The sequence below is a fragment of the Pseudomonas khavaziana genome (assembly GCF_019145205.1).
Lineage (GTDB): Bacteria > Pseudomonadota > Gammaproteobacteria > Pseudomonadales > Pseudomonadaceae > Aquipseudomonas > Aquipseudomonas khavaziana.
In genome coordinates this window covers 1-55,890 of the sequence record NZ_JAHSTT010000012.1, presented here as the reverse complement: position 1 = coordinate 55,890, position 55,890 = coordinate 1, and the positions used below count along the sequence as shown (strand labels likewise).

Here is a 55,890-nt window from a genome sequence, read left to right as displayed (position 1 = left end):
GCCGCGAAGCCTTCCAGTCTAATAGCTGGGAGGCTTCTTACTTTCTGGCTGCCTGAAGGCAAGCGCCCCTCTGGCATGATAAGGTCTATACCTGATTTGTAACCCCCTGGACCTGTGCATGCCCTCTAGCCTTTCCCGTCGTTGGCACCTTCGCCAATTGATCGCTGCCTCCAGCCTCATTCTGCTCGTCGCCTGTGCGGAAAAACCTACCGCCGCGGACGCGCAACCCCTGCCCAAGCTCCAGACCGCACCGGCCATCGCGCCTGCCGTGGTTGCCCCGCTGGCGGTAGACAATCTCGCTATCCAACCGACCCAGACCTTTGCCGAATGGCAGGCTGGCTTTCGTGCGCAAGCCCTGCAGGCGGGGATCACAGCCGACGTCTTCGATAACGCCTTTGCCGGCGTCACCCCTGATATGGCGGTGATTCGCGCCGACCGCAGCCAGCCGGAGTTTTCCCGCCCAGTGTGGGAATACCTCGATGGCGCCCTGTCACCGGTGCGAGTGCGTAATGGTCAGGCGCTGTTGGTCAAGTACGCCGATATCCTGCAAAGCATTGAGCAGCGCTATGGTGTCGACCGCCAGGCGCTGGTCTCGGTGTGGGGCATGGAGAGCAACTTCGGCGCGTTCCAGGGCAACAACTCGGTGATCCGCTCCCTCGCCACCCTGGCCTACGAAGGCCGTCGCCCGGCCTTTGCCCAGGCGCAACTGCTGGCGGCACTGCAGATCATCCAGCATGGCGATATTCAGGCCGACCAGATGAAAGGCTCATGGGCCGGTGCAATGGGCCAAACCCAGTTTATCCCGACCACCTATAACACCCATGCCGTGGACTTCGACGGTGACGGTCGCCGTGATATCTGGAACAGCCCGTCCGACGCCCTCGCCTCCACTGCGCATTACCTGCAAAGCTCCGGCTGGCAGAAAGGCCAACCTTGGGGTGTAGAAGTGCAGCCGCTTCCCTCGGGCTTCGATTACAGCCTGGCCGATGGTGGCGTGCGCAAGAGTGTCGCCGAATGGCTGCAACTGGGGATTCAGTTGCCACCCGGTGTGAGCCTGCCGGCCAACGTCGATCAATTGTCCGCCGCCCTGCTGTTGCCGGCCGGTTACCGCGGCCCGGCGTTCCTCGTGCTGGATAACTTCCGTGCGATCCTCAAGTACAACAACTCGTCATCCTATGCGCTGGCAGTTGGCCTGTTGTCGGAGCGATTTGGCGGCGGCGGTGTGATTCGTGGCAGTTGGCCCAAAGATGAGCTGCCGCTGAGCCGCTCACAGCGTATCGACCTGCAAACGGCGCTCAGCGCCAAGGGTTATGACGCGGGTAATGCGGATGGGATTATCGGCGCCAACACGCGCAAGGCGATTCGAGCGGCGCAGCAGGCGTTGGGCTGGCCGGCAGATGGGTATCCGACGGTGAAGTTGCTGGAATCGCTGCAAAGCCGGTAAATAGTTGTATGGCGACTACCGCAATCGGGGGCAAGCCCCCTCCCACATTTGACCGTACGCGGAATCTGTGGGAGGGGGCTTGCCCCCGATTGCGATTTAGCAGGAAAAATCAGCCTCAGGGGTTGAACACTACATCCTGCTCCAACACAACCCGCTGCTCTCCTGCATCCAGGCGCACCAAAGCGCCCATCGGCAACGTCAGGTTCGGGTCACAGTGCCCACTACGCCAGCCTGCCAGCACTGGAATGCACAGCGGTTTGAAAGTCTGCTTCAGCAACCTCTCCAGCGCGACGTTATCCACACCCGCCACGTCGCCTACCAGCACACCGGCAACCTGGGCCAGCTTGCCTGCCAGGCGCAGGTGAGTCAGCAGGCGGTCGATACGATAGAGCGGCTCGTTGACGTCCTCGATAAACAGGATGATGCCTTCGGCGTCTATTTCATACGGCGTGCCCATGACCGCGGCGATCATCGATAGGTTACCGCCCAGCAAGCGCCCACAGGCGATACCAGGCTCTATCGTGGTCAATGGGTAGGCCGCTGGGTGCGCAAGCACACTGCCGGCGCCCAGTTGGCCACGCAGAAGGCTGAACAACGAGGATTCGGTGGGTTGCTGTTTGCCGCCAAGCAGGTCGGCATTGAGCATCGGCCCGTGGAATGTCACAAAACCAGCGTAGCGGTTGATTGCCAGGTGCAAGGCGGTGATATCGCTGTAGCCCACGAACGGCTTGGGGTTGGCGCGCAGCAGGTCGAAGTCCAGCGCGTCGAGCAGGCGTGGCGTGCCGTAGCCGCCGCGCAGGCAGAGGATGGCATCGACTTCGGGGTTGGCGAAGGCGGCATGCACGTCGCGCAGGCGCACTGCATCGCTGCCAGCCAGGTAGCCGTCGCTTTCGTATACACCGGGATAAATGCGCAGGTCATAGCCACGGGCACGCATCCATTGCCCGGCTTTTTCAACATCCAGTGCAGCTGGGCCGGCGGGGGCGATCAGGGCGATGGTGCCTTCAGAACGAAGGGCTGGAACGGCTGCTGTCATCTATAACTCTCCCTGGTCAACGCGAAACGAAATGTGGGAGGGGGCTTGCCCCCGATGGCGTTGTGACAGTCAATTCATAAAGAACTGCTACACCGCTATCGGGGGCAAGCCCCCTCCCACATTGGACTTGCGGTGTTGCAAAGGCCTCTATCAGGAAACCAGGCTTGCCTTGACCAGCTTGGCCTGCTCATCGGCATGGTACGAAGAACGTACCAACGGGCCGGACGCCACATTCTTGAAGCCCATTTTGTAACCTTCCTCGGCGAACCAGGCGAAGGTGTCCGGGTGCACGAAACGCTGCACCGGCAAGTGGCTGCGGGACGGTTGCAAATACTGGCCCAGGGTCAACATGTCGATGTCGTGTTCGCGCATGCGCTTCATGACTTCGATCACTTCTTCATCGGTCTCGCCCAGGCCGAGCATCAAGCCGGACTTGGTCGGGATGTGCGGCATCATCTGCTTGAATTTCTGCAGCAGGGTCAGCGACCACTGGTAGTCCGAGCCAGGACGCGCAGCCTTGTACAGGCGCGGCACGGTTTCCAGGTTGTGGTTGAACACATCCGGCGGCTCGGCGGCGGTGATTTCCAGCGCGACGTCCATACGCCCACGGTAGTCCGGCACCAGGGTTTCGAGCATCACGTTCGGCGACAGCTTGCGGATTTCGCGGATGCAGTCGGCAAAGTGCTGGGCACCACCGTCACGCAGGTCGTCACGGTCAACCGAGGTGATCACCACATACTTGAGTTTCAGGTCAGCGATGGCGATGGCCAGGCTTTCCGGTTCGTTGACGTCCAGAGGCTTCGGACGGCCGTGGCCGACGTCACAGAACGGGCAACGACGGGTGCAGATGTCACCCATGATCATGAAGGTGGCGGTGCCACCGGAGAAGCATTCGCCCAGGTTCGGGCACGAGGCTTCTTCGCACACGCTGTGCAGCTTGTGCTTGCGCAGCAGCGCCTTGATACGGTCGACTTCCGGCGATACCGGGATGCGCACGCGGATCCAGTCAGGTTTCTTCGGCAGTTCGGTGGTCGGGATGATCTTGACCGGGATGCGTGCAACCTTCTCGGCGCCGCGCAGCTTGACGCCGGCTTCCACCTTGGCACGCGGGGCCGGGGCTGGACGCTCGGTGATGTCCAGCGTCGGGATCATGGTTTGCACTGCATCAGTAGTCATAGTCAGTCGATTCCGCCCGTGAGGGTCGTCTGCTCAGCATAGTCGAGGTGTTTGACGAGCTGCGCACGCAGCCGGGCACTAACCTCGGCAAATTTAATCGGTGTGGCGTGGTCACTCAGTTGTGTCATCGCCAGCCCGGCGTAACCGCACGGGTTGATGCGCTGGAACGGTGCCAGGTCCATGTCCACGTTCAGGGCCAGGCCATGAAAGGAACAACCATGGCGAATCCGCAAGCCCAGGGAGGCGATCTTCGCGCCATCCACATACACACCGGGGGCATCGGGCTTGGCTGCGGCGCTCACGCCATAACTGGCCAACAGCTCGATCAGGCAAGCCTCCATGCGGCTGACCAGGTCGCGCACGCCAAACCCCAGCTTGCGCACGTCCAGCAATAGATAAGCGACAAGCTGACCGGGCCCATGGTAAGTCACTTGACCCCCTCGGTCGACCTGCACCACCGGAATATCACCCGGAAGTAGCAGATGTTCTGCCTTGCCGGCCTGGCCCTGGGTGAATACCGGTGGATGTTCCACCAGCCAGATTTCATCCGGTGCCGAGGTGCCGCGCTCGTTGGTAAAGCGCTGCATGGCATGCCAGACCGGCTCGTAGGCCATCCGGCCGAGCTCGCGAAAGCCCAGGACTTCTGACATCACAGCACCATGTGCACGAAGCCGGTGGCCCGCAGTTCGCTGTTGATGTTGTAGAGCTGGTCTTGATCGGTGGCAACGATGTGCAACTGGATCGTGGTGTACTTGCCGGTGGAGCTTTGACGCTCGTCCACGCGGTTGTCGTTGATCGTCGCATGCTTCCTGACGATCTCGAGAATCTTGTCCTTGCGGCCCACGCCGGTATCGCTGATCACCTTGACGGGATAATCCGTCACCGGGAATTCGATCTTGGGCGCCTTTACTTCTACTTCTTTATCGGTCATGGCGTAACGGCCTCGTAAGCGGTAAGCCGTGGCGACGGGCAAAGCCCCGCGTCGGATCAACGCGGGGCCTTGCAGGTGCACACAATCAGTTGAACAAGCCGTAGAAGAATAGACGGATGCTATCCCATACGCGGCGGAAGATTCCACCTTCGTCGACCGCGTCCAGCGCGATCAGGTCGGCGCTGTGCACCACCTTGTCTTCCAGCTTGACTTCGACTTTACCGATCACGTCGCCCTTGGCGATTGGAGCAACCAATTGCGGGTTCAAGGTCATGCTGGCAGCAAGTTTTTTCAGCTGGCCCTTAGGCATGGTCAGGGTCAGGTCGTCGGCCAGGCCGGCCTTGACTTGGGAGGTCGCGCCCTTCCAGACCGGCGCAGTCGCCAGCTCAGCACCCTTCTGGTAGAAGGTCTGGGTTTCGAAGAAGCGGAAGCCGTAGGTCAGCAGTTTCTGCGTCTCGGCCGCACGGGCCTGTTCGCTGTTGGTGCCGAATACCACGGCGATCAGGCGCTGGCCATCACGTACGGCAGACGACACCATGCAGTAGCCGGCTTCGTCGGTGTGGCCGGTTTTCAGGCCATCGACGGTCTTGTCGCGCCACAGCAACAGGTTGCGGTTAGGCTGCTTGATGTTGTTCCAGAAGAATTCCTTCTGGGAGTAGATCGCATAGTGGACCGGGTCGACGCGGATGATCGCGCGGGCCAGGATCGCCATGTCGTGAGCCGACGAATAATGCTCAGGGTTCGGCAGGCCGGTCGGGTTCATGAAGTGGCTGTTGGTCATGCCCAGTTCGCCAGCCGTCTTGTTCATCATGTCGGCAAAGGCGTCTTCGCTGCCAGCGATGTGCTCGGCCAGGGCGACGCTGGCGTCGTTACCGGACTGAATGATGATGCCGTGCAGCAGGTCGCTTACGGTGACTTGCGAGCCAACCTTGATGAACATCCGCGAACCACCGGTACGCCAGGCGTTTTCGCTGACAGTCACCGGATCGTTTTCGCCGATCTGGCCGCGACGGATTTCCAGGGTCGCGATATAGGCCGTCATCAGCTTGGTCAGGCTGGCGGGCGGCAGGCGCACGTCACCGCCGCTCTCGACCAGCACGTTGCCACTGGCGGCATCCATGAGGACCCAGGACTTGGCGGCCAGTTGCGGGGAGGCCGGCACCATTTCAACCGCCCAGGCGGCCGGGGTGATGATCAGCGATATAAGCAGGCACGTGCGTTTGGCTAAGGTGGTGATGTTCATCCGTCTCTCGAAATTGCTTATGGAAACTTGCCCTCGCGGGCAAAACTATTCAGACAGCCCGCTTCCAGACTGTCACGTGTTCGGTTGCCCGCTCACCCCTTGCCCCTGGGTTTTTATTGTTCACGAGCCAACAACCTGGGCCCCTGCGCGCATGCGCACCTGAGCCATCAATCCATTACTGCTTATTCTGCGGTGACCACGCTGGGTTGCCCCAGGTTGGCCAGGCGTACGCTGTTCTGCACTTGGGCTACCTCGCTCGGCGAGCCGATCGGGCCCATGCGTACACGGTGCAAGGTTTGCTGGTTACGCACAATGGAGCTGATGAAGACTGGCGCGCTGACCATGCCGCTGAGCTTGGACCTTAACAGTTCTGCCGCATCCGGGTTGGCGAAAGCGCCGACCTGCAGGTACTGCCCGCCCACGGTAGAAGCGCCCGGCGCTGCATGGGGTACCACCACCGTATCCGGGGCATGCTGCGCCGGCGGTGGCGTCCACTGCTCGATCTTGCCGGTCGATGCCGTCACTTGCGGTTGCGGGGTCTGCGGTTCGTTGAGCATCAACGGCGCCGGTTTGCCGCGCTGGGCCCAGTATTGGGCCGGGTCGATACCTTCGACTTTAACCCGTGCGGTGCCGGTTTCGGCATAACCGAGCTTCTTGGCGGCAGCGTAGGACAAGTCGATGATCCGGTCCGAATAGAACGGCCCACGGTCATTGACGCGCAGGATCACCGTGCGGTTGTTGTCCAGGTTGGTCACGCGCACATAGCTGGGCAGCGGCAGGGTCTTGTGGGCCGCGCTCATGCCATACAGGTCATACACTTCGCCATTGGCGGTGTTCTGGCCATGGAACTTGGTGCCGTACCAGGACGCGGTACCCGATTGCACGTAGGTCTTGGATTCCTGCAGCGGGAAGTAATTCTTGCCGAGCACGGTATAGGGGTTGGCTTTGTACGGCCCGGTGTGCAGGGTCGGCGTGGCATCCGGGATCTTCGACACATCCACATCCCACCACGGCGCGCCGTCTTTGTGCGCGCGGTTGATGTCCAGGCCCGGCTGGGCGCGGACCACCGCACCGCCGGCCTTCTTGGCAGGCGCCCGGTTAGGACTGGTGGAGCAACTGGCGACCAGCAGGCACAACGCGGTGAACGCCACCAGCTTGAGCGGTTTTTTGAACGGCGATACCCGCATTACTTGTTGCCCCGTGCTTTGACCAGCTCGTCTGACAGCTGATGCACGGCCATGGCGTACATCACACTGCGGTTATAACGCGTGATTGCGTAGAAATTCTTCAGGCCCATCCAGTATTCCGGGCCGTTTGCGCCTTCCAGGCGGAATGCCGTCACCGGCATGTCATCGCGTGGCGCATTCTGACTCGACCAGCCCAGCGCTCGCAACTCCCCGACGGTCTTGACCGGCTCGATACCCTGGGTCAGGCCCTCATCGGCGCGCTCACCGCTGACATCGGCGCGAATCACTACCGGCTCACCGGCTACCCAGCCGTGGCGCTTGAAGTAGCTGGCGACGCTGCCAATGGCATCGTCGGGGTTGCTCCAGATATTGATATGCCCGTCGCCGTCGAAATCCACCGCATAGGCACGAAAGCTGCTGGGCATGAACTGCGGCAGGCCCATCGCCCCGGCGTAGGAGCCCTTGAGGGTCAGCGGGTCGACCTGCTCTTCGCGGGCCAGCAGCAGGAATTCACGCAGTTCCTTGCGGAAGAACTCGGCGCGGGGCGGGTAATCGAAGCCCAGGGTCGATAAGGCGTCGATCACGCGGTAACTGCCGGTATTGCGCCCGTAGAAGGTTTCGATGCCGATGATCGAGACGATGACCTGGGCCGGTACGCCGTATTCCTGCTCAGCGCGGGCCAGCACCGCCTCATGCTGGCGCCAGAAGTCGACGCCACGGGCTACGCGGGCGTCGGTGAGGAACATCGGGCGATATTCCTTCCACTGCTTCACACGTTCGGCGGGACGGGAAATAGCGTCGAGAATCGCCTGTTTCTTCTGGGCTTCGCGGAACACGCCCATCAGTTGCTCACCGGCAAAACCGTAGTCGCGGGTCAACTCACCGACAAATTCGGCGACCTGGGGTGAACCATCGTAGTCACCGGCCTGCGCCTCTTGCGTTGCGCCCAGGAGCCCAATCAGGCCCACACAGGTCGCATGCCGAGTCGCCCAGCCGCGCATTACTTGCATTGACATCTTCACCTTATTCAAACCTGTGCGATCCATTTGCGATGCGTATGAATCGACATCAAAACCCCAAACGCTGACATCAATGTCACCAGCGAAGTTCCGCCGTAGCTAATGAATGGCAACGGCACCCCAACTACCGGTAACAGGCCACTGACCATACCGATGTTGACGAAAACGTAAACAAAAAAAGTCATGGTCAAGCTGCCGGCGAGCAATTTGCCGAACAACGTTTGTGCCTGGGCAGTGATCACCAGGCCACGACCAATCAACAGCAAATAGATCAGCAACAAGGCGCAAATGCCCACCAGGCCGAACTCTTCGCCCATCACCGCAATGATGAAGTCGGTGTGGCTCTCGGGCAAGAAGTCCAGGTGGGACTGGGTGCCCAGTAACCAACCCTTACCAAATACTCCACCGGAACCGATGGCCGCCTTGGACTGGATGATGTTCCAGCCGGTACCCAGCGGGTCGCTTTCCGGGTCGAGGAAGGTCAAGATCCGTTGTTTCTGGTAGTCGTGCATAAAGAAGAACCACATGGCCACGGCCACGGGGATAGCGGCGGCCAGCACACTGAGGATCCAGCGCCAGCGCAAGCCGCCCATGAACAGTACGAATGCGCCGCCGGCAAGAATCAGCAACGAAGTGCCGAGGTCCGGCTGGCGCACGATAAGAATGAAGGGCACGCCGATCAGGATCAGGCTGATGCCCACGTGCTTGAGTTGTGGCGGCAAGGTGCGCTTGGACAGGTACCAGGCAATGGTGGCCGGCATCAGGATCTTCATGAATTCCGACGGCTGGAAGCGGATCACGCCCGGTATGTTGATCCAGCGTGTCGCGCCCATGGCGTTGTGGCCCATGACATCCACCACCACCAACAGCAACACGCCGGCGACATAACCCAGCGGCACCCAGCGCGCCATGAAGCGCGGCTCCAACTGGGCGATCACCACCATCGACAACAGGCCCAGGCCGAACGAAGACGCTTGCTTGATCAGCAGGTCCCAATTCTTGCCGCTGGCCGAATACAATACGAACAGACTACCGGCCGCCAGGGTCAGCAGCAGGATCAGCAGTGGCCCGTCAATGTGCATGCGTTGCAGCAACGTCGCACGGCGACGCATTACATCCTCGCTGGAGAGGATGCGGTCAAAATTACTCTTCACGGGCCGTAACCTCGGGGCTTGATGGGGGGCCGCCATACTCGGGCTTGAGCTTGCCATCGTCGGCCAACAGCCAGGCATCCATGATCTGGCGCACCACAGGCGCCGCGACGCCGGAGCCGGACTCACCGTTCTCGACCATCACCGCCACCACGATCTTCGGGGCCTCGGCCGGGGCAAACCCGACGAACAAGGCGTGGTCGCGGTGACGCTCCTGAACCTTGGAACGGTCATATTTCTCGCCCTGCTTGATCGCGACCACCTGGGCCGTACCACTCTTGCCGGCAATGCGGTATTGCGCGCCGGCTGCCGCCTTGCGTGCAGTGCCACGGGCGCCGTGCATAACCTGCTGCATGCCATGGTTGACCTTGGCCCAGTCAGACGGGTCGCGCAGCACAATGTCGGGGATCGGGTTTTCATCCACTGGCTTTTCGCCTTCGATGGTCTTGGCCAGGTGCGGACGGTTCCAGATGCCCTTGTTCGCCACCAGTGCCGTGGCCTGGGCCAGTTGCAGCGGCGTGGCCTGCATATAGCCCTGGCCGATCCCGAGGATCAGGGTTTCGCCCGGAAACCAAGCCTGGCGGCGGGTCGCACGCTTCCATTCCCGGGACGGCATCAGGCCGGGGGATTCTTCGAACATGTCCAGGGAGACTTTCTGACCGAGGCCGAACTTGCCCATGTAGTCAGACAGGCGATCAATCCCCAGCTTATGGGCCAGGTCGTAGAAATAGGTGTCGTTGGAGCGCATGATCGCGGTGTCCAGGTCGACATAGCCGTCACCGGAGCGGTTCCAGTTACGGTATTTGTGGTCGTAGTTGGGCAGCATGTAGTAGCCGGGATCATAGACACGGCTGGAGGCCGTGACCACGCCGGAATCCAGGCCGGCAATCGCCACCGCCGGCTTGATCGTCGAACCCGGCGGATACAGGCCGCGCAGCACCCGGTTGAACAGCGGCCGGTCAATGGAATCGCGCAGCTCGGCATAGGCCTTGAAGCTGATCCCGGTGACGAACAGGTTAGGGTCGAAACTCGGCTGGCTGACCATCGCCAGCACTTCGCCGGTCTTCGGGTCCAGGGCCACGACCGCACCACGCCGGCCACCCAGGGCCATCTCGGCAGCTTCCTGCAGCTTGATGTCCAGGCTCAGCACGATGTCCTTGCCGGGTATCGGGTCGGTGCGCTTGAGCACGCGCAATACGCGACCGCGGGCATTGGTCTCGACTTCTTCGTAACCCACCTGGCCATGCAGTTCAGGCTCGTAGAAACGCTCGATGCCGGTCTTGCCGATATGATGGGTGCCGCTGTAATTGACCGGATCGAGGGTTTTCAGCTCTTTCTCGTTGATCCGCCCCATGTAGCCGACCGAGTGGGCAAAGTGCGCCCCTTGCGGATAGTGGCGCACCAACTGCGCCACCACCTCCACCCCCGGCAAGCGGAACTGGTTCACCGCAATGCGGGCAATCTGCTCTTCGGTCAGCTCGAACAGGATCGGTACCGGCTCGAACGGCCGGCGCCCCTGCTTCATGCGCTTCTCGAAAATCACCCTGTCTTCCGGCGTCAGTTGCAGCACCTCGACAATTACATCGAGCGCCTGCTGCCAGTCACCGGAACGCTCGCGGGTCATGCTCAGGCTGAAGCTTGGGCGGTTATCCGCGACCACCACGCCATTGCGGTCGAAGATCAGCCCACGGGTCGGCGGAATCGGCTGCACATGCACCCGGTTGTTTTCCGACAGTGTGGAGTGATAGTCGTACTGGATCACCTGGAGGAAATACAGCCGCGCAATCAGCACACCCATCAACGCCACCACCAGGATGGCACCGAACACGACCCGCGCGCGTACCAGACGTGCGTCTTTCTCGTGGTCCTTGATGCGGATCGGCTGGGTCATCGGGGGCGGCGCAGACTATTTGTGATAAGGGTGCCCGGACAGGACTGTCCAGGCGCGATACAGCTGTTCACCGATCAGAATCCTTACCAACGGGTGCGGCAACGTCAGGGCCGACAGCGACCAGCGCTGATCAGCGCGGGCGCAGACTTCCGGCGCCAGCCCTTCCGGGCCACCCACCATGAAATTGACCGTGCGCGAATCCAGGCGCCAGCGGTCCAACTCCAACGCCAACTGCTCGGTACTCCAAGGCTTGCCGTGCACCTCGAGAGTGACGATGCGCTCGTTGGGGCCGACCTTGGCCAGCATGGCTTCGCCTTCCTGACGGATAAAGCGTGCCACATCGGCATTCTTGCCCCGGGTATTGAGCGGTATTTCCACCAGCTCAAGCGACAGCTCAGCGGGCAGACGCTTGGCATACTCGTGCCAGCCTTCTTCCACCCACTTGGGCATGCGTGAACCGACAGCGATCAGACGCAGGCGCACAGCCGTTCCTTATTCCTGGTCTTTATTGAGCTTGTCGAAGTGCGCGTGGCCCACTTCCGGGCTGTGGTGCTTGCCATCGGCGGCGCGGCTCTGCTCGGCGCCTTTCCACAGACGCTCCAGGTCGTAGAACTGGCGGGCGTTGGAGGTCATCATGTGAACGATCACGTCGTCCATGTCCAGCAGCACCCAGTCGCTGTCGCCCTTGCCTTCTTCACCCAGTGGCTTGACGCCCTGGGCTTTGACGGCTTCGCGAACCTTGTCCAGCATCGCGCCGATCTGGCGGTTGGAAGTACCGGTAGCGATGATCATGAAGTCGGTGATGCTTTGCTTGTCGCGTACGTCGAGCACCTGGATGTCCTGGGCTTTAACGTCTTCCAGGGCGGCCACGGCAACTTTTACCAACTCTTCGCCAGCCAGTTCCGGGCCAACATGGGCTTCAACCGGCAGCGGCGCGCTCTTGAAGGTGCCTTTGCGCTTAACTTTGCTTACGTCTTTGTTCGTCATATAAAACTCGTTTTGCTCGTATGTTCGGGCGCTTGCTGCACGACTCGTGCGTTCAAGCGCGCCTTTTCAGTTCGACGCACGGTAAAGCCCGTGCGCATCGATGTAGGCCAGGACCGCGTCAGGCACCAGGAAACGTACCGACTTCCCGCTGGCCAGCAGTTGACGGATCTGGGTGGCGGACACCGCAAGCGGGGTCTGCCAGACGAATGCAATATTCCCGTTCGGCCCGGTCAGGGCCAAGGGGTCACTTACCGACCGCGCAGCCAGCAGGTTGCGCAAGGCATCCGGCGGTTCGCTGTCGGCATCCGGGCGTTGCAGAACCAGGATGTGGCAATGCTGGAGGAGTTCCTCCCAGCGGTGCCAAGAGGGCAGGCCGCAAAATGCGTCCCAGCCCAAAAGCAGAAACAACTGGTCATCCGCGGCCAACTCGGCGCGCATCAATTCCAGGGTGTCGACAGTGTAGGACGGTTTATCGCGCTTGAGTTCGCGATCGTCCACCACCAGCGGCGCTATACCCTCTACCGCAAGGCGTACCATTTCCAGACGCTGTTGCGCCGACACCTGCGGCGTATCACGATGCGGCGGCCGGAAATTGGGCAGCAGCCGCACCTCGTCCAGCGCAAGGGCATCCGCGACTTCCAGGGCACTGCGCAGGTGGCCGATGTGCACGGGGTCGAAAGTACCACCGAGCAGCCCGATGCGTTTAGCCATCAAGTGCGCACATGACCGTCGCCGAACACCACGTACTTCTCGCTGGTCAGCCCTTCGAGTCCCACTGGGCCGCGGGCGTGGAGCTTATCGGTGGAGATACCGATTTCCGCTCCCAGGCCATACTCGAAACCGTCGGCAAACCGCGTCGAGGCGTTGACCATCACCGAAGCGGAATCCACTTCATTGAGGAAACGCCGGGCATCGCTGAAATGCTCGGAAACAATGGCGTCGGTGTGCTTGGAGCCGTATTTATTGATGTGTTCAATGGCCTGGTCCAGGTCGTCGACGATGCGAATCGACAGGATCGGCGCCGTGTATTCGGTGTACCAGTCTTGTTCAGTCGCTTCGATCACATCGCTGCCGAGCAGTGCACGGGTACGCTCGCAGCCGCGCAGTTCCACGCCCTTGTCACGGTAGATGGCAGCCAATGGCGGCAGCACGCGCTCGGCAATGCCGGCGTGCACCAGCAGGGTTTCCATGGTGTTGCACGGAGCGTAGCGGTGGGTCTTGGCGTTGTCGGCGATGCGGATCGCCTTGTCGAGGTCGGCGGCGATGTCGATATAGACGTGGCACACACCGTCCAGATGCTTGATCACCGGCACCTTGGCATCGCGGCTGACGCGCTCGATCAGGCTCTTGCCACCCCGGGGAACGATCACGTCGACGAATTCCGGCATGGTGATCAGCGCACCAACGGCGGCGCGGTCGGTGGTTTCCACCACTTGCACCACTTCGGCCGGCAACTCGGCCGCGGCCAGTCCCTGCTGGATGCAGGCGGCGATGGCGCGGTTGGAATGGATGGCCTCGGAACCGCCACGCAGGATGGTAGCGTTGCCGGACTTGAGGCACAGGCTCGCGGCGTCGATGGTCACGTTAGGACGCGACTCATAGATGATGCCGATAACGCCCAGGGGCACGCGCATCTTGCCGACCTGGATACCGGATGGCAGGTAGCGCATATCGCGGATTTCACCGATGGGGTCAGGCAGCTTGGCCACCTGACGCAGGCCTTCAATCATGTCGTCGATACGTGCCGGGGTCAGCGCCAGGCGATCCAGCAGGGCCGGTTCCAGGCCATTGGCACGGCCGCTGGCCAGGTCCAGCTCGTTGGCGGCGGTCAACTCGGAGCGCGAGGCATCCAGAGCATCGGCAGCCGCCAGCAGCGCACGGTTCTTCTGCGCAGTGCTCGCACGGGCGATCAACCGCGAAGCCTGACGGGCAGCGCGACCCAGGCGGGTCATGTAGTCAAGAACGGACTCAGTCATGGTCAGGGAGTCTTGGCAAAGAGGAAAGCGGCAGATTATAGCTGTGACGCAGCACGACTGACAGCGGTGAGGGGCGGATGGTCGAAATGAACTGTAAAAACCTGCGGTTCAGGCGTAATTAAGCTGGGAGTTGTTATTATTCGGTCACATTTAGCCGTAATAACCCTGAACGCCATGTCCGGTTTTACCCCTCTGCTCCCCGCCCGCGCCCTGCCCGACTGCTTCTTCGACCGCGATGCGCAACTGCTTGCGCGGGAATTACTCGGCAAAGTCATTCGCCATCGCGTCGGTGATATCTGGCTTTCGGCGCGAATTATTGAAACCGAAGCCTATTACGTGGCCGAAAAAGGCAGCCACGCCTCCCTCGGCTACACAGAAAAGCGTAAGGCTTTGTTTCTGGACGGTGGTCATATCTATATGTACTACGCCCGTGGCGGCGATTCGCTGAACTTCAGCGCCCATGGCCCGGGCAATGCCGTATTGATCAAATCAGCCTACCCATGGGTCGATGAAATCTCCGGCCCGGCCAGCCTGGCCCGGATGCTGCTGAACAACCCGAACGCCGATGGCAGCCCTCGCCCCACGCAAAAACTCTGTGCCGGCCAAACCCTGCTATGCAAGGCGCTGGGCCTGAAGGTGCCGATGTGGGACGCCAAGCGCTTTGACCAGGAGCTGCTGTATGTCGAGGACGTTGGCCAAGTGCCTACGCAGATTATCCAGACCACGCGGCTGGGTATCCCCAGCGGGCGCGATGAACACTTGATGTACCGCTTCGTAGATGCCGGCTATGCGCCATATTGCACGCGGAACCCGCTACGCCGGGGGCAGGTCGAAGGCCGCGACTATTTCTTGATTTGAACAGGTGGACCCATGCAACACATCCAATGTGGGAGGGGGCTTGTTCCCTCCCAGAGTTGATCATCAGCGTTTCAGCATATGCATTACAGAGATGGAGTGGATTGTATGGGCCAATGGCTCGATAGCATTACCGGCTGGCTGACCCTGAACCCGCAATGGCTGGCCGCGGCGGTATTTATCGTCGCGTGCGTGGAATGCCTGGCCATCGCCGGACTGATAGTGCCGGGCACGGTATTGCTGTTCGCGATTGCCGCGCTGGCCGGCAGCGGCGCGCTGTCCCTAAGTGAAACGCTTTTGCTGGGCTTTCTCGGCGGCTTATTGGGCGATGGAGTTTCCTACTACCTCGGCCGGCATTTCCATCAGAACATCCGGCGCCTGCCTGGTCTTCGTCACCATCCTGAGTGGATGAATGGCGCGGAAACCTACTTTCACAAATACGGTATCGCCAGCCTATTGGTCGGACGTTTCATCGGCCCGTTGCGCCCTATGCTGCCAATGGTCGCCGGCATGTGCGACATGCCCTTCCCGCGCTTCGCTGCCGTGAGCATCATTGCCGCAGCGGGCTGGTCGGTGGCTTACCTGATGCCGGGCTGGGCCGCCGGCGCCGCGTTCCGCCTGCCGCTGCCTGAGGGTTTCTGGCCGGAGGCGGCAGTTATCACGGCCTGCCTGGCGGTCCTGCTGGGGCTGAGCTTGAACAGCAGCTGGCGCGGCCATCGTCGCGCCACCTTGTGGATCGGTTGCGCCAGCCTGGTCTTGTTGATTGCGCTGTTTATCGGCTACCCCCACCTCAACGACTTCGACCAAGGCCTGAGCGCATTGGTGCAGGAGCATCGCAGCCCTTGGCTGGACGAGGTCATGGTGCGGGTCACCCAACTGGGTGAGTTCAAGAAAATGTTTGTCGCCAGCGCGGTGTTCACCGGCTTGCTGCTCCTGGCACGGCAATGGCGCCACGCTCTGTTTGTCGGCGCCACACTCGCCGGCGCGGCCGTGATCAATACCGGCACCAAGCTGTTTTTCGCCCGCGGGCGCCCGGAAATCCTCACAGACCCGTTGACCAGTTTCAGCATGCCCAGCGGCCATGCCTCCGGTGCCTTTGCATTCTTCCTGGCGCTTGCGGTGCTGGCCGGCCGTGGCCAACCCACACGTCTACGCCTGACCTGGATGTTGCTGGGCTGTATTCCCGCGGCCTTCATTGCCCTGTCGCGGGTTTACCTGGGCGCCCATTGGCCCACGGATATCCTGGCCGGCACGTTGCTGGCGATGACCGTATGCGCGTTCAGCCTCACCGTCAGCGAACACCGCAGCCCATTGCCTGCGATGGCGCAAAAAGCCTGGTGGCTGGTGTTGCCCGCCGTGGTGGCCGTGCTCGGTATTATCGCCTTTACCGGCACGCCCCACGCACTGCTCAGGTATGCCTATTGACCCTTGGCCGGACCGATCCAGTCCACCGAAGCGCTGCGGCGCTCAACACAACGTTCGCGCCGCTCAAGTAGCATCTCATCGGCAATTTCAGCGGCGCGCTCGGCGATGTACTCCGGGCCCCGCGTTGCATCCTGCTGGAGCAATTGTGTGGTCACGCTGACAAAATACGCGTCCCAGGCAACTTGCTCCGATGGTGTCAGACGAATCATGGTCATCCCCGATCAATTAGTGTGATCGGAAAATATTGCAGGCGGCGCAGCTGAGATGGCCGAGCAAACTCTGAAAGCTCCGTCAGATAAATCTGAATCAGGTGAACAGTTCGCCCTGCAGCTCATCCAGTAACATTTGGATCGCATCCAGACGTTGCTGCGGGTCGTCGAGTTGCAGCAGGTCGACCTTGTCGGCCTCGGTGAACGGCAATAGATAAGCCAGCTGATTGCCCAGGGCTTGCTGGCCGTCGGCGTGGGAGCCCATGTCCAGCGAGGCAACCATCGGGTGCTCGGCCAGGGCCTGGAGCAACGCGAGCAAGTCGGCGTCCTCCTCTTCAAGCGGCCGGTCCGGCAGCTCTTCCAACCATTGCACGTCGGCCACCAGCAGTTGGTCTTTCTGCACGCCGGCATCACGCACACGGAAGCGCCGCCCGCCTTCGACACGAATCCCCAGCAGGCCGTTGTCCTGTTGTTTGAAGTCGCGAATCAGCGCTTCACAGCCAATCAACGCGTAGCCCTCCGGTGCCATGCCGACTTCCTTGCCGTCGAGGATGCACACCACGCCGAAGCTTTCGCCCTTTTTCATGCAGCGGCTGATCATGTCCAGGTAACGCGCCTCGAACAGTTGCAAATCGAGGGTGCAACCAGGGAACAGCACAGTGTTGAGCGGGAACAGCGCCAGACTCATAAAGGTTTCCTTAAACCTGGATTAAACAATTACCGATACCGCCAGCGGCAGGAACACTGCCGTGGCCACGCCCATCAGGCTCATCGCCAACGCCGCGAAGGCGCCACACTCTTCGCTTTCCTGCAGGGCCACCGAGGTGCCGACCGCGTGGGCAGTCATGCCCAGCGCCATGCCACGCGCTTCGGGGCTGTGTACACCCAGGCGCGTCAGGTACGCCGGGCCGATCATCGCGCCGACCACCCCGGTGATCAGCACAAACACCGCCGCCAAGGCCGCAACGCCACCAATCTGCTCGGCGACCAGCATGGCTATCGGCGACGTCACCGACTTGGGCGCCATGGTCATCAGCACCATATGTTCGGCCCCGAACCACCACCCCAGCCACACACATAAACCAGTGGCCAATACCCCACCTATCACCAGCGTAGTAAAAATCGGCCAGAACAATTGGCGAATCCTTCGCAGATTGAGATAAAGCGGCACCGCCAGGGCCACCGTTGCAGGGCCGAGGAGGATGCCCATGATCTCGGTGCTCTTGCGATATTCGGCATAGCTCAGGCCACAGAAGAGCAGCACGCCGATCACCAGCAGCATCGACACCAGCACCGGCTGCAGGAAGATCCAACGGGTTTTCTCGAAACCTGCCAGCACCAGTTGATAGGCGCCCAGGGTGATGCCGATACCGAACAATGGATGGTGAATGACGGCCGTCCAGGCACCGTGCCAGTCGAAAATCACTGCCCCCGCTCCTTGCGCTTGACCATCTGCTGCATCAACACGCCGACAAATCCCATGGCGATCACCAGCGACAATACCAACGCACCGACGATGGCCCAGAAGTCGGCGGCGATGTCCTTGGCGTACACCATCACGCCCACGGCCGGCGGCACCAACAGCAGCGGCAGATAACGCAACAGACTGCTGGCCGCCAGGCTCAGGGGCTCGCCGACTTCACCGCGCCAGATCAGGAAACCCAGCATCAGCAACAGGCCCACAATCGGCCCCGGCAGCACCGGCAACAGTAAATGATTGATCGCCGTGCCGATCAATTGGAACAGCACCAGCCAGGTCAGGCCACGTAACAGCATTCGCTTTCTCCCCTTCAAAGCTCGCCCGCATTATAAGCATGCCCACTCTATGCCCAGGCATTCGCCAAAAGCATGGTGGGTTGACCGGGCGGGGTGCCCATGATGATCTACATTGGTTCTCTGTAACCCATAAAAATGTCCCCATTCTCGGGCGGATAAAAAACGATGAACCCAGGAGAGACGCAATGCCCTATGTACCTGTAGCGCAGCTCAAAGATTATGTCGGCAAGGAACTGGGACGTTCCGAATGGCTCACCATCGACCAGGCGCGTATCAACCTGTTCGCAGAAGCCACCGGCGATCATCAGTTCATCCACGTCGACCCGGTCAAGGCCGCCGAGACCCCATTCGGCAGCACTATCGCCCATGGCTTTCTGTCGCTGTCGCTGATGCCCAAGCTGATGGAAGACATCCTGATCATGCCCGAAGGCTTGAAGATGGCAGTGAACTACGGCCTGGACAGCGTGCGTTTCATCCAGCCGGTCAAGGTTGATTCCAAGGTGCGCCTGAACGTCACCCTCACTGATGTTACCGAGAAAAAACCGGGCCAATGGCTGCTCAAGGCCACCGCCACCCTGGAAATCGAAGGCCAGGAGAAGCCCGCCTACATTGCCGAGTCGTTGTCGCTCTGCTTCGTATAAGGCCCGGACTGTGGTGAGGCGATAAACCTTGCCACAGTGTATGTAAATTTATGTATGAATCCTGCGGCTGCGGCATACTCGGCGCTCAATTATCCGGATCCCGCTATGCGCCCACTCGCTCCCCTCGCCCTTGCCCTGTTGCTCACCGCTTGCGGAGATGGCGAATCGCTGTTGCCGCCCGATGCGCGCCTGCCCGATGGCGGCCGTTACCGGGGCGACGTGGTAAACGGCCTGCTGCAAGGCCAGGGCCGTGTGGACTACCCCAATGGCAGTTGGTACGCCGGCCAGTTCGACAAAGGCCAGTGGCACGGCCAGGGCGAATGGCACGGCAGTAACGGCGAAATCTATAAAGGCGAGTTCCAGCAGGGTCTGTTTGACGGCCAGGGCAGCCTGACCACCGCGGGCAGCAGTTACGTCGGCGGTTTCAAAAAGGGTCGACGCAACGGCGAAGGCACCCTCAAAGAGGGGCAGATGACCTATCGCGGTGAATTCAAGAACGACCAGTACGCAGGCCTCGGCCGCCTCGAGCTGGCCGATGGCAGCCAATACCAGGGCCAATTCGCCCATGGCAAGCCCAATGGCGAAGGCCAGCGCAATGACGACAGCGGCAATCAGTTCAGCGGCCGCTTCGTCGATGGCCAATTGGAAGGCAATGGCACCTTCAATAGCGCAGAGGGCGATATTTATGTCGGCCAATTCAAGCAGAACCAGCTCAACGGCAAAGGCCGCTACGAAAACGCTGACGGCGACGTGTGGATCGGCCAGTTCAAGGAAGGCGCCCTCAGCGGCCAGGGTGAATTGATCGGGGTGGATGGCAGCCACTATGTCGGCCAGTTCAGCGATTGGCGCTTTACTGGCGAAGGCCGCCTGAACCTCACCGATGGCAGTTTCTACATCGGCGGCTTCGACAGCGACAACTACCAGGGCCGCGGCACCCTCGTCCTCACCGACGGCACCGTACAGGCCGGCACCTGGGTCAATGGCCTGCGCGTACGCGATGCCGACGGCAAACTGCTGCCCGACCCACTGGAAACCGGTGTACTGGCCCAAGGCCGCTTGCTCGATGACGCCCTGGCCGCCGTGCCGCCGTCGACCCCTGCCGTAGAGCTGTACACCTTGGCATTGGCAGGCGACGGCAAGCAAAGCGTGTTCCTGCGCGAAGCCGATTACGTCAGCAACATGCTCGCCACCCGCTTCGGCGCGCGCGGGCAGGTGCGCCTGGTCAACCACCGCGATCATATCGCCGACCGCCCGCTGGCCACCCGCGAAAGCATGCGACGCGCCGTGCAAACCCTGGCTGAACGTACCGGGCCGGAAGACCTGGTGTTCATCTACATGACCAGCCACGGCACCCACGAACATGAACTGGTGCTCGATCAACCGCGCATGGAACTGGCCGACCTGCCCGCCGATGAGCTGGCCGCGGTGCTCGCACCGCTGAAAAACCGCGACAAGATTATCGTGATCTCAGCATGCTATTCCGGAGGCTTCATACCGGCACTCAAGGATGAACGCACCCTGATCATGACCGCATCCCGTGCAGACCGCGTGTCGTTTGGCTGCTCGGAAGAAGCGGACTTCACCTACTTCGGTGATGCCCTTTTCGCACAAGCTTTTAACCAGACGGATGATTTGCAACACGCCTTCAAACTGGCACAACTGCACGTGGCCGAACGCGAACAGGCGGACAACTTCGAAGCCTCCGAACCGCAGATCTGGGCCCCCAAAGGCGTGATCGCCCGCTGGCAATTATTACGCAAACAGCAGGCACGAAAGGCGCTCGAAAGCGTCTCAATGAATAGCAAGGAAGCCAAAGGCAACTAAGCTGTAATGTGTAACAAGGGGGAAACACCATGTACCTGACACCTCAGCACATCTTGCTGGCCGGGGCCTCCGGGCTGACTGGCGAGCATCTGCTCGACCGCCTGCTCAACGAACCTACCGTAACCCGCGTACTGGCACCGAGTCGCAAGCCGCTGGCTGAGCACCCGCACCTGGAAAACCCCGTAGGCGACCCCGCCGTATTCCTGCCGCAACTGAGCGGCCAGGTGGATATCGCCTTCTGCTGCCTGGGCACTACCATCAAGCAGGCGGGCTCCGAAGCGGCCTTCCGCAGCGTTGACCTGGACCTGGTCGTGGCCTTCGCCAAGCGCGCACGGGAGCTGGAAGCGCGGCACCTGATCGTGATCAGCGCAATTGGCGCCGACCCGAAATCCTCGATCTTCTACAATCGGGTCAAGGGCGAAATGGAGCAAGCCTTGAAGGCCCAGGACTGGCCGCAACTGACCATCGTGCGGCCTTCGCTGCTGCTGGGGGAACGCCTGGAACCACGCCTGGCCGAGCAACTGGCCGGGCCGTTGTCGCGTTTGATTCCAGGCAAATATCACGGCATCGAAGTCTGCGAACTGGCCCGCGCCATGTGGCGCCTGGCGCTGGAAGAGCAGGATGGGGTGCGGGTGGTCGAGTCGGATGAGCTGCGCAAGCTCGGCAAGTAAATGTAAACACAAAACCAATTTGGGAGGGGGCTTGCCCAAGATTACGGTATCTCAGTCACCAAATAGTTGACTGGACTACCGCTATCGGGAGCAAGCCCCCTCCCACATTTTTTGTGTGGCTGGCGGGATTTGCGTTACAGCCCACCCGTGGCGTTGAAGCCAACGCCCAGCACCGTCAACACCGACAAGGGCAACAACAGCGTGTCGAGCAACGCACTGGCCGGCAGGTCGACGTGGGGATAGCGCGGCGCCTCGGCGCCAAAGCGGTCCTTGGCGCAACAGCCGCCATTGATCGCATATAAATCCAGGCGCGTACCTGCATACACCACCGGCGCGCCAGGTTGCGCGGCGTCCAGGGTGCGCGCCGTGGCGCAGCCCATCAGTTGCAGCGCCAGCAATAGCAGCAGCGTTTTACTCATCGCCGCCCAAATGGTGCTCGCCCCAGCGCGGCAGCATGTCCTGGGGAATGTTCAGCAGGTTGAGGATGCGCGCCACCACGAAGTCCACCAGGTCATCGATGGTCTGCGGCTGGTGATAGAAGCCCGGCGACGCCGGCAAAATGGTCACGCCCATGTTCGACAACTTGAGCATGTGCTCCAGGTGAATGCTTGAATACGGTGCTTCGCGTGGAACCAATATCAACTGGCGACGCTCCTTCAAGGTCACGTCCGCTGCCCGTTCGATCAGGTTGTTGCAAGCCCCCGTGGCAATTGCCGACAGGGTGCCGGTGGAGCACGGCACCACCACCATCGCCGCAGGCGCACCGGAACCAGACGCCACGGGCGACATCCAGTCTTCCTTGCCGTAGACCTTGATCTGCCCCGCCGCTGCGCCGGTGTACTCGGTGAGGAATGCCTGCATCGTCTGCACCTTGGCTGGCAGTGCGACATCGGTCTCGGTAGCCATTACCAACTGCGCCGCCTTGGAGATCAGGAAGTGCACCTCCCGGTCCTCGCGCACCAGGCAATCCAGCAAGCGCAGGCCATAGGGCGCGCCGGACGCGCCGGTCATCGCCAGGGTCACGCGTTCCGGGCCGCTCATTTCAGCGCCTCGGCCAATTTGCCATGCAGGCCGCCGAACCCGCCATTGCTCATGATCACTACGTGGGTGCCCGGCTTGGCGTGATGCTTGACCTGTTCGATGATGGCTTCCAGGGAATCGCACACCACCGATGGCACGGTGCACAACGCAGCAATCGCTGGCAGGTCCCAGCCAAGGTTGGCCGGTGCGTACCACACCACCTGGTCGGCATCGTTGACGCTTTCCGGTAGACCATCGCGGTGCGCACCGAGCTTCATTGAGTTGGAACGGGGCTCAACGATCGCAATGATCTGGGCGTCGCCGACGCGCTTGCGCAGACCATCCAGGGTAGTGGCAATTGCGGTTGGGTGATGGGCAAAGTCGTCGTAGATGGTAATCCCATTCACGTCCGCAACTTTCTCCATGCGGCGCTTCACGCTTTTGAATGCGCTCAATGCCGCAATGCCCATGGCTGGCACTACACCCACATGCCGAGCGGCGGCCAGGGCCACCAAGGCATTGGCAACGTTGTGCTGGCCCGTCATGCCCCAGTCGACGATACCCTGGGCTTCATCTTCGAACAGCACTTCAAAGCGTGAACCGTCTTCGCTGAGCAATTTGACCTGCCACTGCCCACCCGCGCCGGTGGTCTGCACCGGTGTCCAGCAGCCCATGTCGATCACGCGCTGCAAAGCCGGCTCGGTGGTCGGGTGGATGACCAGGCCTTCACTGGGGATGGTCCGCACCAAGTGATGGAACTGCCGCTCAATGGCCGGCAGATCGGGGAAGATGTCCGCGTGATCAAACTCGAGGTTATTCAGGATCGCAGTGCGCGGCCGGTAGTGGACGAACTTGGAGCGCTTATCAAAGAAGGCGCTGTCGTATTCATCCGCCTCAATCACGAAAAACGGCGTATCGCCCAGCCGCGCCGAAACCGAAAAATTCTGCGGCACACCGCCGATCAGGAAACCCGGGCTCATGCCCGCATGTTCCAACACCCAGGCCAGCATGCTGCTGGTGGTGGTCTTGCCATGGGTGCCGGCCACTGCAAGTACCCAACGGCCCTGCAACACATGGTCCGCCAGCCACTGAGGCCCTGAGACATAAGGCAAGCCCTTGTTTAGTACATACTCTACCGCTGGGTTGCCGCGGGACATGGCGTTGCCGATCACCACCAGGTCCGGGACCGGGTCGAACTGCGCCGAGTCGTAGCCCTGGGTCAGCTCGATGCCCTGTGCCTCGAGTTGCGTGCTCATGGGGGGGTAAACGTTGGCGTCGGAACCGGTGACGTGATGGCCCAGTTCCTTGGCCAGAACCGCCATCGAGCCCATGAAAGTGCCGCAAATACCGAGAATATGAATGTGCATAGTCGACCTCGTAAACATCGCGGCAGGTTAGCGCAGGGACGGCGAAATCGCACTCTTTAGGTGACTGCCTTACCTCTATGCCCCCGCGCCCCCCAGCTTCGCCTGCATCTGCGCCAACGCGTCGTTCATGGCAGCTATCCTTTTTTTAACTAAGGCTGCTCGTTCCGCAAGCCCTTTGTTAGGCTGGTCAGGTTCTTCTTCCGGGTTCCAGATTTTGTAGAAAACGCCGAAACTGTCAGCGAGTTCGCTGGTGTGATCTTCCAGGATAAGCAACTCGTCTTCCAGCTGGCCTATCATTCCCTGAGGTTGGTCGGACCATGTAACATCATCTATTTCCAGGTCCGGCCACAATTCCCGCAACGATTGCGAAACCTTCTTCGCATCCTTCATGGAGGCCTCAAGCTGAGCTCGTAGAGCGGGTTCGACAGGCTCTTGCGTCGGATCCTGCGCGTCGCCAGAATTCCAGCCTGGCACGCGGACATCGGGGCGTTCAAAATGCGCATTAAGCTTTATCTGCACCAAGTTGGTAATGATGGTAGTCAGAACGTCAGTAACAATGTTTGTGGTGACGTCAATAACGGCGGAACTAGGGCTACAGCTTGCTCTAGCCTGAAATAACTCCCCGCCCCCGTAGCATGGGATTTATCCACTCATGACGTTAGCCATCTTATGACCCCGGGCTTCCTTCAGATTCGCAGTCACCTGCGACTCCCTTGCGTGGCGCACACAAAAAAGCCCACCGACAGAGTAGATGGGCTTTGCTGGCATGACAGACCTTAGCCGGGGTTAGTTTCAATTTTCGACTTCAGCGAGCCCATCAACGCAGAAAGGGCTGCCATACGGGTCTCCATGGCGATTGCACGGGGCTTGATATCATCTTCGTCAGCCCCCGTGAAAGCGGGCTGAAATGAAATATTGTGTTTGCGTGCTTCTTTAGCGAACTCAACCTCGGCATAGTCAAGCATGGCGCCAAGCGCATCCAGGCGTGTGTCGTTATCCAGCATCAGCCACTTCACCGATATAGGAACAGGCTCCTCATCACGCAGCTTATTTAAGGTATGGACGACCTCAAATACGTTGCGTTGAATGTGATCGACGATGCGTCCTTCTTCTACACTTTGAGTAGACGCATAGACTGGTGGCGGATTGATGATTGGCTTGAGCGCTTCGTTTGCACTTCCGGCAATAAACAATCCCATCGTACTAAAAGGCGCGCTGATTGCTGTGGTGATGGCAGCGGTCTTGAGGAGCGTCTTGGTCGTGGGCGGAGCCGCCGTCTCTTTGGCTTTCACCAGTTCATCGGCATTCTTCTCAAGCTTGGCCGCAGAAAAGGGCTCTACCTCTTGCCCATCGACTCGTCCCGCCGTGGGCTGGCCAAACAACTTATCGCGGGCTTGCGCATCTTTGCGGGCTTGCCATTCTTTTTGCTGTTTGGCCCTGTATTCAGCCATCGCTGGCGATTGATGAACATTGCCCTGGCCAGCCTCCCCTGGTAGCCGAGCGCCGCTCGTATGCCCTGGCCCGTCGAAGCCTGCGACTTTGGAGTCAATGAACGCTTGATCCAGCGTTTGGTCGGGGCTCCCTGACCGGCTACCCGCAGGTGCGTCGCCAACTTTCGGAGCTTCTAAAGTCCGAGTCGGGATCGGACTATTGCCTCGCGAACCACCTGTAATGCTCTCTAAAAGCCCGCCAATTTTTGAATGCTTTGTACGCAGGTGCGTGTGTGCCGACATTGAAAGTATCATAATGAGTTACCTGATGATTAATAATTATTAGAAAGCCATCCATTACCTTCACTTAATAAGTGAGAAAAACACCAAGAACAGTTCCAGTTCTTCACCACTAAAAATATCGCAACACACCCACCCACCAAGCAAGGATTAAATACCTGCCAAACACTATTCTTCCAAGGCAGTCACAACACCAAACTGTGCAGCTTGCACCCCAAAGGGCGTCTTGGTAATAACATTATATGCATACCACCCTCCGTTTCTCAGGACTGCCACGGTGGGTCGCCACACATTATCTTCCGCCGATTTGAAAAAACCTTTGACGATATCGCCATCCTTGTAAATTTTGGAGGCATCAAAATTTTTATAATAACCTTTCAGTTTTGACAGGACCTCATCGCTATTGCTCACGAGGTAATTAATATCCCGATAGCCCGCGCGTGCGCCCTTATTCAAGTTTTTGGCAATATCTGCGCTATCGGTATACCCCACCGAAGCACCGACACCGGCAAATACTCCGCGTTTGAGAATCGTCAGCAAGCCCTTGCCTGCCTTGGATGCTTTACGACCAGCATTTGCCGCAGGAAGGGCAAAACCCAAAATATCGAAGCCGATATTAAACGCCGCCCCCTTGATATCGCCCTTCCGCGCATCTTGAACACCATCATAGAAAGGCACGAGGCTTAGGAAAAACTCCTTGAGGCTTTCATCAATCGCACGCCCTTTCTCAATTTCTGTAACCCCGGCAGCCTTGAGTTTGAGATCCTCATAAGTCTGCACGGCAAAACTCCCCACTGCCCGAGCAAGCGCATTGGTTTTTTTTGAGAAGTAGGAACCCGGCTTCTGCCCCGCCACATCCGGCGGGTCACGCACTTCGTTGAGCAGTCCATAGGGGCTGTAAACATGCAACGAGCCTGGGACATAACCCTTGCCTTGGTCGCTGAAATACGAACTGTCGTCGAAGCCGGTTCGGCTGCCTGGAGCACTATCTTCCTTGACGATTCGCCCCGCGAAGGGCAGAACGCTGTAGGTAGAAACGTCACCCTTGCTGTCCACCACTTTCATCAACAAACCCTGAGTTCCCTTAAGCTCCTTAAGTTCCTGCTCAGTCGGCTTCCTTGGCCAGAAGACCTTGGTGACAAACACTTCAAGTGGAGACGGAAAAACATCCAGGAAAGGTCGAGACACTTCGAAAAAGCTCACATCCGATTGACTGATTTTCTCTCGATCGGCAATTGGCAATAATGAAAGCTGGTATTTGAATTGGATACCCCATGCACTTTCGTGGGTTGTCCGGTAATCCTGGAACGCCTCAGAAAACGTCTTGTTGATGTCGGGTTCAAGCTCCCCAATACGCGACTTCATCTGGCTGTATGGAAATTTTTGCTCGTCCAGCGACTTCCATTTATCCACCTTGACAGGGCCACTCATGTAAATATCGAGCAGTGACATCGGGGTATGCTTGACGTTCGTGTCCTGCAATACCTTGAGCGTCGGATCGATATCCGGAAATACGCGCTTGAGCTCTTTCAACGCCAGCGCCTCTCGCGTTGTTGGAAGCGTATTCAACGCTTCGCTCGCCCATAAAATTTCTTTTAATACTTTCCATATCCGCTCTACCTCAGTCGCGGTAACGCCGATTTTCGAACTGTTTTCAATGAGGTTGTTTGCAAAGCCCCAGGCGACCATAGCGTCGTGCATGGCCGCGCTCATCTCGCTGTCGCTCTCGAACGAAAGTAGAGACACGTCACCATACGCCATCACCTGGTTATAGGTCATGTTTGCCGATGCGCCAGGCACTTGCAGCTCAATGCGCATGACTGATATGCAGAAACTCAGCCATGCAAGGGAGCCATAAATAATCCCGGGCGGTATATTTTTTACCAGCAGTTCCGGGGCTACCGCCGATAACAGTAAACGCGCAGCCACTGGGGCCAAATCAACACCGACCTTGGGCTCAAGGTGAGCAATAAAGCGTTTCACGATTTCAGCGGGGGAAAGACCGATATTATCTTTGTTATACAGGTCATAGCCTGTCACGTTGAAACGCGATTTCGCTGGGTTGGCGTCAAGGTCATGTACGAGTGCGGCATTCACACTCTCAATCGCGCTGGTTGGGGTTTTGATCAGCTTGAACAGGCGTTGGGCATCGCCCCCTAACGCCAGCGCCTCGGGCGAGCGAATGAGCTGGTCCATTACCAATGCGGGGTTGTCCGCAGTCATCTTCCTTATGGTTTGGGGAAGCGAATTCATGAGCAGCCTGAGTAGACTGTCGGCACCAGCCCCGGTCTGTGCATCGGAAACCTCAGCCCGGTGAAGCCTCTTCCACTCGTCTATCAGGCTTTGCATCAAGCGCAGCGGAGTACGACGATTCAACTTTATGTCCGACTGTTTCACACCACCCGATTCAACACCTGGCGCGCGATGAGCAAGGTCAAACGACAACGCCTGAGCCACCTCGAAGGCCTGCTCAGCGTTAACCGGGATCATGTTGCCTTCCTGCCTGAGGACTTGCGCAACACTCATCTCACTGCGCTGCTCGCTGGCGAACAGGCTTGAACGAGGGTCAATGGCTATCTTGACTGCGTCCAGGTCAATACGCCCGCTGGCATCACCTACCTGGGAGCGCAACGCGGTAATAAGCGCATGACGATCGGCGTTATCCCCCAATGCCTGTTGGTGTGCAGACAACGCTTCATCAGAACGCGGCGCCACATAGTGATCGGGTAATTCAAAGCCAGGCTTTTGGAATAATTGTCGAATGCGGGCATTCACCTCAGCGGTGGTTGGGATCTTGGGCTCACCGTAAAACTGCGCGACCAGGTTAAGCGGTACTTGATCACCATGACCATATAACGGGTAGACAAACTCTTGCTGCGGTTCTGGCGCAAATACGCTGGAAATGGACAATAAGGTGCGCGAAACATCGGACCACCCGGAGTCATCTAATAACGAAAAGGTCTTAATCGAGCCGCCTACATACCCTGATATTTCCCCGCGAGACGGATTGACTTTCAAATAAGCCGTGTCGAGATTCTCCCGCCTCGCCCAGGCTAGAAACCCTGGTTCTTTGAACGCGCTATCTAACTGTGAACGCCAGAGTCCCAAGGTCGACTCCCGAGGCACGTCAACCAAAGGCGCGGGGCCAAACGTCTTGTTGATGCTCGCGGCCAATGTCTTGGCGTAAGATCTTGCCACTTCAGCATCGGCGCCAACCCGTGAAACCGCCGCTGGCCCATCAGCGCGCTTGGGCTGCTCACTATGGGCGGCAGCGCGTAACTCATCTGTGGCAGCATTACCGTGAGGCGTGCCAATTGCCTCTGCAACAGGTGCCAGAATGGCGTTGAAGGCAGACGGGAGTAGAGGCTGGGACAGTTGTGAAATATTCATGGTTCACCCTGAATGCAGACATTAAGATTCCCGACAAAGGAACCTTCATACATGCACTTAGTGGAGCATCGAAAAAAAATCGCACAACTAAATCTCAACCAAATAATACAACTTTAAAACACTTACTCCTCAACGCATTCGCACGCCGCAAACCTCAAGGGCTCAGCATACTTTAAACAATATAATACCGAGATTCTCAACACCCTTTAAGACACTTACTGCATCACTCTTCAAGCAATAAAAGGCCACAACAAATGTAGTCTAAATACCGAAACTTCGTGAAATCCCGTGTTTGCGCAACTTCCTGTAAAGCGTATTCCGGCTAATACCCAGGCTTACGGCCGCTTGCGTAATGTGCCAACATTGGCGCTCCAGCGTGTCAAGCAATGCCAGGCGCTCTGCATCTTCCAACGCCAAACCGTTGCGGGCCTCCTTGATAGGTGCGGTTCGGCCCTGGCGAATTATCGCGGGAAGATCCCCGAGGCCGACATTGCCGCTCTCGTTCAGGGCTACCAACGTGCGCAGCACGGTGCGCAATTGACGCACATTGCCTGGCCAGGCATACGCCAGCAGGGCTTGCCGAGCCTGGACGTCGAGTACCACCGACAGCGTTCCGGCTTCCTGTGCCAGTAGAAAGTCGAGCAATTGCGCCTTGTCACTGCGCTCGCGCAGCGGGGGCAGCTCAATCTCCAGGCCGTTAAGCCGGTAATACAGATCCTCGCGAAAGCTGCCGTCTTGCATGCGCTCGAGCAAATTTCGGTGTGTGGCGCTGATAATCCGCACATTGACAGCGTGCGGCTCACCGCCGATGGGCACCACCATGCGATCTTCCAGCACCCTTAACAAGCGCGTCTGCATCGCCAGGGGCATGTCACCGATTTCGTCGAGAAAGAGGGTGCCGCCATCGGCTTGTTGCAACTTGCCGCGCATGCCATCTTTAAGGGCGCCGGTAAAACTGCCGCCGCGGTAGCCGAACAATTCGCTTTCGATCAGGCTTTCCGGAATGGCGGCGCAATTGAGGGCGATAAAAGGTTTATCGGCACGCTGGCTGGCCTGGTGTATGGCCTTGGCGAACGCCTCCTTGCCGGAACCGGTCTCACCATTGACCAGCAGTGGAACGTCACGCTCGAAGACGCGCAGCGCCTTGCGAAACTCATTTTGCAAGGTCTGGTCGGCCAGGCAGATGCCGGGCATGCGTGGCGGCTCGGGCGTCTTGGACACGGGGTGCGGCACAGAGCGCGGCTGACCGCGCAACGCGGCGAACAAGTGCCGTCCATCGCGGCTGCGTAACGGCCAACTCGCGGTGGCATTGGCACTGGCGCGACCGAGCAGTTGGTCCAGGGAGCAGTCGAAAAACGCCTCTACCGGTTGCCCCAGTAAGCTCCCGCGTACCTGCCCCAGCAAGTTCAACGCGCTCTGGTTGACCGCGCAGATCCGCCCCTCCCCATCGAACGCCAACAGCCCTTCACTGAACAGGCCCACCGACTCGGCCTGCAGGTGAAAGCGCAGCAGCCAATGGTGTTCAAAATGGCGCAGGAAGTAGCAACTCTCAATCATCTTCGCCGACAGGTTCACCAGCGCCATGGTGTGGAACTGGCTCTGCCGCGATACCGCTTCGCGTGCCGAGGACACATCGAGTACCGCCAGCAGGTCACCGTGGGGGTCGAACACCGGGCTCGCCGAGCAGGTCAGCCCGGTATGGCGGCCACGGAAGTGTTCATCGCGGTGAATGGTCAAGGACTGGCGTTCCACCAGGCAGGTGCCAATGCCGTTAGTGCCCTCGCAGGCTTCGCTCCAATCCGCGCCCAGCCACAACCCGGCACGCTCGAAGATCTTGCGCTCGGACGGCGCGGTTACGCAGTTGAGGATCACGCCCCGTGCGTCGGTGAGCAGCACCGCATGGCCGGCGCCGGAGAGCTGCTGATGCAGGCTGTTCATCTCGCTGCCGGCGATGTGCAGCACTTGGCGCAGGCGCTCGCGGCTTTCCAGCAGGCGGCCGTGTTCAAGCACCGTGGGGGCGATGGTCTGCGCAGGGTCGAGGTGATAATCCTCCACGCAACGCAGCCAGGAACGGGCGATGGACGGATCGCTGCCAGGCCCCTGGGACAGCTCCTGTCCGCGGGTGACGGTCAAGACTTGTTGGGCATGGCGACTGAAATGATCGTTATGCATGTTCTTATTATTCTCCCTGCGTGAGAGCGCCCAGCATCCCCCAGCCCTCTGCCCATTGCAATCCCGGGCCGACCCACCGGTCACAGGCTGTACCGCTTATGGCACAAACTGTCACGGCACTTGTATCGCAAGGGTGACAGCAACCCATGGCGCCACCGTCCAACCCCTTGATTTAACTGGCCAGCACTGCAGTGGCCCAACCTTTGCTCTACGCTTTATCACGCGCTTGTCGCGATGTACTCCAATAAACATAAAAGCAGGAGATGCCACCATGCGTTACGCACACCCCGGTACTGAAGGCGCTATCGTTTCGTTCAAGGCCAAGTACGGTAACTACATCGGCGGCGAATTCGTTGCGCCAGTCGATGGCAACTATTTCACCAACACCTCGCCGGTCAATGGCAAGCCTATCGCCGACTTCCCGCGCTCCACGGCCAAAGACATCGAAAAAGCCCTGGACGCCGCCCACGCCGCTGCTGATGCCTGGGGCAAGACCTCGGCCCAGGACCGCTCGCTGGTGCTGCTGAAAATCGCCGATCGCATCGAACAGAACCTCGAGCTGCTGGCCATCACCGAAACCTGGGACAACGGCAAGGCCGTACGCGAAACCCTCAACGCCGACATCCCCCTGGCCGCCGACCACTTCCGCTACTTCGCCGGCTGCATCCGCGCCCAGGAAGGCAGCAGCGCCGAGATCAACGAACACACTGCCGCTTATCACTTCCACGAGCCGTTGGGCGTGGTCGGCCAGATCATCCCGTGGAACTTCCCGCTGCTGATGGCCGCATGGAAACTCGCCCCGGCCCTGGCCGCGGGCAACTGCGTGGTGCTCAAGCCCGCCGAGCAAACGCCGCTGGGCATCAACGTGCTGATGGAACTGATCGGCGACCTGCTGCCGCCGGGCGTACTCAACGTGGTACACGGTTTCGGCAAAGAGGCCGGCGAAGCCCTGGCCACCAGCAAGCGCATCGCCAAGATCGCCTTCACCGGTTCCACGCCAGTGGGCTCGCACATCATGCATGCGGCCGCCGAGAACATCATTCCGTCGACCGTGGAGCTGGGCGGCAAGTCGCCGAACATCTTCTTCGCCGACATCATGAAAGCGGAACCTGCATTTATCGAAAAAGCCGCCGAAGGTCTGGTGCTGGCGTTCTTCAACCAGGGCGAAGTGTGCACCTGCCCATCTCGCGCACTGGTGGAAGAATCGATCTACGACGACTTCATGAAAGTGGTGATGAAGAAGGTCGAGTCGATCAAGCGTGGCGACCCGCTGGACACCGATACCATGGTCGGCGCCCAGGCGTCCGAGCAGCAGTTCGACAAGATCCTGTCCTACCTGGAAATCGCCAAGGGCGAAGGCGCGCAGCTGCTGACCGGCGGCAAGGTCGAGAAGCTCACAGGCGACCTCGCCACCGGCTACTACATCCAGCCGACCCTGCTCAAGGGCACCAACGAAATGCGCGTGTTCCAGGAAGAAATCTTCGGCCCGGTGGTGAGCATCACCACCTTCAAGGACGAAGCCGAAGCCCTGGCAATTGCCAACGACACCGAGTTCGGCCTGGGTGCCGGCCTGTGGACCCGCGACATCAACCGCGCCTACCGCATGGGCCGGGCGATCAAGGCCGGCCGTGTGTGGACCAACTGCTACCACCTGTACCCGGCGCATGCCGCGTTTGGCGGTTACAAGAAGTCCGGTGTGGGCCGTGAGACCCACAAGATGATGTTGGATCACTACCAGCAGACCAAGAACCTGCTGGTGAGCTACGACATTAATCCGTTGGGCTTCTTCTAACCCCACAGAGGCAACAACCGTCACTGTAGGAGCGAGCTTGCTCGCGAAGAACGTTAACGATAACGCGAGTAGCCTGACTCCCCCGGGGCGCTCGCAAGTTTTTCGCGAGCATGCTCGCTCCTACATTACCCGGCGGCAACCTGTCGGGATCAAAACAATAAGAATGAAAGGTACTTCCCCATGCCTAGCGAACCCACTGGCTCTTCCGTCGACTTCGAAAAAGTCGGCACCGAATACTTCCAACAACGCGAACTGAAAAAAGGCGCCGCCGGCTGGGTACTGCTGGTGGGCCTTGGCGTTGCCTATGTGATCTCCGGCGATTACGCCGGCTGGAACTTCGGCCTGGCCCAGGGTGGCTGGGGCGGCATGTTCCTCGCCACCTTGCTGATGGCGACGATGTACCTGTGCATGTGCTTTTCGCTTGCAGAACTGTCGTCCATGATCCCCACCGCTGGCGGTGGCTACGGTTTTGCCCGCAGCGCCTTTGGCCCTTGGGGTGGGTTTCTCACGGGCACCGCGATCCTCATCGAATACGCCATCGCCCCTGCGGCCATCGCGGTATTTATCGGCGCCTATTGCGAGTCACTGTTCGGCATTGGCGGCTGGATGATCTACCTGGCGTTCTACATCATCTTTATCGGCATCCACATCTTTGGTGTGGGCGAAGCCTTGAAGCTGATGTTCGTGATCACCGCCGTCGCCGCAATTGCCCTGGGCGTGTTCCTGGTGTCGATGGTGCCGCACTTCAACGTCGCCAACCTGCTGGACATTCCGGTGACCGAAGCCAAGGGCGCCAGCAGCTTCCTGCCGTTCGGCTATGTTGGCGTGTGGGCGGCGATCCCTTATGCCATTTGGTTTTTCCTCGCGGTGGAAGGCGTTCCATTGGCCGCCGAAGAAACCAAGAACCCCAAACGCGACCTGCCCCGCGGCCTGATCGGCGCCATTGTGGTGCTGACCAGTTTTGCCCTGCTGATTCTAGTGATCGCGCCGGGCGGTGCGGGCACTTACGCGCTGATCAAATCCGGCAACCCGCTGGTAGAAGCGCTGGCGTTGTCCTACGGCGGTTCGACCTGGATGGGCAGCTTCGTCAACCTGGTCGGCTTGGCTGGCTTGATCGCGAGCTTTTTCTCGATCATCTACGCCTATTCGCGGCAGATCTTTGCCTTGTCCCGCGCTGGCTACCTGCCGCGCAAACTGTCCGAGACCAACAAGAGCAAGGCGCCGGTGCTGGCGTTGGTGATCCCCGGGATTATCGGTTTTGGCCTGTCGCTGACCGGCCAGGGTGACTTGCTGATTTTGGTGGCGGTGTTTGGCGCGACGATTTCCTACGTACTAATGATGGCCGCGCACATCACCCTGCGCATCCGTCGCCCCAAAATGGACCGGCCGTACCGCACGCCGGGCGGCATCTTTACTTCGGGCGTGGCGCTGGTACTGGCCTGCGTGGCCGTGGTGGCGGGCTTCTTGGTAGATCCACGGGTGGTGATTGGCGCCGCGGTCATCTATGGAGTATTAATTGCTTACTTTGCTTTCTACAGCCGGCATCACTTGGTAGCAGGCACGCCGGAAGAGGAATTCGCGGCGATCCAGGCCGCAGAGGCCGCCTTGCACTGATTGCCGAAAACCTCGACGCGGGCGCTTTTTCTACGTTTTGCCCGCGTCATTCAGGAGACACTGTATGGCAAGCTTTTCCCACGCGGTGGGTGCCCTCACCTACCGCTTCGACGACCTCAAGGACGTGATGGCCAAGGCCAGCCCCGCCCGCTCCGGGGACTTCCTCGCCGGTGTCGCCGCGCAGAACGACGGTGAACGGGTGGCGGCGCAGATGGCGCTGGCCAATATCCCGCTTAAGCACTTCCTGCAGGAAGTGCTGATTCCCTATGAAAGCGATGAAGTCACCCGACTGATCATCGACACCCACGATAAACAGGCGTTTGCGCCGGTCAGCCACCTCACCGTCGGCGGCCTGCGCGACTGGCTGCTCAGCGATGCGGCCGATGAACACGCCCTGCGCGCATTGGCGCCAGGGCTGACACCGGAAATGGCCGCTGCCGTGTCCAAGATCATGCGTGTGCAGGACCTGGTGCTGGTGGCGCAGAAGATCCGCGTGGTCACCCAGTTTCGCGGCACCATGGGATTGCGCGGGCGCCTGTCCACACGCTTGCAGCCCAACCACCCCACCGATGAACCGGCAGGCATCGCCGCGAGTATTCTCGACGGCCTGCTCTACGGCAATGGCGACGCGATGATCGGCATCAACCCGGCCACCGACAGCATCGCCTCGATCTGCGCCATGCTGGAGATGCTTGACGCAATCATCCAGCGCTACGAAATTCCCACCCAGGCTTGCGTGCTGACCCACGTCACCACCTCCATTGAGGCGATCAACCGGGGCGTGCCCCTGGACCTGGTGTTCCAGTCGATTGCCGGCACCGAGGCGGCCAACGCCAGTTTCGGCATCAACCTGAGCGTGCTGCAGGAAGGTTACGACGCTGGCCTGAGCCTCAAGCGCGGCACCCTGGGGCAGAACCTGATGTACTTCGAAACCGGCCAGGGCAGCGCCTTGTCGGCCAATGCGCATTTCGGCGTCGACCAGCAAACCTGTGAAACCCGCGCCTACGCCGTGGCGCGGCACTTCAAGCCATTTTTGGTAAACACCGTGGTGGGTTTTATCGGCCCCGAGTACCTGTACAACGGCAAGCAGATCATCCGTGCCGGCCTCGAAGACCACTTTTGCGGCAAGCTGCTCGGCGTGCCCATGGGTTGCGATATCTGCTACACCAACCATGCCGAAGCCGACCAAGACGACATGGACACCCTGCTGACCCTGCTGGGCGTGGCCGGTATCAACTTCATCATGGGCATTCCCGGTTCCGACGACATCATGCTCAACTACCAGACCACCTCGTTCCACGACGCTCTGTACGCCCGTCAGACCTTGGGTTTAAAACCGGCGCCGGAGTTTGAACAGTGGCTGGCGAAAATGGGCATCTTCACGCAAGAAGGCGGCAAGGTGCACTTCGGCAACAGCCTGCCACCGGCGTTTCGCCATGCCTTGGCGCAACTGGGATGAAGGAGCCGACCGTGCAACCAGAACTGCCTGATAACCCCTGGCTGGAACTGCGCCGCCTGACCCCGGCGCGCATCGCATTGGGCCGCACTGGCACCAGCATTCCCACCAGCGCCCAGCTGGACTTCCAGTTCGCCCACGCCCAGGCGCGGGATGCGGTGCACCTGCCCTTCGATCACGCCGGGCTCAGCAGCCAATTCGCCGAACGCGGCCGCGACAGCCTGCTGCTGCACAGCGCCGCCCCCGATCGGCATGTATACCTGCAACGCCCGGACCTTGGACGGCGCCTGAGTGATGAGTCGGCCCAGACTTTGCGCGACTACGCCTTGACGCACCCCGCTGGGGTGGACTTGGCGATTGTGGTGGCCGATGGTCTGTCGGCGTTGGCGGTGCATAAACATACCGCGCCATTTCTGGCACGCCTGGAAGAACAGACCCACGCCGAAGGCTGGTCCTTGTCACCGGTAATTCTGGTGGAACAAGGCCGCGTAGCGGTGGCCGACGAGATCGGCCAACTGCTCGGGGCAAAAATGGTAGTGATCCTTATCGGCGAACGCCCAGGGCTCAGTTCGCCGGACAGCCTGGGCCTGTATTTCACCTACAACCCCAAGGTCGGCCTCACCGACGCCTATCGTAACTGCATCTCCAATGTGCGGCTGGAAGGCTTGAGTTATGGCATGGCGGCCCATCGTCTGCTGTACCTGATGCGCGAGGCGTGTCGCCGGCAGTTGTCAGGGGTCAATCTCAAGGACGAGGCACAGGTTCAGACCCTCGAATCCGACGATCCGGACCTGATGAAGGGCAATTTCCTGCTCAGCCCACCGGATGACCGATAGCGGCACGATTGCGCTTTTTTGTCGCATTAGGCAGCATCAAGCCACGGCCGCTCGCGTGGTCATACCCCCATTCGGAAGTTGAGGCCTGGCATGCGGATTACTCAAGCGACCCTGGAACACCTGGACCTGTTGACCCCGCTATTCGTCAAATACCGCGAGTTCTATGGCGCCCTGCCGTTCCCGGACTCGTCCCGGGCCTTCCTGGAAAAGCGCCTGCGACGCAAGGAGTCAATCATCTACCTGGCCCTGGCCGATGATGATGACAAGCGGCTGCTGGGGTTCTGCCAGCTGTATCCGAGTTTTTCCTCGCTGTCGCTCAAACGGGTGTGGATCCTCAACGACATCTATGTAGCCGAGGATGCGCGCCGACAACTGGTGGCCGACAACCTGATGCGCACCGCCAAGAAGATGGCCAAGGAAACCCACGCCGTACGCTTGCGGGTCTCCACCAGCAGCGACAATGACGTGGCGCAGAAGACCTATGAGTCCATAGGCTTTCGTGAAGACACCGAGTTCAAGAACTACGTACTGCCGATCAACGAGGACTGACCCCAATCCCCCAAACACCACAACCCCCTGTGGAGGGGGCTTGCTCCCGATGGCGCAGTGTCAGTTAACGAATTTGTCCCTGACCCGCCGCAATCGCGAGCAAGCCCCGTCCCACAAAAAACCAAGCCCAACCGCTTCACACTTTCACGACACTCCCCGCTACAAAAGCCACACGCTTTTCACCATTCAATCCGTATAATGCCGACCTTTCAGGGCCGTAAGAACTGCCGCAATTACTTGTAGCCTTATTGCCCGAGCTTCCGCACAGGCCTGCTGAGCCGGGCCGTTCACACAGGTGCCATCCATGGATTTCAACCCGCTCGACCTTATCCTGCATCTCGACGTCTACCTCGACATGCTGGTAACCAATTACGGTCCGTGGATCTACGCCATTCTGTTCCTGGTTATTTTTTGCGAAACCGGCCTGGTGGTCATGCCCTTCCTGCCGGGTGACTCCCTGTTGTTCATCGCCGGTGCCGTAGCGGCCGGTGGCGGCATGGACCCAGTACTGCTGGCCGGCCTGCTGATGCTGGCGGCGATCCTCGGTGACAGCACCAACTACGTCATAGGCCGAACAGCCGGCGAGCGCTTGTTCAGCAACCCGAACTCGAAGATCTTCCGTCGCGACTACCTGCAAAAAACCCACGACTTCTACGACAAGCACGGCGGCAAAACCGTGACCCTGGCGCGCTTCCTGCCGATTCTGCGCACCTTCGCGCCGTTCGTCGCGGGCGTGGCCAAAATGCCTTACCCACGCTTCTTCGGTTTCAGCGTACTGGGCACCATCCTCTGGGTCGGCGGCCTGGTGACCCTGGGCTACTTCTTCGGCAACGTGCCGTTTATCAAGAAAAACCTCTCGCTGCTGGTGGTGTTCATCATCCTGCTGTCCCTGGTGCCGATGATCATTGGCGTGGTGCGCAGCCGCTTTGGCCGCACCTCCTCCGAAGCCAACCCGCACTGACCGGCAATGTGGTCCCTCAGCGCCTGGCGTCGCCGGCGCCTGCTGGCCAAGCACCCGATTGCCGATGACACCTGGCAGCGGGTGCGCCAGCACCTGACCTTCCTCGACGGCATCAGCGCCGAGCAAGACCAATGGCTGCGCGAAGCCTGCGTAATCTTCCTCGCCGAAAAACACCTCAGCGCCCTGCCCGGCGTCGAGCTGCACCAGGAACAACGCCTGCTGCTCGCCGCCCAGGCGCAATTGCCGCTGATGAACCTGGGCGACCTCGACTGGTACCAGGGCTTCCATGAAATTGTGCTGTACCCCGACGACTTCCTCAGCCCGCAACGCCATCGCGACGCCAGCGGCGTCGAGCACGAGTGGGACGGTGAACACAGCGGCGAAGCCTGGCAACAAGGCCCGGTGATCCTGGCCTGGCCCGGCGTGCTCGCCAGCGGTCAATGGGAAGGCTACAACCTGGTCATCCACGAGCTGGCCCACAAGTTGGACATGCTCAACGGCGACGCCAACGGCCTGCCGCCCCTGCACCACGACATGCGCGTGCAGGAATGGGCCAGCGTGATGCAAAGCGCCTTCGATGACCTCAACCGCCAACTCGACGCCAACCCGGACGCCGAGACAGAAATAGACCCCTACGCCGCAGAAAACCCGGCGGAATTCTTCGCCGTCACCAGCGAGTATTTCTTCAGTGCCCCGGATTTGCTGGCCGACAGTTATCCACAGGTGTACGCCCAACTCAGCCGCTTTTACCGCCAGGATCCCCTGGCGCGCCTGACCCAACTGCAAGCCCATGACCCGCGTTACCAGCCACACGACGAATGACCGTACGACGCTTGGCGCATGGCATCGGCGTCAGAATATGCCTATAATCGCCGCCACTTTTAGGCCAATCCGGCCATGTCATATGGCCAACTACGGGGGCAACGCCCAATGAGCTACAGCAAGATTCCGGCTGGCAAAGACCTGCCGAACGACATCTACGTCGCGATCGAAATTCCGGCCAACCACGCGCCGATCAAATACGAAATCGACAAAGACAGCGACTGCCTGTTCGTTGACCGTTTCATGGCCACCCCGATGTTCTACCCGGCCAACTACGGTTTCATCCCCAACACCCTGGCTGACGACGGCGACCCCCTCGACGTGCTGGTCGTGACCCCTTACCCGGTTACCCCAGGTTCGGTCATCCGCGCACGCCCAGTCGGCATCCTGAACATGACCGACGACGGCGGCGGCGATGCCAAAGTCATCGCAGTGCCACACGACAAGCTGTCCCAGCTGTACGTGGACGTGAAGGAATACACCGACCTGCCGCCACTGCTGCTGGAACAGATCAAGCACTTCTTCGAGAACTACAAAGACCTCGAAAAAGGCAAATGGGTGAAGATCGACGGTTGGGGCAACGCAGAAGCCGCCCGCGCCGAGATCATGAAGTCGGTTGCCGCCTACAAAGGCTGATACCCGCGCCTCATTGCCACGGCAAATAGAAAAGCCCCGTTAATTCGGGGCTTTTTTATGCGCAAGATTAAACATCAAGTTCAATGTTTATTTAATGGCGTTTAACTAAGCAGCACACCTGAAAAAACAAGCCACAACTAAGCCAAATCCTACACATGCAATTCAACGCATGGTTTATTTGATTAGTATTTCCGGCCAGTAAACTCTGCGTTTATGAATACATCAGGTGATCGTTTAAAAGCACTACTTCGGGAAGTTCATCTTTCCGCCTCCGACTTCGCCAAGAACCGCGGCGTCACGCCTCAACACGTGAACAACTGGTTCAAGCGCGGAGTTCCCATGGGCCGACTCAACGAGATCGCAGAACTGCTGTGCGTCTCCAGTCGCTGGCTAAGCGACGGCCGAGGCCCCAAACATCCGCCTGCCAACTACCTGTTGGAAGGCCCCACCGCAAGGATTGCAGCCACCCGCGAAGACACTGGCAAATACCTCACAGGCCCCGCCTGCCGCCCGGAAAAAACCGACGTGGAGATCGCCCTCCACCCCACCTTCACCTCAACCGAACGCATCCGCATCTCGCTGCACACCCTCGAAACCCTCAACGTCAAACCCGACCGCGCGGTAGGCGCCTACATGGTCGACAACAGCATGATCGACATCATCCAACAAGGCGCCACCCTCGCCATCGACCGAGGCCGCACCCAAATCATCGACGGCGAAATCTACGCCGTCGAACACGACGGCATGCTACGCATCAAATACCTCTACAACCGCCCCGGCGGCGGCCTGCGCATGCGCAGCCACAACGCCGCCGAACACCCGGACGAATACCTCAACCACGAGGAACGCTTCGAGCAAAGCTTCAAGATCGTCGGCTGGGTATTCTGGTGGTCCACCCTCAACAACCGCCGCCCACCGGTGCCACTGGATGAACACCTGCTGGGCTGGGAAGGCTCTAAATCGGAACCGGAGGTGGGCAATTAAGATGAATGTGGGTAGAATGCGCCGCACATTTGGCAGGGGGATGGCTTAGCTATTTGACCTGCTTGGCGATGCGGAGGAGTTCCCGCTGATGCCCCTACTATTCAGCCCGACGCAATGTGGGCTGAGCGATTTGAAGGCTGGTGAGGTTTGTCAAAAACAAGCTGAGGCAGTCCCCGAGAAGCCGGCCACAAGCCGGCTTTTTAATATCTGTCAATAAATCCCCTGTGGGCCTACTCCCCCTCAAGCTCATTGGACCTTTCCTTCCTACGCACCGCCTCCAGCCTTAAGCGCAAAAAGCCCACCCCCCGCAAAGAAACCTCTTACAATCCCTCTCTCAATTTTCCAACATGCGTCAGATCCGTTAACCACCAATCGAGAGGCGGGCCTGTGATCAAACCAGACAGCACACCCGAACAACTGGTGAACGTCGAAAACCTGTCCATTCGCCTGCAACGTTTTGCTGATGATCGCGACTGGCACCAGTTCCATTCGCCCAAGAATTTGCTTTTGGCCCTCACCGGCGAGGTTGGCGAGCTTTGCGAAGTCTTTCAATGGATGAGCGAGACCGACTCGATTGCAGCAGCGAAGCGTCCGGAAACTGCCCAAGCGGTGAAAGATGAACTGGCTGATGTCCTGATGTACCTGGTCCGTTTAGCCAGCGTGTTAGGCGTCGACCTCGACGAAGCTACCCGGGAAAAGCTTGCCCTTAACGCTTCGAAGTACCCCGTCGATAAAGCCAGAAGCACCAGCAAAAAATACGACCAACTCTGATACCCCACGCGCTAAGGACTTCTCGTGATCGTTTACGCTGCGACCAAACAGCAATTCCTAAAAGACAACGATAACGACGATATCGAAGAAGTCATTCTCAGGCACTACAAGGAAGCCACGGGGAAAAGAGTTGGGGCGTCGGAGATCAAATCCTGGCAGGGCTCGCTGACGTACATGGCAAAGGTGCTCCGAGATGAAGGGCTGCCGAATGACGCCGGCTTGGCTATCGAGTTGCATATCCCACAGTCTTCGAAGCGTATTGATTTCTTGCTGACTGGGAGGGATGCGAATCAGGGTAAAAATGCTGTCCTGATCGAGTTGAAGCAATGGAGCAAATCAACTGCAACGTCCAAGGACGCGATAGTCAAAACTGCGCTAGGCGGCGGGCTAGTGGAAACTATCCATCCGTCCTACCAAGTCTGGTCATACGCCGCATTGCTCGAAGGCTTTAACGAAGCCGTCTATGACAAAAGCATCGAGGTTCGACCCTGCGCTTATCTTCACAACTATGTCAGCGATGGGGTTATAAATTCTGCGCATTACCAGGCATATATCAGCAAAGCTCCACTGTTCCTCAAAGGGCCGGATGAGCTTGAAAAACTGCGTACGTTTCTCAAGACCCACATCCTTCATGGCGATAACAAAGAAATTCTCTATGAGCTTTCCAATGGAAAAATTCGCCCGTCGAAAGCACTAGCTGATGCACTTAAAGGACTTCTGAAGGGCCAGCCGGAATTCATACTGATCGACGATCAAAAGGCGACGTTTGAATCCGCACTGGCGGCGGCGAGCGCTGCCTCGGAAGCGGCGCCGAAGGTGATTATCATCGAGGGCGGCCCTGGTACGGGTAAAACCGTGCTGGCGATCAACTTGCTCGTGAAGCTTACGAGCCAGGGATTATTGAGCAAGTACGTCTCAAAAAATGCCGCGCCGCGAAAGGTGTATGAGAGCAAATTGGTGGGAACGGTCAAGCGTAGCCACTTCTCCAATCTTTTTTCTGGCTCAGGCGCTTTCATTGATACCGAGCCCAACACCTTTGATGCGCTCATCGTAGACGAAGCTCACCGTCTTAACGAAAAAAGCGGGCTTTACGGCAATTTGGGTGAGAACCAAATCAAGGAACTGATCGAGTCGGCCAAATGTTCAATCTTCTTTATCGACGAAGATCAGCGCGTCACGTTGAATGACATAGGCAGCAAGCAAGCCGTACGTGCTTTTGCGAAAGCCAAAGGCGCGGAGGTAGAGGAATATACGTTGTCCTCGCAGTTCCGTTGCAGCGGGTCTGACGGTTATCTGGCTTGGCTCGATGACGTACTGGATATACGCGCAACCGCCAATCCGCTGCTCGACAATAGCGAATACGAGTTCAAAATCTTTGACAGCCCTCAAGCCATGCATATGGCTATCGAACAAACAAACCAAGGTAACAAAGCCCGGGTTGTTGCCGGTTACTGCTGGCCGTGGCGCAGCAAGAAAGATGCTCGAGAATCCGACATCGTCATCGGCGACGACTACGAACGCCAATGGAACCTTGATCAGGACGGCAGTTTGTGGATCATCGCGGAGAATTCAGTTGATCAGGTCGGGTGTATTCATACATGCCAAGGCCTGGAAGTCGATTATATCGGCGTCATCATCGGGCCCGATCTCATCGTGCGGAATGGGCGCGTTCTTACCTCTGCCCTTGAGCGAGATAAAAACGACAAGTCCATTCGCGGCTGGAAGAAAATGATGAAGGAGCAACCCGATCTGGCAAAGCAGGAAACGGACTTGATCATCAAGAACACCTATCGAACGCTGATGACCAGGGGAATGAAGGGTTGCTACCTCTACTGCACCGACCCAGAAACCGCGCAGTACTTTGCGAGCCGGCTTGACGATCACGCGAACGCTAAATGACCTGCTGGTGCTTGCCTCAATAATGTTGAGACAAGCACCCTCACATTACTTGGACTGCAAACAGTCCACAGCCCGGTCCGCCACCATCTTCGCCATCTCCACCAAATGCATCACCGCTCTTTGCGGAGCAGCCAGTGGCTCCCCTAGCACTTGCGACGTTGCCACCGCACATTGCAGCAACTCAGACACCCGCACCCAAGCATCCTCAAAGCTCAGCTCTTCATTAACAGTAAATGGGTTAGTCGCACCCGATGACGGCGAATCCGAAACAACGTTATCCATAGCAAAACTCCAATCGATGATTTGAAGCTGCCATCTACGCGACTAAACGAAAGGCGGCAGCTGTACGCAGGTTAGTCGACCGGTCGATTGGTAACCCGGCGCACCCGAAGGTGCCCTGCGCACAGCCACCATAAGATGCAGGCGAAGGGGTGCCTGACTCATGAGTTGCTTATGCGCCAATCGAAGCTGGGCGACTAAACCCGATCACTGAATTAGCAGTGACGATCCGCAGCTTAGTCACAGAGTTTCGCTGGCGCAAGCGGCTGGAATTCTCTAGGAAATGTCCCGCAAATGAAAGGGATCTAACCTGCTGGCACAACGAATTCGCGCCAGCTCCGAGGTGCAGGCTCCACACTATGTGGACATAGGCAATGTTGATTTAATCGACAAACGCCGCACGCGCATTGTCCCCATCGCTCCCGCGGGCTTTTTGTCAGACTACGTACCCTTCTATTTCACCCCCTTCTCTGTGATGATGAAAAATATTCACTCTGGGTGGAGCGTTCAGCAGCGCAAAAATGACGAAATCGTAATTCTCGTCTCTAGCTTGCACCGCGTCGCCGAGCTTGGTCTACCGTTCGTCTTTACAAACGCACATGCGTACCCGGATTGGACAGACTATTACAGCGATGTGGCGAATCTCCACGAGATCGATTGGTCTATCCTTCAACGGCGTGATTTCAAACGTGACCCCGATGACCCTCGCAAAATGGAGCGTTATCAGGCTGAGGCGCTGATTCATCACCACCTACCGATTACAGGACTCCTTGGCATCATGTGTTACACCGATGCAACGAAAAAACGCATAGAACAGGACGCCGCCGCCCGAGGCCTTACGTTGTCTGTGCATGCGCGTCCGGGATGGTATTTCCAATGATCAGATTCACCCAAGGCAACCTTCTGGAAGCCAATACCGAAGCCCTCGTCAACACGGTGAATACCGTAGGCGTGATGGGCAAAGGCATCGCGCTGATGTTCAAAGAGCGCTTTGCAGAAAACTATCGTTTGTACGCGGCAGCCTGTAAGGCTGGCGAGGTAGAAACAGGCAAGGTTCACGTAACCGCAGTCAACGAACTGGAAGGTCCTCGTTGGATCGTTAACTTTCCGACTAAGCGCCACTGGCGGTCACCTTCGCAGATGGCGTGGATAACCGAAGGTCTGCATGATCTACGGCGCTTTCTGATTGAAAATCATGTGAAGTCCGTGGCTGTTCCGCCGTTAGGTGCAGGTAACGGGGGGCTGAAATGGCCGGAGGTTCGCGAGCAGATCGTTGAGGTGTTAAGTGATCTGGATGTCGATGTGCTGGTATTCGAGCCGTCCAATCAGTACCTGAATGTCGCCAAACGCAGCGGCGTTGAGAAGCTCACACCTGCTCGCGCACTTATTGCGGAACTAGTGCGGCGGTACTGGGTGTTAGGTATGGAATGCAGCCTGCTGGAGATTCAGAAGCTGGCCTGGTTCCTGGAGCGTGCTATTGAAAAGCGGCCAGACCTCAAGAACCCGCTGGACCTTAAGTTCGTTGCTCATAAGTACGGGCCGTATGCCAATCGGTTGGAGCACCTGCTTAACAATCTGGATGGTAGTTATCTGCATTGCGATAAGCGCATCAGCGATGCGGAAATCAGCGATGTCATCTGGTTTGACCAAGACCGTAAAGCCTTTCTCCAAACCTACCTCAACACAGAGGCCAAAGAGTACTCACAAGCCTTGGAGTGCACCGCCGAATTGATCGACGGATTTGAGTCGCCGTTTGGTATGGAGTTGTTGGCGACAGTCGATTGGTTGCTGAGCCAGAAAAATGTTTCCCCTAGCGTCCCTGCTGTGCGCGAGGCATTGAAACAGTGGGAAGGCGGAGCCGGTGCTGGTGCTCGTAAGAACAAGCTGTTCGACGACCAAGCGCTTGAGATTGCACTTAAACGGCTTACGCACACCCCCTCCAATGCTCAGATGGCTATCTGTTGAGGGTCGGAATGCCCGCTGACGCGGGCATTTAAGCCAATTTGTTGAGGCGCGCCCGGCCAGTCCTGACTGAGAAGCCCAGCAGGCTTTTTCAATCCAATATCAAATGCGGCAAAAACCGGCTCGAATCCTTGGTAATCAAACTATTGTCCTCCCGCACCCCAATCCCCGCCGCCTGGTCTCCAATCACCCAAGACCCAATCAACGTGTAGCTGTCGCCAAACCGTGGCAACGGCGCAAACTCCTGAAGAATAAACGGCGCATCCGTGTAGGGCCCGTCCTCTTTCACGATCAGCCCATCAGCCGTTTGCAGTTCGATGTTGGCCCCTTCCCGCGAGAAGAACGGTTTGCGTACCCAGCCCTTCGGCACGGCTTTACCTGGGTCAGTATCCAGGTGTGACGCGAGCAAATTCGGGTGGCCTTTGTTGAACTCCCATAACAGCGGCAGGATGCCTTTGTTGGAGAGGATGGACTTCCACGCAGGCTCGAAAAACTGCGTGTCGCTCTCGGCAATGGCGGTGCCGAAGGGTTCGTGGAAGATGAACTCCCAGGCGTGCAGTTTGAACAGGTGGGGGATCCAGCGATCTTGTAGGTCGACGAAGCGGCCTTCGTTGGTCAGGCCGATGTCTTCGATGTCGATGTGGCGTGATTCGATGCCGACTTTTTCCGCGACGAGGCGAAGGTAGTCGGTGGTGCCTTTGTCTTCGATCGAGTCTTTCATCGAGGCGAAGTAGAACGGCTGGTTGACCTGCAGTTGGGCAAAGGCCTGGTGCAGTTTGGTGTCGATGCTATTGAACTGGTCGGCGTGCTTGGGCAGCAGGCCGCGTTCGATGCATTGTTCCAGCCAGCCCCACTGAAACGCCGCGGCCTCGTAGAGGCTGGTGGGGGTGTCGTAGTTGAGCTCCAGCAACTTGGCGGGGCCGGTGCCGTTGTAGGAGAAGTCCATGCGCCCGTACAGGTGCGGGTGGCCTTCGAGCCATGAGGTGCGGATCATGTCGTAGAAAGGCGCGGGGATGCTCAGGCGTTCGAGCAGTTCTTCGCTGTGGACCACGCGGGCCACGAGGTCCATGCACATGTCATGGATCTCGGTGGTGGGGTCTTCGAGGTCGCGCTCGATTTGCTGGAGCGTGAACTGGTAATACGCGCGCTCGTCCCAGTAGGGTTCGCCGTCGATGGTGTGGAACAGAAAACCGAGGCTGTCGGCGGTCTGTTTCCAATCATGACGCTCTGCGCAGTGGATCTTCTTCATGCCTGCCTTCCTTAACTGCTCGACCCGCCGCCGCCCCAGCCGCTGCGGGCGCTGGCCTTGCTGCCGAAGCCGCCACGGGAGGTGGCCGAGGACACGGAGCTCGACTTGGTGGAGGAGCGCAGCGTGTTGGTGTAATTGCTGCTGCCGTACCGGGCCTGGTTGGAGCGGCCGAAGGTGGCCCCATTGGAGACGCGCTGGTTGAGCGTGGAGTTGCCGTAGTTGCCGCGATCATCGCGGTAGCGGTACACCGGCTCGGAACGGTAGCTGTTGCGGTTGTTGCTCAGCATGTTGCCGATCAGCAGGCCGGTGAGCAGGCTGGTGGTGGAGAAACCTGAGCCACCGCCGCTGGCTTGGGCGTTGGTCGCTTGGGCATTGGCGGCGTCGACCTGGGATTGGGTCACCTGGCCTTCGGCGGTCAGTTCAAAGCCGCCGAGCCTTGGGATGAACTTGCCGGTGGAGTCTTGCTGGCACCAGTCGGCGACAAAGTCGGCATCGCAATCGGCCTGGCTGTCGTACACCGGCGCAATGCGGCGATGCTCGGCCATGGCGGTCATGTAGGCGTCCGAGCAGACGTCTACCGGGAGTTTTTCATCGGCGCATTGCTGCACCGATTGGAAGTTGTACTTCTTCTGCAAATCGTAGGTTTTTTCCGTTGGCCCGCAGCCGGATATCGCCATGGCGACCGACGCTGCCAGCGACAGCTGGACGTACTTGCTTCGTTTCATCGAGAGCTCCGTGCGCAATCAGTTCGAGGTGGGCGTCATGCACGCGGCATTCAACATGCCGACGCTGATGGCCACGGCGGCTACGTAAATACCGGCCGCGAGCTCGCCGTTCTTGATGCGCTCAGACGTGCCTTTGAGCACCAGGCTGGTCAGCAAAAATGCCAACAGTTGGACGACGGCTGCAATCACTGCCCAGACCACGAAATCGACGAGGCTGACGGAATAGGCAATCACGTTGCTGGCCGGGATGGCGAAACCGACGATGGCACCGCCCAGGGCAACCGCTGCGGATGTGTTGCCCGCCCGGATCAGCTCGAACTCCTTGTGCGGGGTGATACGGGTGTAGATGAACTGGAACAGCGCGAACAGTACCGCAGCCCCCAGGATGTAGAGGACAAAGCCGAACACGGCAGCTTTGTTCAGGGAAATGGAGAGAGCTTCTAGCATGGGATGCTTCCTTTTTTTAGAGCGCAGTCAGATCGGTTGTGTACAGCGAAATGCCCAGCGACGTGCTCAGGCTGATGGTGCCTTCGGCGTCTTCTTCGACGGAAAACAGCAAAAACTCGCGGCGGTCGGTCAGGCCGGTGTCGCGTGCGTATAGCATCGAACGGTGCTCGATGCTGTAGGCCGCCTCCGGGCTGACGATTTGCTCGCTCATCGCCACCAATTCGGTCTGGCCATCCTCGCTGCCCCACTCACGGAAGAACTCGACGCCGTCATGGGTGTAGGTCGGCAGCCCGATCAGGCTTTGCGGGCCCGCCAGCCGGCGCAGTTCAGCTTCACTGCTGACGGTGACGTTACTGAGGTAGTTGAACAGGATCACCGACTCGACCTGCCCGGCGATGTCACCCGTGGTGTGCACCTGCAGCCAATAGTCTTCGTCGTTCATGTAATAGCGCGACAGCCATGTCGACTGCCCGAGGTCAACGGTGCCGTTGGCCCAGATTTCCTGGGAACCGGGTATTACCACCGAGGTTTTCTCATCGAGCAACAGTTTCAGGCTCGTGTCGAACATCAGGCCTTTGCCCGGTGCCAGGCCCAATGGCCCGGTGACCGGCAGCGCCTGGTTGGCCGGCGCTTTAGAGTCAGCAGTGGCGTTCGGAGCTTCGAGCCCCATCAGTTGTTTAAACCATCCCATGGGAGATTTCCTTGAGCCGGGTGGAGGCGATATAGAAGAGTTCACCGCCCTCGACGCGGGTGGCGCTCGGCGGGTTGATCGCGGGTTGCTGGGCACCTTTGGCGCGATAGCCGATAAGGGTGGCGTTGTGCTGTTCTTTCAGCCGGGTGTACAGCTCGCCGAACGTGGCCTCAAAGGCCTCGGGCAACTTCATCAGGTATTGGGTGGCACCCTGCCCCACACACAGCAGCTCATTGATAACCACGGACGAGCCTGGGTCCTGGGAGGCACGCACCAGCATTTCAATCGCCATGCTTGAGGTGCATTCCAGGCGGGGTGCGTAGGAGCTGGCGAGTGCGGCGATTTCACTTTCGTTGAAGTGGGCGACCACATGCCCGAGGGGGCTCAATTGATTGACCGCCAGCACGGTGGCCAGGGTGAGGTCGTCAGATGGGGTTCGCACCAGCACACGTTCGGCACCGGGAACGCCGGCACGCAGCAGCAACGCGGTGGAGGACAGGCTTTCACCGCGGATGAACGCCGCTTTGCCCGGCATCGGGTTTTCTTCGAGGATGCAGTCGCAAATCACGATCAGGTTGTCGTTGGAGGTTTCGTCTTGCAGCAACAACTCGATAACCCGTTCGCTGGACGCGCCCTCCCAGCCGATCAGCACGGTATGGCCGACCTTGCCGGTGAAATCGCCTTTGCCTTTCATGCCTTTTCTCCATGCATCGATGACACTGCTGGTGGTTTTGCCGATGGCGGCCGTGAGCAGCGCAATACCGCCGAGCATGACCCAGGTTGCCACGAATATCCGCCCCACCGCGGTCTGCGGTGCGAGATCGCCATAGCCGACGGTCAGTGTGGTGGTCAGATAGAAGTAAACAAATGTCGCGGGGGCGGTGAGGTGTTGCTCGCCCAGGAACACCAGGCCCAGATAAGCCACGCCCAGGTGTACGCCCAAGGCAACGACCAGGCCTGCCCAGCCGAAGCGGTGAAAGAGGGACGAAGCGTACCGGCGCAATAAAAGAAAGATCGACATTTCATCCCTGGTTCCGTGGGTACTGGGTTCCTGACGAGGCGCTCGCCTCGGCATTTGGATGCTTAAGTGCGCTCACCCGGCATTAAACCTGCTGCGCGGTGCAGAGAGAAGTACCTTGGCGGCAATAAACCCGGCGAACGCGCCGAAGAGATGGCCTTCGAAGGAAACACCCTGGCGGGGCAGGAAGCCAAGAATCAGGCCGCCATACAATACCGCCACCACACCGGCAGTTATCAGGTTGCTCCAACTTCTGTGGAACCAGGCGCGCGCCAGTAGGTAAGCCCATAGCCCGAATACCCAACCGCTGGCGCCAACGTGAATGCCTGCAAAACCGAACAGCCAGACCAACGCGCCACCCAGCACAATCACGATTGCGCTGACAGCAATGAAGCGGTGGAGCCCGTCGAGAATGACCAGGGTGCCCAGGACCAGAAAGGCAATCAGGTTTGCGCTCAGGTGGGCAAAGGACGCGTGCAGAAACGGTGAGGTGAGGATGCCGAGCAGGCCGTGCAGCGTTCGCGGGACCAGCCCGAAGGCCATGAGACTGTAACCAGTCGCTACATTGAGCAGTTGCAGCGCGACCATCAAGAGGGCCAGGCCTGCGATTGTCTTGAAACCCTTGAAGGTATCCATCCTCACCTCGGCATAAAAAAGAAGGGCGCAAATGCCCTCCTTTCAGCGGTGTCGCTTATTCAGCCGACTTTTGCTTCAGACGCTCAAGAATCGCATTGGCGCTGCCTTCGTTCGGCGTGATGCCGGCGTCGCGCAGTTTGCGTTCCAGGTCAGTGCCCGTCGATGCCTCAGCCAGTTCATCCTGGGCTTGCAGTTCCGCGGCGCGCTGCTGCTGTTTGGCCTGCAAGCGATTCAGCGTACCGACGGCGGTTTCCAGCTTGCCGTTGGCGCCGCCGCTGGCAATGGATGCGCTGACCTGGGCCTTCTGCACGCTGTCGCGAGCCTTGGCCATGTCCACTTGCTGGCGCAGGCTTTTGATTCGGCTCTCGGCCTTGGTGATGTCCTTGCGCATGCTCTCGGCGTAGCCACCGAACTCGGCGGTCTGCTTTTGCTCGACGTCCCGCTCGTTGGTCAGGGTCGAAATGGCTTCGGCGACTTCCAGGGCCAGGTCTTCACGATTAGCCTGGATCGCGGCCATCGCCTTGGTCTCCAGGTCTTTGATCTTGGCGTCGTACTCGCCGACACGATCAGCGGCCAGTTTGTGCTTGGCCATGATGCTGACCAGCTCACGCTTGGCATTGGCCAGGGCGCTGTCAGCATCGCGGATTTCCTGGTCAAGGATGCGCAGGGCCTGTTGGTCGACGATCGATTCGCCAACTTCATTGGCACCGCCACGCAGCGCGGTGAACAATTTGCTCCAGATGGACTGAGTCATTAGGTTTTCCCGAATAATTAGTTGAAGAAACGTTCGAAGGCTTCGCTGGCGCGCTGCACGTTGTCGACCAGGGTTTTCACCTCGGTCACGATGTTGGTCAGGCTGGAGTCGGAGCTGAGTGCACCGAACATGTTGTAGACCACCTGCCCGTTGGGCATGGACTCGATGCCGATGGAAGACAACGGGAACATCTCCCGGCTGCGCAGCACCGCATCATTGAACTTGGCGACATCATTGATGGACTCGACGTCGACCAGCACGGTGTCCACGATGATCTGCTCGCCCACCACTGCGATGTAAATCGGCAGGCCGCCGAAGTCGTTCATTTCCAGCTTGATGCTGGACTCGGAGCCTTGGACGAGGGAAAGCGTAATGTCTTTGGACGTCACTTCATCCAGGGCCTGCAGCGCACTGAAGAGGCGATCGATGTTCCAGTTGGTACCTGCGCTCATGAAATTCTCCGACATGAATGAGCCAGCCAGAATCGGTTGGCGAAGCTGTTTCTCCATCTGCTTGAGCAAGCTTCGGTTTTCGGGAAGCACCCAAGCCTCGTGTTTCACATAGCCGGCGGCCGCCAGGCCCGCTCGCATCTGCTTCATGTAAAAGCTCGATGGCTTTTTCGCAGACTGTTTCAAGCGCTCTCCCTGAAGGCTGGCTGAATCGGTATCGGGCCCTGCAGCAGGGCTCGATGGAGAGCTGCTTTTCATCGTACTGACCTCGCTGTGAAAAACTCACGCGTGAGAAAATCTACAGGCAATGTTCGTTGCACTCAATAGCTCACGCGTGAGATTTTTCCGAAGATTTTCCGCCCATAGGCAAGACCATATCTTGTGAGCGCCCAGGAATTGTCTCTTCTGAGTTGACGGTATTACCTATTCCAGCCGATTTATCCCCCGTCGCCCACCCATTAATCTGTGCCCATGTTGAACGCAACGCCCAACCAACCTAAACAAAAAAGGATTCAACCATGAGCACTGCAACCTACAACCGCTTGAACAAAGACGACGCCATCGTACTGCTGGTCGACCACCAGACCGGCCTGATCTCCCTGGTGCAGGACTTCTCCCCCAACGAGTTCAAGAACAACGTGCTGGCCCTGGCGGACCTGGCCAAGTTCTTCAACCTGCCGACCATCCTCACCACCAGCTTCGAGCAAGGCCCCAATGGCCCGCTGGTGCCGGAGTTGAAGGAGATGTTCCCGGACGCGCCGTACATCGCCCGCCCTGGCCAGATCAACGCCTGGGACAATGAAGACTTCGTCAAGGCGATCAAGGCCACCGGTCGCAAGCAGATCATCATTGCCGGTGTGGTAACCGATGTGTGCGTGGCGTTCCCGACCTTGTCGGCGCTGGCGGAAGGCTTTGAAGTGTTTGTGGTGACGGATGCATCGGGCACGTTCAATACCACGGTGCAACAGGCGGCGTGGAGCCGGATGACCCAAGCCGGTGCACAGTTGATGAACTGGTTCTCGGTGGCCTGTGAGCTGCACCGCGACTGGCGCAACGACATTGAAGGCCTGGGGAATCTGTTGTCCCAGCGCATTCCTAACTATCGCAACTTGATGAATGGCTATGCGGCGTTGACTGCACAGCAGAAGTAAGCCAGCCGAGTGTGACGATAAGCCTGCCCTGAAAAGCAGGCTTGCGGCGTTTGAGCCGAATCGCGGGCCAGATCCAATTGCGCCTTGGGCAGGCGGTTTTCAATGCGCAGAACCAGGATGTTGCGTGAACAATTATGTTTGATAGTTTGAATGGCATACCAACGTCGCGTTTCGAGCCCAGGAAGTTTGTCCAACAGCGTGATTTGATGACACCAAGGCAATTGTGCAAGCACCTGTTGCACAAATTCAGAATCCGGCCACGCCTCGGCAAAAGGGCGTATGTACTTGAGATTATGCGGCGAAAAACCTTGATGTCAGGAAAGGCCGCCCGCAGATCTTGCGCAAGACGGTCGCTCACTTTGCTACCCCAGCCTTGATCGGCCTGACGGGTCAAAATATCGCGGCTGATCTGCAAGTAGAGCAGCACCGATTCACGATTGACCGCGTGCATTGGCCATTGAGTCGAAAAACGAGAGCAGCATTCGCCGTGGTCCTTGACTCTCCCCTATACGGCACACCCTACCCTGAATGCTCATTTCAGGAGCCTTCAGCATGAGTCAGCGCATCCTGGTCATTCTCGGCCACCCGTCCACCGATAGTTTTTGTTCAGCGCTCGCCCAGACTTATATCCACTCCGCGAAAACGGCAGGCCACGACGTACGCGTCCTACGCCTGGGTGACCTCAGGTTCGACCCCATCCTTCACCACGGTTATACCCAGGTCCAAGCGCTGGAGCCCGACCTGCTCAGCGCCCAAGCCGACGTTCTTTGGGCCGAGCACCTCACATGGGTTTTCCCTGTTTGGTGGGGTGGTATCCCGGCACTGATGAAAGGCTTCATTGACCGAGTTTTCCTACCCGGCTTCGCCTTCAAATACCGCGCAGGCAAGGCATTCCCTGACAAGCTGCTAAAGGGCAGAACCGCGCACTTGCTAGTGACCCTGGACACGCCGGCGTGGTATTACCGCTGGGTCTACCGCATGCCGGCCATCCACCAGATGCGTCGCACCACGCTGGCGCTGTGCGGCATCACGCCAAGCAAGACCCTGCTGTTCGGGCCGGTGCTGGGCGCTACGCTGGCGCAGCGGGCCAGGTGGCTGAAACAGGCCGGCGCATTATTTGAGAAAGGGAGTTTTCATGTACATCGGCAAAGCCGCGCAGTTGGCCGGCACCACCATCAAGGCGATTCGTCACTATGAGGCGATTGGATTGATGCCCGAGCCTCAACGCCAGGGCGGTTATCGCGTTTATACGGCGCAGAGCGTGGAGCGATTGACCTTTATCAAATGCGCCCAGCAGCTGGGGTTCAAACTCAAGGAATTGCAGGAGATTTTGCTGGGGTACGACGGTAACGCCCTTCCCTGGGAGCGAGCAAACCAAGCCATCGCCCACAAGAAGCACGCTCTGGCCGCGCAAATCGCCGTGTTGCAACGGATGCAGGCAGGCTTGATCGCGTTTGAAACCCAACTGAAAGAAGCCCAAGGGCACTGCTTGTCAATCAGCAGCGTCGCCACTTGACGCAGCTTTTGCGCATGAGTTGACGCAGACTTTTGCGAGCCACTTGTAAGGGCTATCTGATTTTCCAGACCGTTCATCCAGCCGCTTTTCGCTACGGCAGACTCCGACGCCTTGCCTTCTGTCGAGACGTCATGGATGACCCACGCTGCCCACATTGCCGCTATCGAACATGAGCTGGATGGTTTCCATCAGAGCCTGGTGGAGTACCGCCAGCAGATAGGTGCCTGGTATTCGCGTGCGCTGGATTCGGTCAGTCATGCAGCGGATATGCCGTCGTTGCTGGGCATGGACCGGGTGTTGCGGGTTGGGGATTCCCAGCGTTCGGTAAGCCTTAGCGACGCGGATTTTTCCACCGTGGCCCGCTGCCCGGTGGGTGGCGTGCTGAAGATCGAGAGCAAATTCGAATCAGCGTATGACGTGCCGATTGGTGCGATCCCGGTCGAGGTGATCGGACTGGATGACGGCAGTTCCACGCGGGTGATGCTCGATGAGCACGGCAAGGGTTCGCACTACTGCGCCGCCGGCAAACGCTATCAGGTGCGGGTTCAGGGTGGCGTTTCAGCGCAGCAAGTGGACGACTTGTTTACCTCCTATGCCGGGCTGACGGCGGACTTGGAACAGTGGCTTCGGTCGCAGTGGAAAGGCTTCAAACCCCACTGGGAACGCTCTACTGCCAGCGCGATTGGCAGCGGCGTGCTGGCAGGCAGTTGGGCGGCGATCCATGACGCGTGGGACAGCATCAAGCTGGTGCAGGCGATGCTTGAAGACCCGTTGAAGTACGTCGAGCAACTGGGCAGCGAGGCGGCCAAATTGGCGCAGATCGCCACCGATACGCCCAAGGTCATGGAGCAGGCGATGCTGCTCGCCAGTGATGAAGCGGTGCTGTACCTGCTACTGCGCACCGCCATGATCTGGCTGGACACGTTACCGCCCCGTGAAATTGCGCAGGCGGCCGCCGGTTTTATGGTGTCGCTGCTGATTGATCTGGTGGTTGGCGCAGTGTTGACCATCGCGTTGCCAGCGGCGGGCGTGGCGTATTTGAGCATGCGCCTGGTCAAGTACGGCAAGCAGATTCTTGCGGCGGCAGTGGGCTTCGTGGAGGGCGTGCTGGCGATTCTCACGAAGTTCATGCAGGCGGTGGACCGTTACAAAGCGGTGGCGGTTCGCGGAGTGGTCGGCAGGCTGAAGCAAGGCACGATGCAGATGCGCTGGCGGGCGCGGCAGAACGCGGTGCTGACGCAGAAAGAGCGTGTGGATGATGTGCCTGTCGTGGCTTCCAATCCCAAGGGCGATGCGGCGGCACCTGCGGACAAGACGGTTACTAACGGCTGCCCGGTGTCGATGGTCAACGGGGAGGAATTGCTGACCCTCACCGATGGCACGCTGGACGGGATGTTGCCGTTTGAGTGGACGCGGCTTTATCGCACCAGTGCGGTGGAAGTGGATTGTGGGCTGGGGTTTGGCTGGAGTCATGGGCTGGCGCACAGGCTTGCTGTGTCGGGCGATTCGGTGGTGTGGACCGATCATGAAAACCGCTCGACCGCCCTGCCCTTGCCCACTGCGGCTCGACCG

Annotated in this window: 56 protein-coding genes and 2 pseudogenes (1 of these 58 only partly in view); 24 read left to right on the top strand and 34 right to left on the bottom strand. The window is 59.1% G+C overall.

From position 1 onward, the window contains the following. Both arfA and KVH01_RS23525 read left to right on the top strand, forming a co-directional pair. Nucleotides 1-56: the 3' end of an alternative ribosome rescue factor ArfA gene (gene arfA / locus KVH01_RS23530; RefSeq protein WP_003176285.1), read on the top strand. Its footprint begins 109 nt before the window's first position; 56 of the gene's 165 nt are visible here — the last part of the coding sequence; its start codon lies beyond the left edge, outside the window; it ends in the stop codon at nucleotides 54-56. A 62-nt stretch (nucleotides 57-118) separates the two neighbouring features. Continuing rightward, nucleotides 119-1,444: a lytic murein transglycosylase gene (locus KVH01_RS23525; protein WP_217883100.1), complete on the top strand. Its 1,326-nt coding sequence runs from the start codon at nucleotides 119-121 to the stop codon at nucleotides 1,442-1,444. A 115-nt stretch (nucleotides 1,445-1,559) separates the two neighbouring features. Here KVH01_RS23525 and KVH01_RS23520 read toward each other — a convergent pair whose 3' ends face one another. The 13 genes from KVH01_RS23520 to KVH01_RS23460 all read right to left on the bottom strand — a co-directional run bounded on the left by KVH01_RS23520 (nucleotide 1,560) and on the right by KVH01_RS23460 (nucleotide 14,041). Next, complete coding sequence (locus KVH01_RS23520; RefSeq protein ID WP_217883099.1) at nucleotides 1,560-2,480, bottom strand: S66 peptidase family protein; 921 nt, start codon at nucleotides 2,478-2,480, stop codon at nucleotides 1,560-1,562. A gap of 150 nt (nucleotides 2,481-2,630) precedes the next feature. Then, a complete protein-coding gene (gene lipA, locus KVH01_RS23515) occupies nucleotides 2,631-3,632 on the bottom strand; it encodes a lipoyl synthase (protein WP_057444888.1) in 1,002 nt (333 codons plus the stop codon). A gap of 26 nt (nucleotides 3,633-3,658) precedes the next feature. Then, the gene (lipB, locus tag KVH01_RS23510; RefSeq protein WP_046069685.1) at nucleotides 3,659-4,306 is read right to left on the bottom strand and encodes a lipoyl(octanoyl) transferase LipB; all 648 of its coding nucleotides are present in this window, start codon (nucleotides 4,304-4,306) and stop codon (nucleotides 3,659-3,661) included. Beyond that, complete coding sequence (locus KVH01_RS23505) at nucleotides 4,306-4,587, bottom strand: DUF493 domain-containing protein (protein WP_043047980.1); 282 nt, start codon at nucleotides 4,585-4,587, stop codon at nucleotides 4,306-4,308. The genes lipB and KVH01_RS23505 overlap by 1 nt, the downstream gene beginning before the upstream one ends. Nucleotides 4,588-4,672: 85 nt before the next feature. Beyond that, nucleotides 4,673-5,830: a D-alanyl-D-alanine carboxypeptidase family protein gene (locus tag KVH01_RS23500; protein WP_124402009.1), complete on the bottom strand. Its 1,158-nt coding sequence runs from the start codon at nucleotides 5,828-5,830 to the stop codon at nucleotides 4,673-4,675. A gap of 182 nt (nucleotides 5,831-6,012) precedes the next feature. Next, complete coding sequence (locus KVH01_RS23495) at nucleotides 6,013-7,017, bottom strand: septal ring lytic transglycosylase RlpA family protein (protein WP_043047982.1); 1,005 nt, start codon at nucleotides 7,015-7,017, stop codon at nucleotides 6,013-6,015. Further along, nucleotides 7,017-8,027: a lytic murein transglycosylase B gene (mltB, locus tag KVH01_RS23490; RefSeq protein ID WP_043047984.1), complete on the bottom strand. Its 1,011-nt coding sequence runs from the start codon at nucleotides 8,025-8,027 to the stop codon at nucleotides 7,017-7,019. The genes KVH01_RS23495 and mltB overlap by 1 nt, the downstream gene beginning before the upstream one ends. 17 nt (nucleotides 8,028-8,044) lie before the next feature. Further along, the gene (gene rodA / locus KVH01_RS23485; protein WP_043047986.1) at nucleotides 8,045-9,148 is read right to left on the bottom strand and encodes a rod shape-determining protein RodA; all 1,104 of its coding nucleotides are present in this window, start codon (nucleotides 9,146-9,148) and stop codon (nucleotides 8,045-8,047) included. A 31-nt stretch (nucleotides 9,149-9,179) separates the two neighbouring features. Then, complete coding sequence (gene mrdA, locus KVH01_RS23480) at nucleotides 9,180-11,078, bottom strand: penicillin-binding protein 2 (protein ID WP_043047988.1); 1,899 nt, start codon at nucleotides 11,076-11,078, stop codon at nucleotides 9,180-9,182. Between the two features lie 15 nt (nucleotides 11,079-11,093). Next, nucleotides 11,094-11,561 (bottom strand): 23S rRNA (pseudouridine(1915)-N(3))-methyltransferase RlmH, encoded by a 468-nt coding sequence (gene rlmH, locus KVH01_RS23475; protein ID WP_217883098.1) that lies wholly within the window; start codon nucleotides 11,559-11,561, stop codon nucleotides 11,094-11,096. A 9-nt stretch (nucleotides 11,562-11,570) separates the two neighbouring features. After that, the gene (gene rsfS / locus KVH01_RS23470) at nucleotides 11,571-12,065 is read right to left on the bottom strand and encodes a ribosome silencing factor (protein ID WP_003176298.1); all 495 of its coding nucleotides are present in this window, start codon (nucleotides 12,063-12,065) and stop codon (nucleotides 11,571-11,573) included. A gap of 66 nt (nucleotides 12,066-12,131) precedes the next feature. Next, nucleotides 12,132-12,776 carry a nicotinate-nucleotide adenylyltransferase gene (gene nadD / locus KVH01_RS23465; RefSeq protein WP_043047989.1) on the bottom strand — a complete coding sequence of 215 codons (645 nt, stop codon included), beginning with the start codon at nucleotides 12,774-12,776 and terminating at the stop codon, nucleotides 12,132-12,134. After that, nucleotides 12,776-14,041, bottom strand: coding sequence for a glutamate-5-semialdehyde dehydrogenase (locus KVH01_RS23460; RefSeq protein ID WP_217883097.1), 1,266 nt, complete (start codon nucleotides 14,039-14,041; stop codon nucleotides 12,776-12,778). The genes nadD and KVH01_RS23460 overlap by 1 nt, the downstream gene beginning before the upstream one ends. Before the next feature lie 174 nt (nucleotides 14,042-14,215). Here KVH01_RS23460 and KVH01_RS23455 point away from each other — a divergent pair, with 174 nt between their 5' ends. Continuing rightward, nucleotides 14,216-14,899, top strand: coding sequence for a DNA-3-methyladenine glycosylase (locus KVH01_RS23455; RefSeq protein WP_217883096.1), 684 nt, complete (start codon nucleotides 14,216-14,218; stop codon nucleotides 14,897-14,899). Nucleotides 14,900-15,004: 105 nt separating this feature from the next. Then, nucleotides 15,005-16,321, top strand: coding sequence for a bifunctional DedA family/phosphatase PAP2 family protein (locus KVH01_RS23450; protein WP_043047992.1), 1,317 nt, complete (start codon nucleotides 15,005-15,007; stop codon nucleotides 16,319-16,321). On the opposite strand, the gene KVH01_RS23445 is transcribed toward KVH01_RS23450, so the two are convergent. The 4 genes from KVH01_RS23445 to KVH01_RS23430 form a co-directional block, all read right to left on the bottom strand. After that, complete coding sequence (locus KVH01_RS23445) at nucleotides 16,315-16,530, bottom strand: hypothetical protein (protein WP_046072587.1); 216 nt, start codon at nucleotides 16,528-16,530, stop codon at nucleotides 16,315-16,317. The two genes, KVH01_RS23450 and KVH01_RS23445, sit on opposite strands and share 7 nt — an antisense overlap. A 97-nt stretch (nucleotides 16,531-16,627) precedes the next feature. Next, nucleotides 16,628-17,218 (bottom strand): LON peptidase substrate-binding domain-containing protein, encoded by a 591-nt coding sequence (locus tag KVH01_RS23440; RefSeq protein WP_217883095.1) that lies wholly within the window; start codon nucleotides 17,216-17,218, stop codon nucleotides 16,628-16,630. A gap of 21 nt (nucleotides 17,219-17,239) precedes the next feature. Next, entirely contained in the window at nucleotides 17,240-17,956 is a 717-nt protein-coding gene (locus tag KVH01_RS23435) for an LrgB family protein (RefSeq protein WP_043047995.1), read from the bottom strand. Continuing rightward, a complete protein-coding gene (locus KVH01_RS23430; RefSeq protein WP_217883094.1) occupies nucleotides 17,953-18,306 on the bottom strand; it encodes a CidA/LrgA family protein in 354 nt (117 codons plus the stop codon). Before KVH01_RS23430 ends, KVH01_RS23435 begins: the two co-directional genes overlap by 4 nt. A gap of 185 nt (nucleotides 18,307-18,491) precedes the next feature. Here KVH01_RS23430 and KVH01_RS23425 point away from each other — a divergent pair, with 185 nt between their 5' ends. The 3 genes from KVH01_RS23425 (at nucleotide 18,492) to KVH01_RS23415 (ending at nucleotide 21,442) form a co-directional block, all read left to right on the top strand. After that, nucleotides 18,492-18,947, top strand: a complete 456-nt coding sequence (locus KVH01_RS23425; protein WP_217883093.1) for a MaoC family dehydratase — start codon at nucleotides 18,492-18,494, stop codon at nucleotides 18,945-18,947. A 105-nt stretch (nucleotides 18,948-19,052) separates the two neighbouring features. Then, complete coding sequence (locus KVH01_RS23420; protein ID WP_217883092.1) at nucleotides 19,053-20,771, top strand: C13 family peptidase; 1,719 nt, start codon at nucleotides 19,053-19,055, stop codon at nucleotides 20,769-20,771. Nucleotides 20,772-20,800: 29 nt separating this feature from the next. Next, nucleotides 20,801-21,442: an oxidoreductase gene (locus tag KVH01_RS23415; protein ID WP_217883091.1), complete on the top strand. Its 642-nt coding sequence runs from the start codon at nucleotides 20,801-20,803 to the stop codon at nucleotides 21,440-21,442. A gap of 134 nt (nucleotides 21,443-21,576) precedes the next feature. Here the strand turns inward: KVH01_RS23415 and KVH01_RS23410 are convergent, their stop codons facing one another. The 7 genes from KVH01_RS23410 to KVH01_RS23380 form a co-directional block, all read right to left on the bottom strand. After that, a complete protein-coding gene (locus KVH01_RS23410; RefSeq protein ID WP_217883090.1) occupies nucleotides 21,577-21,861 on the bottom strand; it encodes a YceK/YidQ family lipoprotein in 285 nt (94 codons plus the stop codon). Further along, nucleotides 21,854-22,483, bottom strand: a complete 630-nt coding sequence (gene ubiX, locus KVH01_RS23405; protein ID WP_043048003.1) for a flavin prenyltransferase UbiX — start codon at nucleotides 22,481-22,483, stop codon at nucleotides 21,854-21,856. Before ubiX ends, KVH01_RS23410 begins: the two co-directional genes overlap by 8 nt. Next, complete coding sequence (mpl, locus tag KVH01_RS23400; protein WP_217883089.1) at nucleotides 22,480-23,829, bottom strand: UDP-N-acetylmuramate:L-alanyl-gamma-D-glutamyl-meso-diaminopimelate ligase; 1,350 nt, start codon at nucleotides 23,827-23,829, stop codon at nucleotides 22,480-22,482. The genes ubiX and mpl overlap by 4 nt, the downstream gene beginning before the upstream one ends. Before the next feature lie 75 nt (nucleotides 23,830-23,904). Further along, nucleotides 23,905-24,219 carry a hypothetical protein gene (locus KVH01_RS23395; RefSeq protein ID WP_217883088.1) on the bottom strand — a complete coding sequence of 105 codons (315 nt, stop codon included), beginning with the start codon at nucleotides 24,217-24,219 and terminating at the stop codon, nucleotides 23,905-23,907. 386 nt (nucleotides 24,220-24,605) lie between these two features. Beyond that, on the bottom strand, nucleotides 24,606-25,574 hold the full coding sequence (locus tag KVH01_RS23390; RefSeq protein WP_217883087.1) for a hypothetical protein: 969 nt from the start codon (nucleotides 25,572-25,574) through the stop codon (nucleotides 24,606-24,608). 153 nt (nucleotides 25,575-25,727) lie between these two features. Next, complete coding sequence (locus KVH01_RS23385) at nucleotides 25,728-28,949, bottom strand: hypothetical protein (protein ID WP_217883086.1); 3,222 nt, start codon at nucleotides 28,947-28,949, stop codon at nucleotides 25,728-25,730. Between the two features lie 261 nt (nucleotides 28,950-29,210). Beyond that, nucleotides 29,211-31,121, bottom strand: a complete 1,911-nt coding sequence (locus tag KVH01_RS23380; RefSeq protein ID WP_217883085.1) for a sigma-54-dependent Fis family transcriptional regulator — start codon at nucleotides 31,119-31,121, stop codon at nucleotides 29,211-29,213. Between the two features lie 271 nt (nucleotides 31,122-31,392). Here KVH01_RS23380 and exaC point away from each other — a divergent pair, with 271 nt between their 5' ends. From exaC to KVH01_RS23325, 11 genes are all read left to right on the top strand, one after another. After that, entirely contained in the window at nucleotides 31,393-32,913 is a 1,521-nt protein-coding gene (exaC, locus tag KVH01_RS23375; protein WP_043048012.1) for an acetaldehyde dehydrogenase ExaC, read from the top strand. Nucleotides 32,914-33,093: 180 nt separating this feature from the next. Beyond that, complete coding sequence (eat, locus tag KVH01_RS23370) at nucleotides 33,094-34,527, top strand: ethanolamine permease (RefSeq protein WP_046069706.1); 1,434 nt, start codon at nucleotides 33,094-33,096, stop codon at nucleotides 34,525-34,527. Nucleotides 34,528-34,591: 64 nt separating this feature from the next. Then, a complete protein-coding gene (locus KVH01_RS23365; RefSeq protein WP_217883084.1) occupies nucleotides 34,592-35,986 on the top strand; it encodes an ethanolamine ammonia-lyase subunit EutB in 1,395 nt (464 codons plus the stop codon). Further along, nucleotides 35,983-36,819: an ethanolamine ammonia-lyase subunit EutC gene (eutC, locus tag KVH01_RS23360; RefSeq protein ID WP_217883083.1), complete on the top strand. Its 837-nt coding sequence runs from the start codon at nucleotides 35,983-35,985 to the stop codon at nucleotides 36,817-36,819. The genes KVH01_RS23365 and eutC overlap by 4 nt, the downstream gene beginning before the upstream one ends. A 90-nt stretch (nucleotides 36,820-36,909) precedes the next feature. Beyond that, nucleotides 36,910-37,368 (top strand): GNAT family N-acetyltransferase, encoded by a 459-nt coding sequence (locus KVH01_RS23355; protein ID WP_217883082.1) that lies wholly within the window; start codon nucleotides 36,910-36,912, stop codon nucleotides 37,366-37,368. A gap of 304 nt (nucleotides 37,369-37,672) precedes the next feature. Continuing rightward, nucleotides 37,673-38,329: a DedA family protein gene (locus KVH01_RS23350; protein WP_003194521.1), complete on the top strand. Its 657-nt coding sequence runs from the start codon at nucleotides 37,673-37,675 to the stop codon at nucleotides 38,327-38,329. Nucleotides 38,330-38,335: 6 nt separating this feature from the next. Continuing rightward, entirely contained in the window at nucleotides 38,336-39,151 is an 816-nt protein-coding gene (locus KVH01_RS23345; RefSeq protein WP_217883081.1) for a M90 family metallopeptidase, read from the top strand. Between the two features lie 108 nt (nucleotides 39,152-39,259). Beyond that, on the top strand, nucleotides 39,260-39,787 hold the full coding sequence (ppa, locus tag KVH01_RS23340; RefSeq protein ID WP_005791810.1) for an inorganic diphosphatase: 528 nt from the start codon (nucleotides 39,260-39,262) through the stop codon (nucleotides 39,785-39,787). A 213-nt stretch (nucleotides 39,788-40,000) separates the two neighbouring features. Then, nucleotides 40,001-40,771 (top strand): LexA family transcriptional regulator, encoded by a 771-nt coding sequence (locus KVH01_RS23335; protein ID WP_217883080.1) that lies wholly within the window; start codon nucleotides 40,001-40,003, stop codon nucleotides 40,769-40,771. 387 nt (nucleotides 40,772-41,158) lie between these two features. After that, nucleotides 41,159-41,542: a nucleotide pyrophosphohydrolase gene (locus KVH01_RS23330; protein WP_217883079.1), complete on the top strand. Its 384-nt coding sequence runs from the start codon at nucleotides 41,159-41,161 to the stop codon at nucleotides 41,540-41,542. Between the two features lie 24 nt (nucleotides 41,543-41,566). Continuing rightward, on the top strand, nucleotides 41,567-43,441 hold the full coding sequence (locus KVH01_RS23325; protein WP_217883078.1) for a DNA/RNA helicase domain-containing protein: 1,875 nt from the start codon (nucleotides 41,567-41,569) through the stop codon (nucleotides 43,439-43,441). Nucleotides 43,442-43,486: 45 nt separating this feature from the next. Here the strand turns inward: KVH01_RS23325 and KVH01_RS23320 are convergent, their stop codons facing one another. Next, on the bottom strand, nucleotides 43,487-43,723 hold the full coding sequence (locus tag KVH01_RS23320; protein WP_217883077.1) for a DUF6124 family protein: 237 nt from the start codon (nucleotides 43,721-43,723) through the stop codon (nucleotides 43,487-43,489). 328 nt (nucleotides 43,724-44,051) lie between these two features. Here KVH01_RS23320 and darT point away from each other — a divergent pair. Continuing rightward, nucleotides 44,052-44,600 (top strand): annotated as a pseudogene (gene darT, locus KVH01_RS23315) (type II toxin-antitoxin system toxin DNA ADP-ribosyl transferase DarT); the annotation flags it as partial. Beyond that, entirely contained in the window at nucleotides 44,597-45,685 is a 1,089-nt protein-coding gene (gene darG / locus KVH01_RS23310; protein ID WP_217883076.1) for a type II toxin-antitoxin system antitoxin DNA ADP-ribosyl glycohydrolase DarG, read from the top strand. The pseudogene darT and the gene darG, both read left to right, overlap by 4 nt. Nucleotides 45,686-45,773: 88 nt before the next feature. Here the strand turns inward: darG and KVH01_RS23305 are convergent, their stop codons facing one another. The 8 genes from KVH01_RS23305 to KVH01_RS23270 all read right to left on the bottom strand — a co-directional run bounded on the left by KVH01_RS23305 (nucleotide 45,774) and on the right by KVH01_RS23270 (nucleotide 51,801). Further along, nucleotides 45,774-46,931, bottom strand: a complete 1,158-nt coding sequence (locus KVH01_RS23305) for a glutathionylspermidine synthase family protein (RefSeq protein ID WP_217883075.1) — start codon at nucleotides 46,929-46,931, stop codon at nucleotides 45,774-45,776. 11 nt (nucleotides 46,932-46,942) lie between these two features. Beyond that, complete coding sequence (locus KVH01_RS23300) at nucleotides 46,943-47,656, bottom strand: DUF1190 domain-containing protein (RefSeq protein WP_217883074.1); 714 nt, start codon at nucleotides 47,654-47,656, stop codon at nucleotides 46,943-46,945. Between the two features lie 18 nt (nucleotides 47,657-47,674). Then, nucleotides 47,675-48,103, bottom strand: coding sequence for a DUF350 domain-containing protein (locus tag KVH01_RS23295; RefSeq protein WP_043048033.1), 429 nt, complete (start codon nucleotides 48,101-48,103; stop codon nucleotides 47,675-47,677). Nucleotides 48,104-48,119: 16 nt separating this feature from the next. Continuing rightward, nucleotides 48,120-48,794, bottom strand: coding sequence for a DUF2491 family protein (locus KVH01_RS23290; protein WP_217883073.1), 675 nt, complete (start codon nucleotides 48,792-48,794; stop codon nucleotides 48,120-48,122). Then, on the bottom strand, nucleotides 48,781-49,815 hold the full coding sequence (locus KVH01_RS23285; RefSeq protein ID WP_217883072.1) for an ion channel: 1,035 nt from the start codon (nucleotides 49,813-49,815) through the stop codon (nucleotides 48,781-48,783). Before KVH01_RS23285 ends, KVH01_RS23290 begins: the two co-directional genes overlap by 14 nt. 72 nt (nucleotides 49,816-49,887) lie before the next feature. Beyond that, entirely contained in the window at nucleotides 49,888-50,448 is a 561-nt protein-coding gene (locus tag KVH01_RS23280; RefSeq protein ID WP_217883071.1) for a rhomboid family intramembrane serine protease, read from the bottom strand. Nucleotides 50,449-50,503: 55 nt separating this feature from the next. Further along, nucleotides 50,504-51,202 carry a PspA/IM30 family protein gene (locus KVH01_RS23275; RefSeq protein WP_043048039.1) on the bottom strand — a complete coding sequence of 233 codons (699 nt, stop codon included), beginning with the start codon at nucleotides 51,200-51,202 and terminating at the stop codon, nucleotides 50,504-50,506. Nucleotides 51,203-51,219: 17 nt separating this feature from the next. Further along, on the bottom strand, nucleotides 51,220-51,801 hold the full coding sequence (locus KVH01_RS23270; protein ID WP_043048040.1) for a YjfI family protein: 582 nt from the start codon (nucleotides 51,799-51,801) through the stop codon (nucleotides 51,220-51,222). Between the two features lie 368 nt (nucleotides 51,802-52,169). On the opposite strand from KVH01_RS23270, the gene ycaC reads away from it, so the two are divergent. Then, nucleotides 52,170-52,802: an isochorismate family cysteine hydrolase YcaC gene (gene ycaC / locus KVH01_RS23265; protein ID WP_034117703.1), complete on the top strand. Its 633-nt coding sequence runs from the start codon at nucleotides 52,170-52,172 to the stop codon at nucleotides 52,800-52,802. 44 nt (nucleotides 52,803-52,846) lie between these two features. Here the strand turns inward: ycaC and KVH01_RS23260 are convergent. After that, nucleotides 52,847-53,247 (bottom strand): annotated as a pseudogene (locus KVH01_RS23260) (DUF1016 N-terminal domain-containing protein); the annotation flags it as partial. 107 nt (nucleotides 53,248-53,354) lie between these two features. Between KVH01_RS23260 and KVH01_RS23255 the strand changes: the two are divergent. The 3 genes from KVH01_RS23255 to KVH01_RS23245 all read left to right on the top strand — a co-directional run. Continuing rightward, complete coding sequence (locus KVH01_RS23255; RefSeq protein WP_217883070.1) at nucleotides 53,355-53,999, top strand: NAD(P)H-dependent oxidoreductase; 645 nt, start codon at nucleotides 53,355-53,357, stop codon at nucleotides 53,997-53,999. After that, nucleotides 53,938-54,318: a MerR family transcriptional regulator gene (locus KVH01_RS23250; protein WP_217883069.1), complete on the top strand. Its 381-nt coding sequence runs from the start codon at nucleotides 53,938-53,940 to the stop codon at nucleotides 54,316-54,318. Before KVH01_RS23255 ends, KVH01_RS23250 begins: the two co-directional genes overlap by 62 nt. Before the next feature lie 135 nt (nucleotides 54,319-54,453). Continuing rightward, nucleotides 54,454-55,890: DUF6531 domain-containing protein (locus KVH01_RS23245; RefSeq protein WP_225924336.1), on the top strand; the 1,437-nt coding region annotated here is incomplete at its 3' end.

Excerpts from the sequence above, each read along its gene's own strand:
- KVH01_RS23285 (WP_217883072.1), bottom strand. The coding sequence starts at position 49,815 with ATGTCGATCTTTCTTTTATTGCGCCGGTACGCTTCGTCCCTCTTTCAC.
- KVH01_RS23450 (WP_043047992.1), top strand. The coding sequence starts at position 15,005 with ATGGGCCAATGGCTCGATAGCATTACCGGCTGGCTGACCCTGAACCCG.
- ycaC (WP_034117703.1), top strand. The coding sequence starts at position 52,170 with ATGAGCACTGCAACCTACAACCGCTTGAACAAAGACGACGCCATCGTA.
- KVH01_RS23410 (WP_217883090.1), bottom strand. The coding sequence starts at position 21,861 with ATGAGTAAAACGCTGCTGCTATTGCTGGCGCTGCAACTGATGGGCTGC.
- KVH01_RS23280 (WP_217883071.1), bottom strand. The coding sequence starts at position 50,448 with ATGGATACCTTCAAGGGTTTCAAGACAATCGCAGGCCTGGCCCTCTTG.
- KVH01_RS23455 (WP_217883096.1), top strand. The coding sequence starts at position 14,216 with ATGTCCGGTTTTACCCCTCTGCTCCCCGCCCGCGCCCTGCCCGACTGC.
- darG (WP_217883076.1), top strand. The coding sequence starts at position 44,597 with ATGATCAGATTCACCCAAGGCAACCTTCTGGAAGCCAATACCGAAGCC.
- KVH01_RS23305 (WP_217883075.1), bottom strand. The coding sequence starts at position 46,931 with ATGAAGAAGATCCACTGCGCAGAGCGTCATGATTGGAAACAGACCGCC.
- KVH01_RS23380 (WP_217883085.1), bottom strand. The coding sequence starts at position 31,121 with ATGCATAACGATCATTTCAGTCGCCATGCCCAACAAGTCTTGACCGTC.
- KVH01_RS23415 (WP_217883091.1), top strand. The coding sequence starts at position 20,801 with ATGTACCTGACACCTCAGCACATCTTGCTGGCCGGGGCCTCCGGGCTG.
- KVH01_RS23390 (WP_217883087.1), bottom strand. The coding sequence starts at position 25,574 with ATGATACTTTCAATGTCGGCACACACGCACCTGCGTACAAAGCATTCA.
- KVH01_RS23495 (WP_043047982.1), bottom strand. The coding sequence starts at position 7,017 with ATGCGGGTATCGCCGTTCAAAAAACCGCTCAAGCTGGTGGCGTTCACC.
- ppa (WP_005791810.1), top strand. The coding sequence starts at position 39,260 with ATGAGCTACAGCAAGATTCCGGCTGGCAAAGACCTGCCGAACGACATC.
- KVH01_RS23335 (WP_217883080.1), top strand. The coding sequence starts at position 40,001 with ATGAATACATCAGGTGATCGTTTAAAAGCACTACTTCGGGAAGTTCAT.
- KVH01_RS23525 (WP_217883100.1), top strand. The coding sequence starts at position 119 with ATGCCCTCTAGCCTTTCCCGTCGTTGGCACCTTCGCCAATTGATCGCT.
- KVH01_RS23350 (WP_003194521.1), top strand. The coding sequence starts at position 37,673 with ATGGATTTCAACCCGCTCGACCTTATCCTGCATCTCGACGTCTACCTC.
- eutC (WP_217883083.1), top strand. The coding sequence starts at position 35,983 with ATGAAGGAGCCGACCGTGCAACCAGAACTGCCTGATAACCCCTGGCTG.
- KVH01_RS23255 (WP_217883070.1), top strand. The coding sequence starts at position 53,355 with ATGAGTCAGCGCATCCTGGTCATTCTCGGCCACCCGTCCACCGATAGT.
- exaC (WP_043048012.1), top strand. The coding sequence starts at position 31,393 with ATGCGTTACGCACACCCCGGTACTGAAGGCGCTATCGTTTCGTTCAAG.
- mltB (WP_043047984.1), bottom strand. The coding sequence starts at position 8,027 with ATGCAAGTAATGCGCGGCTGGGCGACTCGGCATGCGACCTGTGTGGGC.
- nadD (WP_043047989.1), bottom strand. The coding sequence starts at position 12,776 with ATGGCTAAACGCATCGGGCTGCTCGGTGGTACTTTCGACCCCGTGCAC.
- KVH01_RS23500 (WP_124402009.1), bottom strand. The coding sequence starts at position 5,830 with ATGAACATCACCACCTTAGCCAAACGCACGTGCCTGCTTATATCGCTG.
- rsfS (WP_003176298.1), bottom strand. The coding sequence starts at position 12,065 with ATGACGAACAAAGACGTAAGCAAAGTTAAGCGCAAAGGCACCTTCAAG.
- KVH01_RS23460 (WP_217883097.1), bottom strand. The coding sequence starts at position 14,041 with ATGACTGAGTCCGTTCTTGACTACATGACCCGCCTGGGTCGCGCTGCC.
- rodA (WP_043047986.1), bottom strand. The coding sequence starts at position 9,148 with ATGCGTCGCCGTGCGACGTTGCTGCAACGCATGCACATTGACGGGCCA.
- KVH01_RS23355 (WP_217883082.1), top strand. The coding sequence starts at position 36,910 with ATGCGGATTACTCAAGCGACCCTGGAACACCTGGACCTGTTGACCCCG.
- KVH01_RS23385 (WP_217883086.1), bottom strand. The coding sequence starts at position 28,949 with ATGAATATTTCACAACTGTCCCAGCCTCTACTCCCGTCTGCCTTCAAC.
- KVH01_RS23290 (WP_217883073.1), bottom strand. The coding sequence starts at position 48,794 with ATGGGATGGTTTAAACAACTGATGGGGCTCGAAGCTCCGAACGCCACT.
- mpl (WP_217883089.1), bottom strand. The coding sequence starts at position 23,829 with ATGCACATTCATATTCTCGGTATTTGCGGCACTTTCATGGGCTCGATG.
- lipB (WP_046069685.1), bottom strand. The coding sequence starts at position 4,306 with ATGTCAGAAGTCCTGGGCTTTCGCGAGCTCGGCCGGATGGCCTACGAG.
- KVH01_RS23505 (WP_043047980.1), bottom strand. The coding sequence starts at position 4,587 with ATGACCGATAAAGAAGTAGAAGTAAAGGCGCCCAAGATCGAATTCCCG.
- KVH01_RS23520 (WP_217883099.1), bottom strand. The coding sequence starts at position 2,480 with ATGACAGCAGCCGTTCCAGCCCTTCGTTCTGAAGGCACCATCGCCCTG.
- KVH01_RS23425 (WP_217883093.1), top strand. The coding sequence starts at position 18,492 with ATGCCCTATGTACCTGTAGCGCAGCTCAAAGATTATGTCGGCAAGGAA.
- KVH01_RS23295 (WP_043048033.1), bottom strand. The coding sequence starts at position 48,103 with ATGCTAGAAGCTCTCTCCATTTCCCTGAACAAAGCTGCCGTGTTCGGC.
- KVH01_RS23270 (WP_043048040.1), bottom strand. The coding sequence starts at position 51,801 with ATGAAGCAGATGCGAGCGGGCCTGGCGGCCGCCGGCTATGTGAAACAC.
- KVH01_RS23345 (WP_217883081.1), top strand. The coding sequence starts at position 38,336 with ATGTGGTCCCTCAGCGCCTGGCGTCGCCGGCGCCTGCTGGCCAAGCAC.
- eat (WP_046069706.1), top strand. The coding sequence starts at position 33,094 with ATGCCTAGCGAACCCACTGGCTCTTCCGTCGACTTCGAAAAAGTCGGC.
- KVH01_RS23365 (WP_217883084.1), top strand. The coding sequence starts at position 34,592 with ATGGCAAGCTTTTCCCACGCGGTGGGTGCCCTCACCTACCGCTTCGAC.
- mrdA (WP_043047988.1), bottom strand. The coding sequence starts at position 11,078 with ATGACCCAGCCGATCCGCATCAAGGACCACGAGAAAGACGCACGTCTG.
- KVH01_RS23395 (WP_217883088.1), bottom strand. The coding sequence starts at position 24,219 with ATGAAGGATGCGAAGAAGGTTTCGCAATCGTTGCGGGAATTGTGGCCG.
- KVH01_RS23445 (WP_046072587.1), bottom strand. The coding sequence starts at position 16,530 with ATGATTCGTCTGACACCATCGGAGCAAGTTGCCTGGGACGCGTATTTT.
- KVH01_RS23275 (WP_043048039.1), bottom strand. The coding sequence starts at position 51,202 with ATGACTCAGTCCATCTGGAGCAAATTGTTCACCGCGCTGCGTGGCGGT.
- KVH01_RS23320 (WP_217883077.1), bottom strand. The coding sequence starts at position 43,723 with ATGGATAACGTTGTTTCGGATTCGCCGTCATCGGGTGCGACTAACCCA.
- KVH01_RS23300 (WP_217883074.1), bottom strand. The coding sequence starts at position 47,656 with ATGAAACGAAGCAAGTACGTCCAGCTGTCGCTGGCAGCGTCGGTCGCC.
- lipA (WP_057444888.1), bottom strand. The coding sequence starts at position 3,632 with ATGATCCCGACGCTGGACATCACCGAGCGTCCAGCCCCGGCCCCGCGT.
- ubiX (WP_043048003.1), bottom strand. The coding sequence starts at position 22,483 with ATGAGCGGCCCGGAACGCGTGACCCTGGCGATGACCGGCGCGTCCGGC.
- KVH01_RS23420 (WP_217883092.1), top strand. The coding sequence starts at position 19,053 with ATGCGCCCACTCGCTCCCCTCGCCCTTGCCCTGTTGCTCACCGCTTGC.
- KVH01_RS23430 (WP_217883094.1), bottom strand. The coding sequence starts at position 18,306 with ATGCTGTTACGTGGCCTGACCTGGCTGGTGCTGTTCCAATTGATCGGC.
- KVH01_RS23440 (WP_217883095.1), bottom strand. The coding sequence starts at position 17,218 with ATGAGTCTGGCGCTGTTCCCGCTCAACACTGTGCTGTTCCCTGGTTGC.
- KVH01_RS23250 (WP_217883069.1), top strand. The coding sequence starts at position 53,938 with ATGTACATCGGCAAAGCCGCGCAGTTGGCCGGCACCACCATCAAGGCG.